At 75.3% G+C, this 41,196-nt stretch carries 28 protein-coding genes and 1 pseudogene; 14 read left to right on the top strand and 15 right to left on the bottom strand.

Features of this window, described 5'->3' with window-relative positions; translation table 11 throughout:
- Window positions 1-38: 38 nt before the first annotated feature.
- From gatB to ACRYM2_RS12395, 4 genes are read right to left on the bottom strand one after another with little or no spacing between them, the layout of a single operon-like run.
- Window positions 39-1,568: an Asp-tRNA(Asn)/Glu-tRNA(Gln) amidotransferase subunit GatB gene (gatB, locus tag ACRYM2_RS12410; protein WP_432522694.1), complete on the bottom strand. Its 1,530-nt coding sequence runs from the start codon at window positions 1,566-1,568 to the stop codon at window positions 39-41.
- Complete coding sequence (gene gatA, locus ACRYM2_RS12405; RefSeq protein ID WP_432522693.1) at window positions 1,565-3,115, bottom strand: Asp-tRNA(Asn)/Glu-tRNA(Gln) amidotransferase subunit GatA; 1,551 nt, start codon at window positions 3,113-3,115, stop codon at window positions 1,565-1,567. Before gatA ends, gatB begins: the two co-directional genes overlap by 4 nt.
- The gene (gatC, locus tag ACRYM2_RS12400; protein WP_166616450.1) at window positions 3,112-3,411 is read right to left on the bottom strand and encodes an Asp-tRNA(Asn)/Glu-tRNA(Gln) amidotransferase subunit GatC; all 300 of its coding nucleotides are present in this window, start codon (window positions 3,409-3,411) and stop codon (window positions 3,112-3,114) included. The genes gatA and gatC overlap by 4 nt, the downstream gene beginning before the upstream one ends.
- A gap of 11 nt (window positions 3,412-3,422) precedes the next feature.
- On the bottom strand, window positions 3,423-5,756 hold the full coding sequence (locus tag ACRYM2_RS12395) for a putative bifunctional diguanylate cyclase/phosphodiesterase (protein ID WP_432522692.1): 2,334 nt from the start codon (window positions 5,754-5,756) through the stop codon (window positions 3,423-3,425).
- 189 nt (window positions 5,757-5,945) lie between these two features.
- On the opposite strand from ACRYM2_RS12395, the gene aqpZ reads away from it, so the two are divergent.
- Entirely contained in the window at window positions 5,946-6,749 is an 804-nt protein-coding gene (gene aqpZ, locus ACRYM2_RS12390; protein WP_432522696.1) for an aquaporin Z, read from the top strand.
- A 9-nt stretch (window positions 6,750-6,758) separates the two neighbouring features.
- Here aqpZ and ligA read toward each other — a convergent pair whose 3' ends face one another.
- Window positions 6,759-8,891, bottom strand: a complete 2,133-nt coding sequence (gene ligA, locus ACRYM2_RS12385; RefSeq protein ID WP_432522691.1) for an NAD-dependent DNA ligase LigA — start codon at window positions 8,889-8,891, stop codon at window positions 6,759-6,761.
- A gap of 160 nt (window positions 8,892-9,051) precedes the next feature.
- Here ligA and ACRYM2_RS12380 point away from each other — a divergent pair, with 160 nt between their 5' ends.
- On the top strand, window positions 9,052-10,302 hold the full coding sequence (locus tag ACRYM2_RS12380) for an esterase-like activity of phytase family protein (RefSeq protein WP_432522690.1): 1,251 nt from the start codon (window positions 9,052-9,054) through the stop codon (window positions 10,300-10,302).
- A gap of 42 nt (window positions 10,303-10,344) precedes the next feature.
- Here ACRYM2_RS12380 and ACRYM2_RS12375 read toward each other — a convergent pair whose 3' ends face one another.
- Window positions 10,345-10,890, bottom strand: a complete 546-nt coding sequence (locus ACRYM2_RS12375; protein WP_432522689.1) for a GNAT family N-acetyltransferase — start codon at window positions 10,888-10,890, stop codon at window positions 10,345-10,347.
- On the bottom strand, window positions 10,883-11,923 hold the full coding sequence (locus ACRYM2_RS12370) for a uroporphyrinogen decarboxylase/cobalamine-independent methonine synthase family protein (RefSeq protein ID WP_432522687.1): 1,041 nt from the start codon (window positions 11,921-11,923) through the stop codon (window positions 10,883-10,885). Before ACRYM2_RS12370 ends, ACRYM2_RS12375 begins: the two co-directional genes overlap by 8 nt.
- 149 nt (window positions 11,924-12,072) lie before the next feature.
- Between ACRYM2_RS12370 and ACRYM2_RS12365 the strand changes: the two genes are divergently transcribed.
- From ACRYM2_RS12365 to ACRYM2_RS12350, 4 genes and pseudogenes are all read left to right on the top strand, one after another.
- The gene (locus ACRYM2_RS12365; RefSeq protein ID WP_432522686.1) at window positions 12,073-13,809 is read left to right on the top strand and encodes an alpha/beta hydrolase; all 1,737 of its coding nucleotides are present in this window, start codon (window positions 12,073-12,075) and stop codon (window positions 13,807-13,809) included.
- A gap of 56 nt (window positions 13,810-13,865) precedes the next feature.
- Window positions 13,866-15,173 (top strand): DUF445 domain-containing protein, encoded by a 1,308-nt coding sequence (locus ACRYM2_RS12360; RefSeq protein ID WP_432522685.1) that lies wholly within the window; start codon window positions 13,866-13,868, stop codon window positions 15,171-15,173.
- A 91-nt stretch (window positions 15,174-15,264) separates the two neighbouring features.
- Entirely contained in the window at window positions 15,265-16,284 is a 1,020-nt protein-coding gene (locus ACRYM2_RS12355) for a glutathione S-transferase family protein (protein ID WP_432522684.1), read from the top strand.
- A 457-nt stretch (window positions 16,285-16,741) separates the two neighbouring features.
- Window positions 16,742-18,286 (top strand): annotated as a pseudogene (locus ACRYM2_RS12350) (putative bifunctional diguanylate cyclase/phosphodiesterase).
- Here the strand turns inward: ACRYM2_RS12350 and mnmA are convergent.
- Window positions 18,273-19,373 carry a tRNA 2-thiouridine(34) synthase MnmA gene (mnmA, locus tag ACRYM2_RS12345; RefSeq protein WP_432522683.1) on the bottom strand — a complete coding sequence of 367 codons (1,101 nt, stop codon included), beginning with the start codon at window positions 19,371-19,373 and terminating at the stop codon, window positions 18,273-18,275. The pseudogene ACRYM2_RS12350 and the gene mnmA overlap by 14 nt on opposite strands.
- Entirely contained in the window at window positions 19,373-20,623 is a 1,251-nt protein-coding gene (locus ACRYM2_RS12340) for a cysteine desulfurase family protein (RefSeq protein ID WP_432522682.1), read from the bottom strand. The genes mnmA and ACRYM2_RS12340 overlap by 1 nt, the downstream gene beginning before the upstream one ends.
- Before the next feature lie 87 nt (window positions 20,624-20,710).
- Between ACRYM2_RS12340 and glgX the strand changes: the two genes are divergently transcribed.
- Window positions 20,711-22,921 (top strand): glycogen debranching protein GlgX, encoded by a 2,211-nt coding sequence (gene glgX / locus ACRYM2_RS12335; protein WP_432522681.1) that lies wholly within the window; start codon window positions 20,711-20,713, stop codon window positions 22,919-22,921.
- A 7-nt stretch (window positions 22,922-22,928) separates the two neighbouring features.
- The gene (locus tag ACRYM2_RS12330) at window positions 22,929-23,663 is read left to right on the top strand and encodes an alpha/beta fold hydrolase (RefSeq protein ID WP_432522680.1); all 735 of its coding nucleotides are present in this window, start codon (window positions 22,929-22,931) and stop codon (window positions 23,661-23,663) included.
- Window positions 23,664-23,666: 3 nt separating this feature from the next.
- On the opposite strand, the gene ACRYM2_RS12325 is transcribed toward ACRYM2_RS12330, so the two are convergent.
- Genes ACRYM2_RS12325 through ACRYM2_RS12310 form a run of 4 tightly spaced genes read right to left on the bottom strand, consistent with a single transcriptional unit; the run spans window position 23,667 to window position 27,474 of the window.
- A complete protein-coding gene (locus tag ACRYM2_RS12325; RefSeq protein WP_432522679.1) occupies window positions 23,667-24,584 on the bottom strand; it encodes an ABC transporter permease in 918 nt (305 codons plus the stop codon).
- Window positions 24,584-25,438 (bottom strand): ABC transporter permease, encoded by an 855-nt coding sequence (locus ACRYM2_RS12320; protein WP_432522678.1) that lies wholly within the window; start codon window positions 25,436-25,438, stop codon window positions 24,584-24,586. Before ACRYM2_RS12320 ends, ACRYM2_RS12325 begins: the two co-directional genes overlap by 1 nt.
- The gene (locus ACRYM2_RS12315) at window positions 25,438-26,307 is read right to left on the bottom strand and encodes an ABC transporter ATP-binding protein (protein WP_432522677.1); all 870 of its coding nucleotides are present in this window, start codon (window positions 26,305-26,307) and stop codon (window positions 25,438-25,440) included. Before ACRYM2_RS12315 ends, ACRYM2_RS12320 begins: the two co-directional genes overlap by 1 nt.
- Window positions 26,308-26,355: 48 nt before the next feature.
- Window positions 26,356-27,474 carry an ABC transporter substrate-binding protein gene (locus ACRYM2_RS12310; RefSeq protein WP_432522676.1) on the bottom strand — a complete coding sequence of 373 codons (1,119 nt, stop codon included), beginning with the start codon at window positions 27,472-27,474 and terminating at the stop codon, window positions 26,356-26,358.
- 300 nt (window positions 27,475-27,774) lie between these two features.
- Here ACRYM2_RS12310 and ACRYM2_RS12305 point away from each other — a divergent pair, with 300 nt between their 5' ends.
- Window positions 27,775-29,208, top strand: a complete 1,434-nt coding sequence (locus ACRYM2_RS12305; RefSeq protein ID WP_432522695.1) for an NtaA/DmoA family FMN-dependent monooxygenase — start codon at window positions 27,775-27,777, stop codon at window positions 29,206-29,208.
- 10 nt (window positions 29,209-29,218) lie between these two features.
- Here the strand turns inward: ACRYM2_RS12305 and ACRYM2_RS12300 are convergent, their stop codons facing one another.
- Complete coding sequence (locus ACRYM2_RS12300; RefSeq protein ID WP_432522675.1) at window positions 29,219-29,827, bottom strand: TetR/AcrR family transcriptional regulator; 609 nt, start codon at window positions 29,825-29,827, stop codon at window positions 29,219-29,221.
- Window positions 29,828-29,881: 54 nt separating this feature from the next.
- Between ACRYM2_RS12300 and add the strand changes: the two genes are divergently transcribed.
- The gene (gene add, locus ACRYM2_RS12295; protein WP_432522674.1) at window positions 29,882-30,865 is read left to right on the top strand and encodes an adenosine deaminase; all 984 of its coding nucleotides are present in this window, start codon (window positions 29,882-29,884) and stop codon (window positions 30,863-30,865) included.
- A 16-nt stretch (window positions 30,866-30,881) separates the two neighbouring features.
- On the opposite strand, the gene glgP is transcribed toward add, so the two are convergent.
- Window positions 30,882-33,446, bottom strand: a complete 2,565-nt coding sequence (gene glgP / locus ACRYM2_RS12290; RefSeq protein ID WP_432522673.1) for an alpha-glucan family phosphorylase — start codon at window positions 33,444-33,446, stop codon at window positions 30,882-30,884.
- Between the two features lie 92 nt (window positions 33,447-33,538).
- On the opposite strand from glgP, the gene ACRYM2_RS12285 reads away from it, so the two are divergent.
- The 4 genes from ACRYM2_RS12285 (at window position 33,539) to glgB (ending at window position 41,131) form a co-directional block, all read left to right on the top strand.
- Window positions 33,539-35,614, top strand: coding sequence for an alpha-1,4-glucan--maltose-1-phosphate maltosyltransferase (locus tag ACRYM2_RS12285; protein WP_432522672.1), 2,076 nt, complete (start codon window positions 33,539-33,541; stop codon window positions 35,612-35,614).
- A 2-nt stretch (window positions 35,615-35,616) separates the two neighbouring features.
- Window positions 35,617-37,428 carry a maltose alpha-D-glucosyltransferase gene (gene treS / locus ACRYM2_RS12280; RefSeq protein WP_432522671.1) on the top strand — a complete coding sequence of 604 codons (1,812 nt, stop codon included), beginning with the start codon at window positions 35,617-35,619 and terminating at the stop codon, window positions 37,426-37,428.
- Window positions 37,425-38,831 (top strand): maltokinase N-terminal cap-like domain-containing protein, encoded by a 1,407-nt coding sequence (locus ACRYM2_RS12275; RefSeq protein WP_432522670.1) that lies wholly within the window; start codon window positions 37,425-37,427, stop codon window positions 38,829-38,831. Before treS ends, ACRYM2_RS12275 begins: the two co-directional genes overlap by 4 nt.
- Before the next feature lie 104 nt (window positions 38,832-38,935).
- Entirely contained in the window at window positions 38,936-41,131 is a 2,196-nt protein-coding gene (gene glgB / locus ACRYM2_RS12270; protein ID WP_432522669.1) for a 1,4-alpha-glucan branching protein GlgB, read from the top strand.
- Window positions 41,132-41,196: the final 65 nt, after the last annotated feature.

The raw sequence follows: 41,196 nt of genomic DNA, 5'->3' as shown, positions 1-41,196 counted from the left end.
GGGGCGGGGCCCGGTGCCGGGCCGGCGGGTCCGCCCGGTCAGGACCCCACGCGCTCCACGACGAGCTCGCGGACGCGGGCGGCGTCGGCCTTGCCGCCCATCTGCTTCATCACCGCGCCGATGAGCGCCCCCGCGGCCTGGGCCTTGCCGCCGCGGATCTTCTCCACGACACCGGGGTTGGCGGCGATGGCCGCGTCGACGGCCGCCACGAGCGCGGACTCGTCGGAGACGACGGCCAGCCCGCGCGCGGCGACGACGTCCGCGGCGCTGCCCTCCCCGGCGAGCATGCCCTCCAGCGCCTCGCGCGCCAGGCGGTCGGTGAGCGTGCCGGCGTCGACGAGGGCCTGCAGCTCGGCCACCGCGGCCGGCGTCACCGGCAGCGAGGACAGCTCCACGCCCTCGGCGTTCGCGCGCCGCGACAGCTCGCCGGTCCACCACTTGCGCGCGGCGGCGGGCGGGGCGCCGGCGGCGACGGTCGCCTCGACGAGCTCGACGGCACCGGCGTTGACGGTGTCGCGGAACTCCGGGTCGGAGAAGCCCCACTCCGCCTGCAACCGCCGGCGCCGCTGCGCGGGCGGCTCCGGCAGCGTCGCGCGCAGCTGCTCCACCCACGCCGGGTCGGGCTCGATCGGCACGAGGTCGGGTTCGGGGAAGTAGCGGTAGTCCTCCGCGTCCGACTTCTCCCGCCCCGCCGTGGTCAGCCCGGTGTCCTCGTGCCAGTGGCGGGTCTCCTGCACGACCTTCTCGCCGGCGTCCAGGACGGCCGCGTGCCGGGAGACCTCGTAGCGCACGGCGCGTTCCACCGAGCGCAGCGAGTTGACGTTCTTCGTCTCCGAGCGGGTGCCCAGCGGCGCGTCCGGGCTCGGGCGCAGCGACAGGTTGACGTCGCAGCGCAGCGAACCCTGCTCCATCTTCACGTCGGACACCTCGAGGGCGCGCAGCAGGTCGCGCAGGGCCGCCACGTAGGCGCGCGCCACGTCCGGTGCGCGGTCGCCGGTGCCCTCCAGCGGCCGGGTGACGATCTCGATGAGCGGGATGCCGGCGCGGTTGTAGTCCACCAGGGAGTACTCCGCGCCGTGGATGCGGCCGGTGGAGCCGCCGACGTGCAGCGACTTGCCGGTGTCCTCCTCCATGTGGGCGCGCTCGATCTGCACCCGGTAGGTGAACGCCGGCTTGGAGCCGTCCTCGCTGGCCGGCACGTCGACGTCCAGGTGGCCGTCGTAGGCGATCGGCTCGTCGTACTGCGAGGTCTGGAAGTTCTTCGGCATGTCCGGGTAGAAGTAGTTCTTCCGGGCGAACCGGCACGAGCTCGCGATCGTGCAGTTCAGCGCCAGCCCGATCCTGATCGCCGACTCCAGCGCCTTCGCGTTGAGCACCGGCATCGCACCCGGCAGCCCCAGCGAGGTGGGGTCCACCTGGGTGTTCGGCTCTGCGCCGAACTCCGTCGGCGCACCGGAGAACATCTTCGTCTTGGTGTTCAGCTCGACGTGTACCTCGAGGCCGAGGACCGGGTCGAACCGGCTGACGGCCTCGTCGTAGTCGACCAGCCCGACGCTCTGCGCGCTCATGCCGGCACTCCCTTCCACTCCGGGACCCGGGCGAGCAGCGGCCCGCCCCACTTCGCCACCAGCCGCGCCTCCAGCGCGGCACCCACCCGGTACAGCCGGTCGTCGGCCTGCTGCGGGGCCAGGACCTGCAACCCCACCGGCAGCCCGTCGGACAGCCCCGCGGGCAGCGACATGCCGGGGATGCCGGCGAGGTTCGCCGGGATCGTGGCGACGTCGCCGGCGTACATGGCCAGCGGGTCGTCCAGCTTCTCCCCCAGCCGGTAGGCGACCGTCGGCGCCGTCGGGGAGACGAGCACGTCGACCTTCCCGAAGGCCTCGGTGAAGTCGCGCTGCACGAGGGTGCGCACCTTCTGGGCGCTGCCGTAGTAGGCGTCGTAGTAGCCGGCCGACAGCGCGTAGGTGCCCAGCACGATGCGGCGCTTGGCCTCGTCGCCGAAACCGGCGGCGCGCGTGGCGCGCATGACCTGCTCGGCCGTCACGTGCTCGCCCTCGGGGACCACCCGCAGGCCGTAGCGCATGCCGTCGAACTTGGCGAGGTTGCTGGAGGCCTCGCTGGGCAGGATGAGGTAGTACGCCGCGAGGGCGTGGACGATGTTCGGCAGGCTCAGCTCGACGACCTCGGCGCCGGCGGCGCGCAGCTCGTCGAGGGCCTCGGTGAACCGGGCGAGCACGCCGGGTTCGTAGCCGTCGCCGGACAGCTCCCGCACGACGCCGACCCGCACCCCGCTCAGGTCGCCGTCGGCGCCCCGGCGGGCGGCGCCCACGACGTCGGGCACCGCGGCCGGGATCGAGGTGGAGTCGTACGGGTCGTGCCCGGCGATGACGGCGTGCAGCAGCGCCGTGTCGAGCACCGTGCGCGCGCACGGGCCGGCCTGGTCCAGCGAGCTGGCCAGCGCCACGAGCCCGTAGCGCGAGACGGCCCCGTAGGTCGGCTTGACGCCGACGGTGCCGGTGACGGCCGCGGGCTGGCGGATCGAGCCGCCGGTGTCCGAGCCGATGGTCAGCGGCGCCTCGAAGGCCGCCAGCGCCGCGGCCGAGCCGCCGCCGGAGCCGCCGGGGATGCGGGTGGCGTCCCACGGGTTGCGGGTGACGCCGAAGGCGGAGTGCTCCGTGGTGGAGCCCATCGCGAACTCGTCCATGTTCGTCTTGCCGAGCACGACCAGGCCGGCGGCGTGCAGCTCGCGCACGACGGTGGCGTCGTAGGGCGGCACCCAGCCCTCGAGCATCCGCGAGCCGCAGGTGGTGGGCATGCCGCGCGTGGTCAGCACGTCCTTGACGCCGATCGGGATCCCGGCCAGCGGGCCCAGCTCGGCACCGGAGGCGCGGTCGGCGTCGACCTGCCGGGCGCGGGCCAGGGCGCCCTCGGCGTCCACGTGCAGGAAGGCGTGGACGCCGGAGCCGTCGGGGTCGGCGGTGGGACCGTCGACGGCGGCGATGCGGTCCAGGTGGGCGCGGGTGACCTCCTCGGAGGAGACCACCCCGGCGCGCAGCGCCTGCGACAGGCGCGCGGCGTCCCAGCGGACCAGCTCGGCGACGGGCGTGCTCATGCTTCCTCCCCGAGGATCTGCGGGACCCGGAACCGGCCGTCCTCGGCCTCCGGGGCGCCCGCGAGCGCCTCCTCGGCGCTCAGCCCCGGGCGCACGACGTCGGGACGGGTCACGTTGGTCAGGGGCACGGGGTGCGAGGTGGCGGGCACGTCGTCGGTGACGACGGAGGCGACCTGGGCGACGGCGTCGAGGACCGCGTCGAGCTGGCCGGCCATGCGGTCCAGCTCCTCGTCGGTCATGTCGATGCGCGCCAGGCGCGCGAGGTGCTCGACCTCGGCTCGGGAGATGGCGGACACGGGAGTCGAGTCTATGGGGCCTGGACCGGCTCCTCGCCGACCGGCGCGGCGGCCCGCGGCGCCGGCGGCCGCGCGTGCCCGGGCGCGGGCTGCGCGGGGGACGGTGCGGCGGTCGCCGCGGCGGTGGCCAGCCAGCGCTGCAGCTGCCGGGGCGGCAGCGGCCGGCTGTGCAGGTAGCCCTGCGTCTCGTCGGCGCCGAGGTGGCGCAGGACCTGCAGCGCCTCGCCGTCCTCGACGCCCTCGGCGACGACCCGCATCCCCAGGCGGTGCGCCAGCGCGACGGTGGCCTGCACGATCGCCGCGGTGCGCTCCTCGCTGGTGACGCGCGCGGTGAAGGCGCGGTCCAGCTTCAGCTCCCCGGCGGGCAGGTCGGTGAGGTAGGCCAGCGAGGAGTAGCCGGTCCCGTAGTCGTCGATGCTCAGCCCGACGCCGCGGGCCACCAGGCTGTGGGCCACCGAGACGGCCAGGTCGGGGTCGCGCATGAGGGTCGTCTCGGTGATCTCCAGGACCAGCTGCTGCGCCGGCAGGCCGGTGCGCCGCAGCACGTCGTCGACGATCGGCAGCAGCCGCGGGTGCGCCAGCGAGCCGGCGGAGAGGTTGACCGACACCCGCAGCGGGGTGCCCGCCGCGCTCCAGGCGGCGGCCTGCGCGGCGGCGCGGTGCAGCAGGTGGACGGTGAGGTCGTCCATGAGGCCGTGCTCCTCGGCCAGCCCCAGGAAGGCCGCCGGGGCGAGCACCCCGCGCTGCGGGTGCTGCCAGCGCACCAGCGCCTCGGCGCCGACGACCCGGCCGGTGCGCGCGTGCACCTGCGGCTGGTAGTGCAGGACGAGCTCGTCGGCCAGCCGCGCCGGGTCCGCCAGCGCGGCCCGCAGGTCGGCGAGCAGCACGGCGCGCTCGCGGGTCGCCGCGTCCAGCTGCGCGTCGTAGCGGCTGGTCCCGCAGCGGGTGCCGCGGGCGCGGGCGAGGGCGGTGTCCGCGCGCCGCAGCAGCTCGTCGGCGCCGACGGTGCCGCCCGGCGCGCTCGCCACGCCGACGCTCACCGACAGCGGCCGGCCGGCGCGCGAGGCCACGGGCACGGCCGCCACGGCCGGCGCCAGGCGCTCGGCGAGCTCCAGCGCCGCGGCCTCGCCGGTGTCGGGCAGCAGGAGCGCGAAGGTGTCGCCGCTGACGCGGGCGAGCTCGCCGTCGGCGGGCAGGACCGCGCGCAGGGCGGCGGCGACCTCGCGCAGGACGAGGTCGCCGCCGTGGTGGCCCAGGCGCTCGTTGACGGCGCCGAAGTCGTCGACGTCGGCCAGCAGCAGCGCGGCGGGGCGGCGGGCGGGGAGGGCGGCGATGCCGGCCACCAGCGAGCGGCGGTTGGCAGCGCCGGTCAGCTCGTCGGTGCGGGCCTGCACCCGCGCCTGCGCCAGCTCCGACAGCCGCCGCACGAGGCGCACGAGGAGCACGGCGCTGACGGCGAGGCCGGCCAGGCTCCACAGCACCGCCGGGCGCACGCCCGAGCCGGGGCGCAGCGCGGCGAGCACCACGACGAGCAGGGCCACGCCCAGCACGCTGAGCGTCCCGGCCGCCGGGACGACGGCGCCGACGACGGCGGGCACGGGCGGGCACGAGCGGGCGACGGCCGCGCCGGTGACGACGACGGCCGCGGCGCAGGCCGCCCGCAGCCCGACCACGCCCGCCGAGCCGTCCGCGGCGACGGCGGCGGCGGCGGCCGACAGCCCGGCCAGCACCCCGGCCAGGCACCACAGCCGCGCGTCGCCGCGCGCCCCGCCGACGAAGGCCGTGACGACGGCGGTGCCGGTGAGGACCACGAGGACGGAGACGACGAGCAACCAGCCCTGCACCTGCCACGGCGACCAGCCGGTGAAGGCGGGGCTCCACCGCTCCAGCGCGGCGTTGCCGGCGGCCGTCAGCGCCAGGACCGCACCGGCGCAGCTCAGCGCGTGCCCGCCGTCGAGCACGTGCCGGCAGGCGGTGTTCCAGCGGACGGTGCCGTGGAAGACGAACGGGCCGGCCAGCAGCATCGCCGCCGCGGTGGGGACGCCGGCCAGCGCGTGCGGGGCCGGCACGAGCGACAGGGCCAGGTCCGCGGCCGCGGCGAGCAGCAGGGTGGCGGCGGCCGCGGTGAAGGAGCGCCAGGCGCGCGGGGCCACCGCCCGGTCGCGCACGCGCCGGTGCAGCTGCAGCGTCCCCGCGACGGCCGCCGCGAGCAGCACCGCGCCGAGCAGGCGGGCGTCCACGGCGGGCGCGGCGGCGGTGGCCACCAGCGCCACGAGCCCCACGCTCAGCGTCCCGACGAGCGCCCCGCGGGTGGCGGGCCGGGCGGTCACCGGGATCTGGATCACGGTCCAGTGATCGGTGCCGCCGCGGTGCTCGTCAATCGGAACGCGCGATCTGTGGTGCAGGTCACAAGGTGGTCAGCCGACTGCAACCGGACCGTCACCGTCCACCCCTTGCGGGCGCTCCGCACCGTCGCCCACTGTGAGCCTCACGGAGCGCCACCGTCGAACAGTGGGGTCGTCGTGGGAAGCACCCTGTCCAAGCGCTTGACGGCCGAGTTCATCGGCACCTTCTGGCTCGTGTTCACCGGGTGCGGCAGCGCGGTCCTGGCGGCGACCTTCCCCGACGTGGGCATCGGCCTGCTCGGCGTCAGCCTGGCGTTCGGGCTGTCGGTCCTGACGATGGCCTACGCCTTCGGCCACCTCTCCGGCGGCCACTTCAACCCGGCGGTCTCGCTGGGCCTGCTCCTGGCGCGGCGCATGCCCGTCCGCGACTTGCTGCCCTACGTGGTCACGCAGGTGGTGGCCGCCGTCGCCGCCGCCGCGGTCCTGCACGCCGTCGCCAGCGGGCGGGCCGGCTTCTCGGCGAGCGGGAGCGGGTTCGCGGCCAACGGCTACGGCGAGCACTCCCCCGGCGGGTACGGGTTGGCCGCGGCGCTGCTCGTGGAGGTGGTCATGACCGCCTTCTTCCTGCTCGTCATCCTCGGCGCCACCGACCGCCGGGCCGCGCAGGGCTTCGGGCCGCTCGCCATCGGCCTGGCCCTCACCCTCGTCCACCTCGTGAGCATCCCCGTCACCAACACCTCGGTGAACCCGGCCCGCTCCACCGGCCAGGCGCTCTTCGTGGGCGGCTGGGCGCTGGCCCAGCTGTGGGTGTTCTGGCTCGCTCCGCTCGTCGGGGGCGCCGTCGCCGGCCTGGCCTACCGCTTCCTCACGGGCGAGACCGGCACGGCGGCCGCCGCCCGCGAGGGCCAGGACGTCGACGCCGCCGCCAGCGACGCCCACGACGCCCCCGTCGACCTCACCACCGGCGCGGACGAGGCCGCGCGGCGACGCTGACCGCCCCGTTCACCCGGTGGTGGGCGCCTCCTGCTCGGCCTCCTGCTCGGCCTCCGGCAGCGCGACGGCGTCCGGTCCGCCCTCCAGCAGCGCCGCGAAGCCGTCCTCGTCGAGGACGCGCACGCCCAGCTGCTGCGCCTTGTCGGCCTTGGAGCCGGGCGCATCGCCGACGACGACGAAGGAGGTCTTCTTCGACACCCCGCTGGAGGCCTTGCCGCCGCGGGCCAGGATCGCCTCCTTGGCCTCGTCGCGGGAGAAGCGCGCCAGCGAGCCGGTGACGACGATCGTCAGCCCCTCCAGCGTGCGCGGGGTGGACTCGTCGCGCTCGTCGGCCATCCGCACCCCGGCCTCGCGCCACTTGCGCACGACGTCGCGGTGCCAGTCCACCTCCAGCCACTCGCGCACGGCCTCGGCGATGGTCGGGCCGACGCCCTCGGCGGCGGCCAGCTCCTCGGTGGAGGCGGCCTCGATCGCCTCCACGGTGCCGAAGCGCCCCGCCAGCGCCCGCGCGGCCGTCGGGCCGACGTGGCGGATCGACAGCGCCACCAGCACCCGCCACAGCGGCTGGGACCTCGCCGCCGCGAGGTTGGCCAGCAGCCGCCGGCCGTTGGCCGACAGCGAGCCGTTCTTGTTCGTGAACAGCGGGACCTTCAGCAGGTCGTCCTCGGTGAGCGTGAACAGGTCGCCCTCGTCGGTGATCACCCCCGCCCGCAGCAGCGCCGTGGCGGCCTCGTAGCCGAGCGCCTCGACGTCGAAGGCGCCGCGGCCGGCGACGTGGAACACCCGCTCGCGCAGCTGCGCGGGGCAGCTGCGCGCGTTCGGGCAGCGGATGTCCACGTCGTCGGCGCGCTCGCGCCGCAGCGGGGTGCCGCACTCGGGGCAGGTGGTGGGGAAGACGAACTCGCGCTCGTCGCCGGTGCGCAGGTCCACGACGGGCCCGACGACCTCGGGGATGACGTCCCCGGCCTTGCGGACGATCACGGTGTCGCCGATGAGCACGCCCTTGCGCTTGACCTCGTCGGCGTTGTGCAGCGTCGACAGCTGGACGGTGGACCCGCTGACGTGCACCGGCTCCAGGAACGCGAAGGGGGTGACCCGGCCGGTGCGGCCGACGTTGACGCGGATGTCGTGCAGCTTCGTCGTCACCTCCTCCGGCGGGTACTTGAAGGCGATCGCCCACCGGGGGGCGCGCGAGGTCGCGCCCAGCCTGCGCTGCAGCGGCACCTGGTCGACCTTGACGACGACCCCGTCGATCTCGTGCTCGACGTCGTGGCGGTGCTCGCCGTAGTGCCGCACGTACTCGGCGACCTCGGGCAGGGTGTCGACGACCCGGGTGCGCGAGGACGTCGGCAGCCCCCAGGCGGCGAGCTTCTCGTACGCCTCCGACTGGGTGGCGTTCTCCATGCCGCGGCGCGCGCCGACGCCGTGGACGAGCACGCGCAGCGGCCGGGTGGCCGTCACCCGCGGGTCCTTCTGCCGCAGCGAGCCCGCCGCGGCGTTGCGGGGGTTGGCGAACGGGGCCTTCCCGGCGTCCATCAGCGACTCGTTGAGCGCCTCGAAGGCGGCGACCTCGAAGAAGACCTCCCCGCGCACCTCGAGGAACTCCGGCACGTCCGCCCCCGCGAGCCGGGCCGGGACGTCGTCGATGGTGCGCACGTTGAACGTCACGTCCTCGCCCGTGCGCCCGTCCCCGCGGGTGACCCCGCGCACCAGCCGCCCGCCCTCGTACACCAGGTCGATCGCCAGGCCGTCGATCTTCGGCTCGCACAGGTAGCGGACCCCCGCGCCGACCTCCTTCTCCACCCGCGCCGCCCACGCGGACAGCTCGTCGGTGGAGAAGGCGTTGTCGAGGCTGAGCATCCGCTCGGGGTGGTCGACGGTGGCGAACTCGGTGGAGAAGGTGCCGCCGACGGTCTGGGTGGGCGAGTCCGGGGTGCGCAGCTCGGGGTGGCGCTCCTCCAGGGCGCGCAGCTCGCGCTCCAGGGCGTCGTACTCGCCGTCGCTCAGCGGCGAGGCGTTGCGCACGTAGTAGGCGAAGCGCGCGGCCTCGATCCGCGCCGCGAGCTCCTCCCAGCGGTGCCGCGCCTGCGCGGGGACCGCCGGCCGCTCGCCGCCGAGGTCGTCAGTGGTGGTCTCGCTCACGGGGCCATCCTGCCGCGAGGGGCCGACACGTGCCCGCGAGCACCCGCCCGCGCCGCGGGCACGGCGGGCGCACGGCGGGCGCGGGGCGTTCACCGGGCCGTCGCCCGGGCGACGCGCGGGCGACGCCCGGCCGGAGGGCGCCGTCCCTACGGTCGCGGCCGTGACCACGACCCCCCTCGGCGCACCCCGCCGCTCCCCCCGCCCCGCCCGCCCCGCCCGCCGCAGCGCGGCCCTCGTCGCCGCCCTGGCCGCCGCGGCCCTCGCGGGCGGCGCCGTCGCCAGCGCGTCCGCCGACGACCGCGCGCCCTCCCGCGACGTGCCCGCCCAGAGCGCCAAGCTCGTCTCCCGCCACGTCCTGCCGGCCGCCACGTTCGGCGAGCCCGTCCCGAGCGGTTCCGCGATCGAGACCGCCAACGGCGTGGCCGTGCCGTTCGAGGCCCAGCCGGTGCAGGGCTTCTCCGGCAACCTCGTCCAGCCCGACGGCAGCTACCTCGTGCTCTCCGACAACGGGTACGGCACCAAGGCCAACAGCGCCGACTTCCTGCTCACCGTGCACCGCCTGCAGCCGGGCGCCGACGGCGCGCTGAGCGTCGTGGCGGGCGGTTTCTCCCTGTCCGACCCGTACCACCACGTCGGCTGGCCGCTGACGCGCGAGGACCGCCGCCTCACCGGCGCCGACTTCGACCTCGAGTCGTTCCGCCAGGCCCCCGACGGCACGTTCTGGTTCGGCGAGGAGTTCGGCCCCTACCTGCTGCACACCGACGCCGCCGGCCGCCTGCTCCAGGCGCCCGTGCCGCTGCCCGGCGTCGCCTCCCCCGACAACCCCCAGCTCGGGGACGCGACGCCGAACCTGGCCTCCTCCAAGGGGTTCGAGGGCATGGCGGCCTCCGCCGACGGGCGCTACCTGTTCCCGATGCTCGAGGGCGCCGTGGCCGGTGACGACCCGCAGGACCTGCGCGTCCTGCGCTACGACACGGAGCAGGGCCGCTACCGCGGCGAGGAGTTCACCTACCGGCTGGAGTCGCCGGGCAACGCCATCGGCGACCTCACCCAGGTCGACGACCACCGCTTCCTCGTCCTCGAGCGCGACAACGGCCAGGGCCCGACCGCCGTGTTCAAGGCCGTGTTCCTCGTCGACACCAGCGTCACGGACGCGAGCGGGCACCCGCTCAAGACCCAGCTGGTGAACCTCATGGCGGTCCCCGACCCGGACGGGGTGGCCGGCGAGCTCAGCGCGGCCTCGGGGTTCCTGACGTTCCCCTTCACCACCATCGAGAGCGTCGACGTCCTCGACGAGCACACCATCGTCGTCGGCAACGACAACAACTACCCGTTCTCCGACGGCCGCGTCGACGGGCAGCCCGACGACGACGAGTTCATCGGCATCCAGGTGCAGGCCGACCTGCGCTGACCCCGGGCCGGGCCCGCGCCGGCGCGGCGGGGGCGACCGGGTTCAGCCGGCCGTCCCCGTCGCCCGCCGCAGCACCACGAACTCCAGGTCGTCGCGGCGCGGGCGCCCGAACCGCTCGTCGCCGTACGGGAACGGCCTGCGCTCGCCGGTGCGGCGGAAACCCCTGCGCTCGTACCAGGCCAGCAGGTCCGCCCGCTGGGCGATGACCGTCATCTCCAGCGCCTGCGCGCCCCAGCGGCGCACCGCCTGCGCGTCCGCCTCGGCCAGCAGGCGCCCGCCCAGGCCGGCGCCCTGCTGCGCCGGGTCCACCGCGAAGGTGCCGAAGTAGGCCGAGGTCCCCACCGAGCGCAGCTCGCAGCAGCCGAGCAGCCGCCCGTCCACCTCGGCCAGCAGCAGCACGGAGCCGGGGTCGTGCAGGACCGCGGCGATGCCCGCGGGATCGGTGCGCTGCCCGTCGAGCAGGTCCGCCTCGGTCGTCCAGCCCCGCCGGCTGGACTCCCCGCGGTAGGCCGACTCCACGAGCGCCACGACGGCGGGCACGTCCTCGGCGCGCGCCTCGCGGAAGGCGGGAGCGGCGGGCTCAGTCACCGGAGCTCTCCGCGACGGCGGCACCGGCCTCGCGCAGCCGGCCCAGCAGCGGGCGCACCGCGGCCGGGTCCAGCGCCTGCAGCCCCTCCGCGGGGGTCAGCACGACGTCGGCGAGCAGCGCGGCGGGCAGCCCCACCCGCCGCCAGGGCACCCGCAGCGCGTCGACGAGCGCGGGCACCGCCGGCGGGTCGGCGACCACCGGCAGGACCCCGGCCCACAACCGCACCCCCGCCTCGACGGTCGCGGCCAGCGACTCCCAGCCCAGCGGCCCCAGCCCGCGCACGTCGAGGGCGACGGCGTCCGCGCCCACCTCCCGCACCAGCGCCAGCGGCGGCTCGTCGGCGGCCAGCCGCACGAGCGGCCGCGCGCCGGCGGCGCGCACGGCGTCCACGACCGCGCGCAGCCCGTCGCGCACCTCCGCCTGCGGGACGGCGCGCAGCGTGCCGTAGCCGGACTGGGTCGGCAGCCGCCCGGCCAGCACCGCGGGCACCGAGGGCTCCTCCACCTGCACGAGCACCTGCGCCCCCGGCACCAGGCGCCGCACGTCGGCCACGTGCGCGCCGATCCCCTCGGCCAGCGAGGCCACGACGTCGCGGCGCGCCCCCGGGTCGCTGACGCTGCGCTCGCCGCGGGCCAGCTCGACCGCGGCCAGCAGCGACCACGGGCCGACGACGGCCAGCGCCAGCGGCCCCGACCAGCCCGCGCCGGCCTCGGCCAGCTCGTCGAGGTCGGCGCGCAGGAAGGAGGACGCCCGCCGGGCGTCGCGGCCGGGCGCGTCGACGAAGCGCCAGCCCGCGGGCTGCAGGTCCACCGGCAGGTCCACCAGCAGCGCCGCGGTGCGCCCCACCGGGTCGGCGCCGGGCCCGCGCGCCGGCAGCTGCGCCAGGTGCGGCACGTGCGGCGCCTCGCCGAGCTCGCCGAACACCGTCCGCGCGGCCTCGCGCGGGTCCTCCCCCGGCATCGGGCCCAGACCCGTCACCGCACCCGCGGCGCCGCCCGGCGCCGCCGCCCGCTCCTGCTCGTCCGTGGCCACGACCGCGACGGTACCGGCCGCCGCATCCCCCGAAGGTCGGACCCGGGACCAGCCGTCCGTCCGTCGACGGCGCGCGCGCCGGTGCGGGTGGATGGACGCACAGGGACCACCCAGCTGCCGGCCCCCGGTGGCCGCACGAGAGGTTGACGATGACCCAGCAGCGACCCCGCAGGAGCCTGGCGGCCCTCGCGAGCACGACGACGGCGGCGATCGCGGGCACCCTGCTGCTCGGCGCCGTCCCCGCCGCGGCCGACACCACCACGACCGCCCCCACGGCCACGCTGCCCGGCAGCGGGCGGCTGTCGGCGCTGGCCGCGGCGCGGCCGGCGACCCTGGAGCAGGCGCAGGCGCAGTTCGAGCAGCGCACCCCGGCCGCCCTGCGCGAGCAGCGGCCGGTGTGGGCCCCGTGCACCGCCGAGCAGTTCAACCCGCTCGAGGTGCAGCTCGGGGTCCTGGAGCTGGGGCTGGAGTGCGCGGTCGTCACCGTGCCGCGCGACTGGGACGAGCCCACCGCGGGCGAGCCGCTGAGCATCGCGATCAGCCGCGTCCACCGCGAGGGCCCGCGCCCGGAGCGGACCGTCCTGACCAACCCCGGCGGCCCCGGCGGCGCCGGGCTGTCGATGGCCGTCTACGGGACGATCGGGGCCCTCACGGGCACCGAGGTCGTCGGCGTCGACGTCCGCGGCACCGGCGCGAGCACCTCCCTGGAGTGCGGCGACGAGGTCGTGGCCGCCAACGCCGCCCTGCCGGACCCGCGCGACCGCTCCGACGCCGCGCTGGACCGCACGGCCGAGCTGGTCTCCGCGGCGGCCCGGGCCTGCCAGCAGGACCCGCTGGCCCCGGTGGTCACCACCGAGCAGACCGTCGCCGACCTCGACCTCGTGCGCGCGGTGCTGGAGCGCGAGACCGTCGACTGGGTCGGCGTCTCCGGCGGCACCTGGCTGGGCGCGCAGTACGCCACCTACTTCCCCGCCCGCGTCGGCCGGTTCGTGCTCGACTCCAACGTCGACGTGACCGCCGGCTGGCAGCAGGCGTTCGAGCACCAGCCGATGGCCTTCCAGCGCCGCTTCGACGAGGACTTCCGCCCGTGGGCGGCGCGGTGGTCGTGGCTGTTCCGCCTCGGCGCGGACCCGGCCGCGGTCACGCGCACCTACGAGGAGGTCCGCGCCGGCCTGGCCGTCGAGCCGCTGCAGGTGCCCGGCGTGGGGGCCGTCACCCCCCAGCTGCTGGACGGCGTGACGGCGAGCAACATGTACAGCAAGCAGAGCTTCGAGAGCCAGGCGTGGACGATGCTCTACCTGCGCGCCGCGCTGCTGGCCCGCTCCGCGGGCGACCTGCTGGGCGTGCAGCGGGCCACCGCCCAGGCGGGCGAGGCGATGGTCGCCGCCTCCCGCTTCGACGAGACCATGGCCGCCACCTTCCAGACCATCACCTGCAACGACACGGCGTGGACGCGCGGGCAGCGCGCCTGGGACGAGGCCGGCGACCGGTACGGCCAGCGGTACCCGCTGCTGGGGTGGTCGGTGACCAGCCAGCCGTGCGCCTACTACGACCGGCCCGAGCTGACGCTGCCGCGGCCCGACGGCCGCGACCTGCCGCCGCTGCTGGTCCTGCAGTCCACCCACGACCCGGCCACCGCCTACGAGGGGGCGCTGGAGACCGCCGCGGCGCTGCCCAGCTCGCGGATGGTCACCGTGGTGGACGAGGGCGACCACGGCGTCTACCTCACGGGCAACGCGTGCGTCGACGAGGTCGTCGACACCTTCCTGCTCACCGGCGCCGCCCCCGAGGGCGACGTGACCTGCCAGGGCACCGGCGTGCCGGCGCCCGGCACGCAGCTGCTCGACGGGCTGCTGCAGCTGCTGCGCCGGCCCGCGGCGGGCTGACGGGGGGACGACGGCGGGCTGGCGGCGGGGAGCCGGCCATGGGTGAGGATGGGCGCGTGAGCAGCACCCGCGCGCCCGTCCTCGTCCCTCCCGCCCCCGCGGCCGGCCCCGGCGGGAGCGCGCTCGGCGACGCGGCCGGTGACGCCGAGCGGCGCAGCGCCCTGCGGCGCATGCGGCTGCTGGCCACCGGCCTGCTCGTGCTGGCCGCCGCCGTCTACGCCCTCACCGCCGGCCGCGACGGCGCCTGGGGCTTCGTCAACGCCGGCGCCGAGGCGGCCATGGTCGGCGCCGTCGCCGACTGGTTCGCCGTCACGGCGATCTTCCGCCACCCGCTGCGGCTGCCGATCCCGCACACCGCGCTCATCCCCCGGCGCAAGGAGGCGCTCGGCAAGAGCCTGGAGCAGTTCGTCGCCGAGAACTTCCTCGCCGAGGACGTGGTGCGCGACAAGGTCGCCCGCGCGGGCATCCCCCGCCGGGCGGGCGCCTGGCTGGCCGAGCGCGGCGGCGCGGCCCGCGTCGTCGACGAGGCCGCGACCGTCCTGACCGGCGCGCTGGGGATCCTGCGCGACGAGGAGGTCACCGCCGTCATCGACCAGGTCCTCGTGCGCCGCCTGGGCGCGCAGGCGTGGAGCCCGGCGCTGGGGCGGCTGCTGGCCGAGGTGGTGCGCGACGGCACCCACCACCCCGTCGTCGACCTGACGCTCGCCGAGGCCCAGCGCTGGCTGCGCGGCAACGAGGCCCTGGTGCGCCGCCTCGTCGAGGAGCGCGCACCGCTGTGGGCGCCGGACTGGCTCAACGAGCGCCTCGGCCGGCGCGTCTACACCGAGGCCCAGCGCTGGGTCGACGACGTCGCCGCCGACCCCGACCACCAGGGCAGGCGCGCCATCGACGACCTGCTCGCCCGCTACGCCGACGCCCTGCAGAACGACCCCGAGACGCGCGCCAAGGCCGACGAGTTCCAGCAGCGGCTGCTGAGCTCCCCCGGGCTGGCCGACACCGTCGCGGGCCTGTGGTCGAGCGTGCGGGGCTTCCTGCTCGACGCCCTCGCCGACCCGGCCTCCTCGCTGCGCGTGCGCAGCGAGGAGGCGCTCGTCGACGTGGGCCGCCGGATGGTCACCGACGACGCCTTCGCGCTGCGCGTCCAGGGCCACCTCATCGACGCCGCCGGGCACGTCGTGCGGCGGTTCGCGCCCGAGCTGGCCACGGTGATCTCGGACACGGTGGCCCGCTGGGACGGTGACGACGCCGCGCGCCGCATCGAGCTGCACGTCGGGCGCGACCTGCAGTTCATCCGCATCAACGGCACCGTCGTGGGCGGGCTGGTCGGCCTGGTGATCCACGCGCTGACCGTCCTGCTGGGCTGAGCGCCCCGCCGGGCCGAGCGTCCCGCTGGGCCGGGCGTCCCGGGCGGCCGCCCGCGTGCGGCCGCCCGGGCGCCGACGTAGCGTCTGGCCGGTGACAGGCACCGGCTCCAGCGGATACGTCAACCCCTCCGGTTCCTACCGGCGCGACCAGCGGTACCTGACGACGCGCATCACCGCGGACGGCCGCGACGGCTGGCCCGTGGAGGCCGGCCGGTACCGCCTCGTCGTCAGCCGCGCCTGCCCGTGGGCGCACCGGGCGGTCGTCGTGCGCCGGCTGCTGGGGCTGGAGGCGGCGCTGTCGATGGGGATCTGCGGGCCCACCCACGACGAGCGCAGCTGGACCTTCGACCTCGACCCCGGCGGCCGCGACCCGGTGCTGGGCATCGAGCGGCTGCAGGAGGCCTTCTTCGCCCGCGACCCCGACTACCCGCTGGGCATCACCGTGCCGGCCATCGTCGACGTGCCCACCGGCCAGGTGGTCACCAACGACTTCGCGCAGATGACGATCGACCTGTCGCTGGAGTGGCGCGAGCACCACCGCCCCGGCGCGCCGGAGCTGTACCCCGAGCACCTGCGCGAGGAGATCGACGAGGTGGACCGGCAGGTGTTCCGCGACGTCAACAACGGCGTCTACCGGGCCGGGTTCGCCGGCACCCAGGACGCCTACGACAAGGCCTACCGGCGGCTGTTCGACCGGCTCGACGTCCTCTCGGAGCGGCTGTCGCGGCAGCGCTACCTCGTCGGCGACACGATCACCGAGGCGGACGTGCGGCTGTTCACCACGCTGGCCCGCTTCGACGCCGTCTACCACGGCCACTTCAAGTGCAACCGGCACAAGCTCACCGAGATGCCGGTGCTGTGGGCCTACTTCCGCGACCTGTTCCAGACGCCGGGATTCGGCGACACCGTCGACCTCGACCACGTCAAGCGGCACTACTACGTCGTGCACCGCGACATCAACCCCACCCAGGTGGTGCCCGCGGGACCGGACACCAGCGGCTGGTGGGCGCCGCACGGGCGCGAGGAGCTCGGCGGCCGGCCCTTCGGCGACGGCACCCCGCCCCCGCCGCCGGTGCCCGCCGAGGTCGTGCCCGCCGACCACCGGCCCTGAGCGCGCCCGCCCCGGAGGCCCGCCCGGGCGCACCGGGGCAGGGCCGATCGGGTGGTCGCCGGGCGCGCAGGCTCCGGCGGCGGCCCCGGCGTCCCGACACCCCGGTGTGGACCCGGTCGCCCAGCCCCTGCGCCGCCGCCTCGACGCGGCGCTCGCCCTGCTGCCGCGCGGCCGGGAGCTGCCCGCGGAGGTCTGGGCGCGCCGGCACCGCACCATCGTGCGGATCGCCGCGCTGCAGGCCCTGGCGCTGTTCGTCTTCGGCACCGCCCGCGGGCTGGACCTGCTGACGTGCGCCGCGGGCGCGGCGGTCGTCCTCGCGCCCCTGCTGCTGGCCGACCAGGCGGGGCTGAGCCGCAAGGTGCGCTCCGCGGCGGCGTCGGTGAGCCTGTTCGCCGCCTCCGCCGTGCTCGTGCAGTCCTGGTCCGGGCAGACGGAGGCGCACTTCCACTTCTTCGTCATGGTGGGCGTCGTCGCGCTCTACCAGGACTGGGTGCCGTTCGGGATCGGCCTGGCCATCGTCGTCGTCCACCACGGGGTCTTCGGGACCCTGCACCCGCAGGCCGTCTTCGGCCACCACGACGCGGCGGAGCACTCGTGGGGCTGGACGTTCGTGCACGCCGGGTTCGTCCTGGCCGCCAGCGGGGCGCACCTGACCTCCTGGCGGCTCAACGAGCAGCAGGGGCTGCGCGACCCGCTCACCGGGCTGGCCAACCGGACGCTGCTGCTGGAGGTGCTGGGGCGGGCGCTGTCGCGGCGCGAGGGCGTGGGGGTGCTGTTCATCGACCTCGACGACTTCAAGGAGGTCAACGACACCCGCGGGCACGCGGCCGGGGACCACCTGCTGCTGGCGGTCGCCGACCGGCTGCGCGCCTGCGTGCGCAGCGGCGACACCGTGGCGCGCCTGGGCGGTGACGAGTTCGCGATCGTCGTCGGCGGCGGCGCCGCGGCGGGCCGCCGGGTCGGCGAGCGGTTCCTGCACGCCCTGGCCCGGCCCGTGGACGTCGACGGGCAGCCGGTCCTCGTGCACGCCAGCCTCGGCCTGGCCGACACCGCGACGCTGTGCGGGGCCCGCAGCGAGCTCGACGGCCCGGCGGAGCTGCTGCGCAACGCCGACCTGGCGATGTACTGGGCCAAGTCCAGCGGCAAGAACCGGCTCGTCGCCTACGCCGAGGGCATGTCGCAGGCGGCCCAGGACAAGGCGTCCCTGCGCGACGACCTCGCCCACGCGCTGGAGCAGGAGCAGTTCGAGGTCCACTACCAGGCGACGGTCGACTTCCGGAAGGGGACGACCAGGGGGTACGAGGCGCTGCTGCGCTGGCGCCACCCCGAGCGCGGCCTGGTGCCCCCGCTGGAGTTCGTGCCGCTGGCGGAGGCCACCGGCGACATCCACGCCATCGGCACCTGGGTGCTGCGCACCGCCACCGCCCAGGCGGCGCGCTGAAGCGCCGAGCGCGGGCAGCCGGTGGCGGTGGCGGTGAACCTGTCGGCCGTGCAGCTGGCTTCCGACGGCATCGTCGACGTCGTGCGCGCCGCGCTGCGCGACAGCGGCCTGCGTCCGAGCCAGCTGACGCTGGAGGTCACCGAGAGCGTGCTCGTGGAGGACCTGGAGGCCGTCTCGGCCCGCCTGGTGCAGCTGCGCACGGCGGGCGTGCTGGTGGCCATCGACGACTTCGGCACCGGCTACTCCAGCCTGGCCTACCTGCGCCGGCTGCCGGTGGACACCGTCAAGATCGACCGGTCCTTCATCGGCGACCTGGCCCTCGGCGGGTCGGCGACGACGCTGGTGGCCAGCATCGTCGAGCTCGCCCGCAGCCTCGGCCTGGACGTCGTGGCGGAGGGCGTGGAGACCGACCAGCAGGCGCAGCTGCTGCGCGAGCTGAACTGCACGTACGCGCAGGGCTACCTCTACGCCCGCCCCGCACCGGCCGAGGAGGCCGCGCGGGCGCTGGACGCGCACCTGCTGCCGGCACCCGCCCGCGACGCGGAGCTCAGCCGCCCGTGAGGGGGCGGGTGGCGGTGATCGTCGCCGAGCCCAGCACGCGGGTGCCCGCGTAGAACGCGACCGTCTGCCCGGGGGCGACCCCGGTCAGCGGTGCGCGCAGCTCGACGTCGACCGTCCCGGCGTCCTGCCCGCGCACCTGCACGACGGCCTCGACGGGCTCGCCGTGGGCGCGCACCTGCACGCTCAGCTCGGCCGGGCCGGTGGGCGCGGGGGCGTTCCAGACGGCGTCGACGGCGCGCAGGCCCGCCACGGCCAGCCGCTCGGCCGGGCCGACGGTCACGGTGCGCCGCACCGGCTCGATGCTCAGCACGTAGCGGGGCCGGCCGTCGGCGGCGGGCCGCGTCAGGCCCAGGCCGCGGCGCTGGCCGACGGTGAAGCCGTAGGTGCCCGCGTGCGTGCCCAGCACGGTGCCGTCCTCGTCGACGACCTCGCCGGGCACCTCGCCCAGCCGCTCGGCCAGGAAGCCGCGGGTGTCGCCGTCGGGGATGAAGCAGATGTCGTGGCTGTCCGGCTTGTGCGCCACGGGCAGCCCGCGCCGCTCGGCCTCGGCGCGCACCTGCGCCTTGGTGGGCGCGTCGCCGAGGGGGAACATCGCGTGCGCGACCTGCTCGGCGTCCAGGACGGCGAGCACGTACGACTGGTCCTTGGCCGCGTCGGCGGCCCGGTGCAGCTGCGGGCGCCCGTCGTCGCCGGGCAGCACCCGCGCGTAGTGGCCGGTGCAGACGGCGTCGAAGCCGAGGGCGATGCCCTTGTCGAGCAGCGCGGCGAACTTGATGCGCTCGTTGCAGCGCACGCAGGGGTTGGGGGTGCGCCCGGCCGCGTACTCGGCGACGAAGTCCTCGACGACGTCCTCGACGAAGTCCTCGGACAGGTCCCACACGTAGAACGGGATGCCCAGCAGGTCGGCCGCCCGCCGCGCGTCGAGGGAGTCCTCGATGGTGCAGCAGCCGCGCGAGCCGGTGCGCAGCGCGGCCGGGGAGCGGTTGAGGGCCATGTGCACGCCCACCACCTCGTGGCCGGCGTCGACGGCGCGGGCGGCGGCCACCGCGGAGTCCACCCCGCCGCTCATGGCGGCCAGCACGCGCATCAGGCCGCCCCGCCCGTGCTGAGCGCGCCGGCGGGTGCGCGCCGGCGGCGGGCCCGCGCGGTGCGCGAGGCGTCGGCGCGCCGGGCGCGCTCGACGGCCGGGCCGAGCGCGGCCAGCGCGGCGTCGACGTCGGCGCCGGTGGAGCTCCAGCCGAGGGAGAAGCGCAGCGCGCCTGCGGCCTCCTCCTCGCCCAGGCCCATCGCCAGCAGGACGTGGCTGGGCTGCGGCACGCCGGCCTGGCAGGCCGAGCCGGTGGAGCACTCGACCCCCGCGGCGTCCAGCAGGTAGGTCAGCGAGTCCCCCTGGCAGCCCTCGACCGTCACGTGCGCGTTCCCCGGCAGCCGGCCGGCGAGGGGGTCGGGGCCGGGCGCGGCACCGCGCACGCGGGTGCCCGGCACCCCCTCGCGCAGCCCGGCCAGCAGCCGGTCGCGCAGCCCGGCCAGGCGCCGGGCCTCCTGCGGCAGGTCGGCGACGGCGGCCTGCAGCGCGGCGGCGGTGGCCCGGGCGCCGGCGGCGTCCAGGGTGCCCGAGCGCACCCCCAGCTCCTGCCCGCCACCGTGCTGCAGCGGCACCAGCGCCGTGCCGCGCCGCACGAGCAGCGCGCCGCTGCCGACGGGCCCGCCGAACTTGTGCGCCGACAGCGAGAGCAGGTCCGCGCCGCTGGCGGCGAAGTCGACGGGCACGTGCCCGACGGCCTGCACCGCGTCGGTGTGCAGCGGGACGCCGGCCGCGTGCGCGAGGTCGGCCGCCTGCGCGACCGGCTGCAGCGTGCCGACCTCGTTGTTGGCCCACATCAGGGACACCAGCGCCACCTCGTCGGCGCGCCCGGCCAGCGCCGCCTCCAGGGCGGCGAGGTCGGTGCGGCCGGTGGCGTCCACCGGCAGCAGCTCCAGCTGCGCGCCCTCGTGGGCCGCGAGCCACTGCGCGCAGTCCAGGACGGCGTGGTGCTCGGCGGCGCCGACCAGCAGCCGGCGGCGCCGGGGGTCGGCCTCGCGGCGCGCGCGGTACAGGCCCTTCAGGGCGAGGTTGTCGCTCTCGGTGCCGCCGGAGGTCCACACCACCTCCGCCGGGCGGGCGCCGAGGGCGGCCGCCAGCGCCTCGCGGCTCTCCTCCACGGCCGCGCGGGCGCGGCGGCCGGCGGAGTGCAGGGACGAGGGGTTGCCCCCGCCACCGGCGGAGGCGGCGACGAGGGCGTCGAGCGCCTCGGGCCGCAGGGGGGTCGTCGAGGCGTGGTCGAGGTACGCCGTCACGCAGCCAGTGTAGGAGCGGGTGCGGACCCGACCGCCGCCCCGGAGCGTGACGAGCGGACTGCGGGCGGTGTCGGGCAGACTGCGCCGGTGCCCGTCCCCACGCCCGTCCCGCCGTCCGCACCCGCGTCCGGGCCCACGTCCGCGCCCGGGCACCGCGAACCGCTGCACCGTCCCGCGCCGACGCCGAGCCACCCGCTGGGGGTGACGCTCACCGGCGACGGGGCCGACGTCGCGGTCCTCGCCGCGCACGCCGACGCCGTGGAGGTGTGCGTGATCGGCGAGGACGGCAGCGAGCAGCGCACCGCCCTGCCGGACGTCGACCTGGGCGTCTGGCACGGCCACGTGAGCGGGCTGGTGGCGGGCAGCCGCTACGGCCTGCGCGTGCACGGGCGCTGGGAGCCCGAGCGGGGTCTGCGGCACAACCCGGCCAAGCTGCTGCTGGACCCGTACGCGCGCGGGATCAGCGGCGAGGTGCAGCTGCGCCCGGAGGTCTTCGGGCACGCCGTCGACGCCGACCTCGTGGGCGACCTGGCGGTGCCCGACCCGCGCGACAGCGCACCGCACGTCGCGCACGGCGTCGTCCTGGAGGACCTGCCCGAGCGGCTGCGCCCCACCGCCGCCGAGCGGCCGCGGGTGCCGTGGTCGGAGACCGTCGTCTACGAGGCGCACGTGCGCGGCCTGACCCGCCGCCTGGGGGCGGTGCCCGAGGAGCAGCGCGGCACCTACGCCGCGCTCGCGCACCCGGCGGTCCTGGAGCACCTCACCTCCCTGGGCGTGACCTCGCTGGAGCTGCTGCCGGTGCACGCGAGCACCTCCGAGGTCCACCTGCGCCGGCGCGGGCTGGTGAACTACTGGGGCTACAACACCCTGGCCTTCAACGCCCCGCACCCCGGGTACGCCACGGCCGCGGCCCGCGCGGCGGGGCCGGCGGCGGTGCGCGAGGAGTTCCGCCGCGCGGTGCAGGGGCTGCACGCGGCGGGCATCGAGGTGCTGCTCGACGTCGTCTACAACCACACCTGCGAGGAGGGCCCGGACGGCCCGCACCTGTCGCTGCGCGGTCTGGACGAGTCCACCTACTACCTGCGCGACGCGGGCGGGCGGCCCTTCGACGTCACCGGCTGCGGCAACTCCCTGGACTTCGCCGAGCACCGCGTCGTGCAGTTCGCGCTGGACTCGCTGCGGTACTGGGTGAGCGAGTACGGCGTCGACGGGTTCCGCTTCGACCTCATGACGACGCTGGCGCGCGGGCGGGACGGGTTCACCCCCGACCACCCGTTCCTCGTGGCGCTGGCCGCGGACCCGGTGCTGGCCGGCACCAAGCTCGTCGCGGAGCCGTGGGACGTCGGCCCGTACGGCTGGCGCACGGGGCAGTTCCCCGCGCCCGTGCACGAGTGGAACGACCGCTTCCGCGACGGCGTCCGGCGCTTCTGGCTCACCGACGGCCGCCAGATGGCGCTGGGCGGCGGCGCGCCGGGCGGTCCCGGGCGGGGGCTGCGGGAGTTCGCCACCCGCTTCGCCGGGTCGGCCGACACCTTCGACGTGCAGCGCGGGCGCCTCACGAGCGTGAACTTCGTGACCGCGCACGACGGCTTCACCCTGGCCGACCTCGTCTCCTACGACCACAAGCACAACGAGGCCAACGGCGAGGGCAACCGCGACGGCAGCGACTCCGACACCAGCTGGAACCACGGCGTGGAGGGCGCCACGGAGGACGCGGGCGTGCTGGCGGCGCGCCGGCGCAGCATCCGCAACCTGCTGGGGACGCTGGTGCTGTCGACGGGCGTGCCGATGCTCACCGCGGGCGACGAGTTCGGCCGCACCCAGGGCGGCAACAACAACGCCTACTGCCTGGACGACGAGACGTCGTGGGTGGACTGGGAGCTGGCCGGCTGGCAGCGCGAGCTGCTCGAGGACGTGCGCGAGCTGCTCGGGCTGCGGCAGCGCTACCCGGTCCTGCGCGAGGCGGGGGTGCGGCGCGGGCACCCGGTCCGCGAGCAGCGCCAGGACCTGCTGTGGTTCTCCGAGGACGGTGCGCCCATGACCGTCGAGCGCTGGCACGAGGCCGAGCGGCGCATCCTGCAGGTGCTCGTCGACGGCCGCGAGCGCGGTGAGGCGTCGGTGCTCGTCCTCGTCAACGGCGGCGACCGCCAGCGCGACGTCGTGCTGCCCGAGCAGGACGGGCTGCCCAGGTGGTTCCCGCGCTGGAGCAGCGCGCCGGACCGCCGCCGGCGGCCCACCGCCGCGGGGCGGGCGCTGCGGATGGCGCCGTGGTCGTTGCGGGTGCTCACCTCCGCGTGAGCCGCCGGTGAGCCCGCCGGTGAGCCCGCTGGTGCTGCTGCCGGGCACGGGCTGCGACAGCGGGCAGTTCCACCACCAGGCGACCGCGCTGGCCGGTGCGTTCGAGGTGCACCCGCTCCAGCTGCCCGGCCACCGCGGGCAGCCACCCGCCGGGGACGGCGGCCTGGCGGCCGTCGCCGACCGCGTGGCCGACCGGATCGCCGCCCTGGCGGCGGGTGCGGGTGCCGGCGCGGGGGTGAGCGTCGTCGGGCACAGCGCCGGAGGGGTCGTCGGCCTGCTCGTCGCCGTGCAGCGCCCCGGGCTCGTCGAGCGGCTCGTGCTCGTCGACTCCAACGTCCCGGTGACGGAGGACGCCGTGCGCCGCAAGGCCGGGCGCGCCGGCGCGGTGCACGGGCCGCGGTGGCGGCAGGTGCTGGAGGAGTCCATGCGCGCGGCGTGGGGGCCGCGGCTGCCGGTGCTGCGCGAGCAGGTCGTGGCGGGGATCCTCGCCACCGACGAGGCGGCCGTGCGGCCGCTGTGGGCCGACGTGCTGGCCCTGGACCCGCGGCCCCTGCTGGCGGCGCTGCGGGTCCCGGCGCTGCACGTGCGCAGCAGCCGGGACGTCGACGGGGCGGCCCTGGCCGCGCTGAACCCGCTGGTGGCCTCGGCCGACCTGCGCCCGCTGCGGGCGGGTCACTGGCCGCAGCTGACGGAGCCCGGGGCGGTCACCGCGGTGCTGCGGGAGTTCCTGCCGGGCGGCTGAGCCTCAGCGCCGGCCGGCGTGCGGGCCCCACTTGGCGAGCACGAGCGTCTCCAGGATGCTGACGAGCGTGTAGAGCAGGATCGAGGCGAACGTCACGACGACCACGATGGCCCACAGCTTGTCGTACTGGACCTGGGAGTTGGCGCGGAAGATCTCCGAGCCCAGGCCGCGGCCGCTGAAGAGCCACTCGTAGAGCATCGCGCCGATGACCGCGCCGGGCACCGAGATCCGCACGGCCGCGAAGAGGTTCGGCAGGGCCGAGGGGACCGCGACCTTGCGCAGCGCCGTCCACTTCGTGCCGCCGTTGACCCGGATGACGTCGATCGCCTGCGGGGAGGCCGAGCGCAGTCCCAGCGCCGCGTTGACGAGGACGGGGAAGAAGACGACCACGCCGCCGATCGTGGCCGCGCGCAGCAGCTCGGAGGAGAAGGTCATGCCGATGACGGGCGCCATCGCCACCAGCGGCACCGAGCGCAGCAGCATCGCCAGCGGCATGAAGACGAACTCCAGCGGCCGCAGCAGCGTGAACAGCGAGGCGACCGCGAGCGCCCCGGCGATGCCGGCGACGAAGCCGGTGACCGCGTCGGCCAGGGTGGTGCCCAGCCAGCCGGCGATCTCGGAGCGGTGGGCAGCGGCGTCCGCGTCGTCGAACAGGTACCGGTAGACGTCCAGCGGGCGCTTGCCGATGAAGGGGTCGACCTCCAGCAGGCGCAGCAGCGCGTACCAGGCGAGGACCAGGACGAGCGCGGAGACGACGAGGGTGACCAGCGAGGCGCCGACGCGGCGCAGGACGGCACCGGCCACGGAGGCGCCGCTGACGTCCTCGTGCACGTCGGCGGCCGGGACCGCCGGCCGCGCGGGCCGTGCACCGCCGGGGGCGGGGACGGGGGCCGCGGTGGACCCGGGGGTGGGGGCGACCATCACAGACCCGCCTTCCGCTCGCCCGTGGACGACCACGGGGTGATCAGCTTGGCCACCAGGCCGACGAGCAGGTAGCCGAGGCCGGCGATCGCCCCGGACAGCAGGGCCAGGCCCCAGATCTGCGCGTAGCGCAGGTTCGTCTGCGCGGCGATGATCATGATGCCGAGCCCGGAGTCCACGCCGCCGAAGTACTCCCCCAGCACCGCGCCGAGGAAGGCCGCGGGGGCGGCGAGCTTGAGGGCGGCGAAGACGTTGGGCAGCGCGGCGATCAGGCGCACCTTCACGAGCGCCGTCCAGCGCGAGCCGCCGTAGGCGCGCACGACGTCCAGCGCCGTGCGGTCGGCGGCGCGCAGCCCCAGCAGGCAGCCGACGACGGAGGTGAAGACGACGCTGATGGCCGCCAGGAAGATCGACGTCGTGCGCGAGCCGGGCTCGGAGACGATGAGCACGATCGGGCCGATCGCCGTCAGCGGGATGCAGTAGGAGATGACCGCGACCTGGTTGGCCGCCCCCTCCAGCGGCGGGACGAGCAGCACGAGCACGGCGATGGCGACGGCGACGAGGTTGCCCCACAGCCACCCCTGCGCCGCCGAGGACGTCGTGACCGACAGGTTGTCCCAGTACGTCGCGAAGCCGGTGTCGGCGAACTGCGCCAGGACCGCCCACGGCGTGGGCACGATCCCGTCGGCGCCGAAGAGGACGGCGCTGACGAGGCTCCACAGCACCAGCACGAGCGCGGCGCCGACCAGGCCCCCCACCCAGGCGGGCAGGTCGCGGCGCGAGCGCGGGGCCCGGGTGCCCGGGACGCCGCCGACCTCGGCCCCGGTGCGGGTGGCGACGGTGACCTCCCCCATCAGCGCTCGTCCCCGCCGCTCGCGCCCCGGCTGCCGCCGCCGAAGAGGATCTCGGAGAGGCGGTCGTGGTAGGCGTGGAACTCCGGGGTCCGCATCATGTCGGGGGTGCGGGGGCGGGGCAGGTCGATCTCCACGACCTCCACGACGCGGCCGGGACGCGGACTCATGACCGCGACGACGTCGGAGAGGAAGATCGCCTCGCTGATGCCGTGGGTGACCATGAGCGTGGTGGCCGGCTTCTGGGTCCAGATGCGCAGCAGCTCGACGTTCAGCCGCTGGCGGGTCATGTCGTCCAGCGCCCCGAACGGCTCGTCGAGCAGCATGACGCTCGGCTGCACCACCAGGCAGCGCGCGATGGACACGCGCTGGCGCATCCCGCCGGACAGCTGGGCGGGTTTCGCCTTCTCGAAGCCGCGCAGGCCGACGAGGTCGATGAGCTCGTCGACCAGGCCGTCGTCGGCGCGGACGCCCGCGACCTCCAGCGGCAGCCGGATGTTGTGGGCGACGCTGCGCCAGGGCAGCAGCGCGGAGTCCTGGAAGGCGACGCCCAGCTCGTGGGCGCGCTGCAGCTCCCGGGTGGTCATGCCGTTGACCAGCGCCTGGCCGCCGCTGGGCGTCTCCAGCCCCGCCAGGATGCGCAGGATCGTCGACTTGCCGCAGCCGGAGGGGCCGAGCAGGGACAGGAAGGCGTTCTTGCGGGTCCCCAGGCTCGTCGCGTCGAGGGCGAGCACGCTCTTGCGCCCGAGGGTGAAGCGCTTCGTGAGCCCCTGGAGGTTGAAGCCCGTCGCCGCCTCGGGGCGGCCGAGCGGATCGGTCGTCGCCGAGGGGACTCGCGGTGCGGTGGACAGGGAGCTGGTGTCGTGCACCACGGGCGTGGGCCTTTCTCGAGGACGACGGGAGGGGGCGACCGCGTGACGTCAGCCGGTGATGAGGTCCGGGTTCTCCTCGTAGACCTCCGCCAGCAGCGACAGGTCGAACAGCTGCTCGGCGGTGATGTCGGTGCCCATGACCGCCAGCGCCTGGATGTTCTCCTCGATCAGGGCGTCGGTCATGGTGAACAGGCCGTTGGCCCTGGTGTCGTCGGAGACGACGAGCAGGTTCTGCGCCTCGGCCTCCTTCGTCTGCTCCTCCAGGTCGAGGTCCTGGTCCTTGCCGTAGACCTCCACGGCGAGCTTCGCGCCGCCGGCGGGGTCGGCGACGGCGTCGTTCCAGCCCTGGACCTCGGCCTTGAGGAAGGCCTTCAGCATGTCGCGGGAGTCGTCGATCGTGGACTGCAGCACGGTGAAGGTCTCCGCCACGACCGGCAGGCCGTTGTCGGCGAAGCCGAGCGTGACGGGGGTCAGGCCGCGGCCGGCGAGCAGGATCGGCTCGTTGGTCAGGTAGGACATGAAGGCGTCCACCTCGCCCGTCTCGACGACCGAGGGGTCGTACTGGACGGGGACGATGGTGAAGCTGCTCTTGTCGACGCCGTTGGCGGTGCAGAAGCCGTCGAAGATCGTCTCGTTGCCGCCGGTCTGGATGCCGATGCGCTTGCCCGCCAGGTCGGCCAGGGTGCGCACGGGCACCTTCTGCTCGACGGACACCAGGCAGAAGGGGTTCTTCTGGAAGGTGCTGCCGATGATCTTCAGCGGCGCCTCCTCGTTGACGATGGCCGGGGCGGTGAGCGTGGGGGCGGACAGCCCGACCTGGGCGCGCCGGGAGAGGACCATCGCCTCCGCCGCGGTGCCGGCGCTGCCGCCGGCGAGCAGGTTGACCTTGGAGAAGCCGGCGGAGGCGAAGTAGCCCTTGCTGTCGGCGAAGTACTCGCCGGCGAACTCGATGTTCTTGATCCACGACAGCTGGACGGAGATCTCCCCGAAGCCGTCACCGCTGCCGCCGCCCGTGCTGCTGGCCGAGCTGGTGTCGTCGCCGCAGGCGCTCAGGCCCGTGGCGCCGGCCGCCGCCAGCAGGCCGAGCCCGCCGGCCCGCAGGAGGCTGCGCCGGCTGCCCACCAGGGAGGGCAGGGCGGTACGGGGACGACGGACGGGTTCGGTCATCTGCTGCTCCTGCGGGTGTGTGCCCGGCCGCACGGCGCGGGCCGGGGAGGTGGAGGGAGGAGCGGACGCACCCGGCGCCACGACGCTCCGGCGTCCTCCTGGCAGGTACTGAACCACCGGCGTTCGCCGGTCGTGTCACGCCGCCGTGAACGGCGTGTTACGTGGCCGCCGGTCCTGTTCCCGGCGTGTGAACGATCCGGCGCCGCCCGGTCGTTACACGCCGGAAACCCGCTGCCGGCCCGGTGTGTGGTCCCATCTGAACCACTCGGTTCAACGAAGGGAACGCCGCCCGTGCGCACCATGCACCTGGGAGTCTTCGAAGTGGCCTCGCCGCAGGTGGGCGGGACCCTCAGCTGGTCGCACCCGTGGAGCGACTCGGTCCGCCACCGCGAGGTCGGGCACTGGATCGAGGTGGCCCGGCTGCTGGAGGACGCCGGCTTCGACTTCCTCTTCTTCGCCGACGGCTACGGCTACCCCTCGGTCGGCGGCGACCTGCCCGAGGCCGCCGCCCGCGGCGGCCTGAACTTCTCCGGCATCGACCCGATGCTGCTCATCCCCGCGCTCGCGCACGCGACCTCGCGGCTGGGCTTCGTGGTCACCTCCTCCACCGGCATCGACCACCCGGTGGCGATGGCGCGCCGGTTCGCCACCCTGGACCACCTGACGGGCGGGCGGATCGGCTGGAACGTCGTCACCGGCGCCTCGCAGGACACCGTCGCGGCGCTGTTCGGCCACGAGCGGATGACCGCGCACGACACCCGCTACGAGATCGCCGAGGAGTACGTGGACCTCTGCCTGAAGCTGTGGGAGGGCTGCTGGGAGGACGAGGCGCTCGTGGAGGACAAGGAGGCGGGCGTCTTCGCCGACCGCGACCGGCTGCACCGCGTCGAGCACGAGGGCCGGCACTTCCGCTCCTCGGGCTACTTCACGGTGGTCCCCTCCCGCCAGCGCACCCCCGTGCTCTTCCAGGCCGGCACGTCGGCGCGGGGGCGGGAGTTCGCCGCGGCGCACGCCGAGTGCGTCTTCCTGCAGGGCACGACCCTGCCGCACGCCGCGGGCAACGTCGCCGACATCCGCGCCCGCGCCGCCGCGCACGGGCGCGACCCGCGCTCGGTGAAGGTGCTCGTCGGCGCGACCGTCACCGTCGCCGCCACCCGCGAGGAGGCCCTGGCGCGGCGCGCGGAGTTCGAGGCCCTGCAGACCGACGAGGTCGCCGCCGTCATCTACGCCGGGAACACCGGCATCGACCTGACCGCCCTGGACCCCGACCGCCCGCTCAGCCAGGTCCTGGAACCGGGCGCGGACGCGCGCATCGGCCAGATGGGCCAGAGCAACATCGACCGCTTCCGCCGCCCGGACGGGACGATGCCGCTGGTGCGCGAGGTGCTCGCCGAGCTGCGCGGGCGCGGCACCCGCGGTTTCACCGTCGTCGGCGACCCGCTCGAGGTGGCCGACCAGCTGGAGGAGATCGTCGACGTCACCGACGTCGACGGGTTCCTGCTGGAGGCGGTCTTCTCCCCCGCCGACCACCGGCTGTTCTGCGAGCTGGTCGTCCCCGAGCTGCGCCGGCGCGGGCGGCTGCCGCGCGAGCAGGACCGCCCGGCGGGCTCGGGGACGCTGCGCGAGCGCCTCGGGGCGCCGTCGGCGCGGCTGGCGCCCGACCACCCCGGCGCCCGCCACGCCGCCGCGCTGCGCGGCACCGGCCCGGGAACCCGGGAACCCGTGACCGCCTGACCCCGTGACCTCAGCGCACCGCCGCGGCGCGGGCGCAGAACGCCGCGAGCGCCCGCGCCTGCACCGCGCCCACGCGCGCGGCGTCCCCGGTGCTCAGCAGCGTCATCTGCAGGCCGCGCCACAGGGCCGTCAGCTCGGTGGCGCGGTCCTCGGCCTCCTCGGCGGGCAGCCCTTCGCGCACCAGCCGCGCCGCGGCCGGCCGGTGCCAGGAGGCGATGTCCCCCAGCAGGTCCGCGTACCCCGTGGTCCCCTGCGAGGCCTGGCCGAACACCTCGAAGAACAACCGCAGGAACGGCAGGTGGGCGGGGTCGGCGATGGCGTCCCACACCCGCTGCAGGTCCTCGTGCAGGCTGCCCGTCCCCGACTCCAGCGCCGACCAGGCGTTCTCGAAACCGGGGAACACCTCGCGGGCGACGGTCTGCAGGGCCTCGCCCACCAGGCGTTCCTTGCTGCCGAAGTAGTACAGCAGCATCCGGTTGTTGGAACCCACCGCACGCCCGAGCCCGCGCAGCGTCAGCGACGTGACACCCTGGGCCAGGACGTGCTCGGCCACCAGGCGCAGCAGCCGCTCGCGCTCCCCCGCGGGGGAGGGTGCCGCTGCGCGCTGGAGGGTCGTCACGACGGCAGGGTAACCGCCGTCCACCCCCCGCAAGCCCCCGTCGAGGAGGAACCCGTGCGCGATCTCGCCGCACTGCCCAAGGGCCACCTGCACATCCACCTGGAGGGCGCGATGCGCCCGGCGACGCTCGCGGAGTTCGCGAGCGAGGCCGGTGAACCCGCTCCGCCGACGCGGGGGTTCACCTCCTTCCCCCACTTCGTGGAGATGTACGACGGCGCCGTCGCGTTCATCCGCACCCGCGAGCAGCTGGCCCGCGTCGTCCGCGAGGTCGTCGAGGACGCCGCGCTCTCGGGTGCGGTGTGGATCGAGGCGCAGGCCAACCCGATGTTCTACGTCCCGCGGTTCGGCACGCCCGAGGAGGTCCTCACCCTCGTGCTGGAGACCGGCCGGGCCGAGGCGGCGCGGCTCGGCATCGGCTTCGGCCTCATGGCCGTGGCCATCCGCAACCTGCCGCCGGCCGAGGCGGAGTCGCTGGCGCACCTGGCCGCCGGCTTCGCCGGCCGCGGGGTCGTCTCCTTCGGCCTGGCCGCCGACGAGGCGCTGTGGCCGCCGGCCCCCTTCGAGAAGGCCTTCGCCATCGCCCGCGAGGCCGGGCTGAAGTCCGCGCCGCACGCCGGTGAGCTGCTCGGGCCCGACAGCGTGCGCGACGCCCTGGACCTGCTGGGCGCCCAGCGCGTCCAGCACGGCGTGCGCGCCGTCGAGGACCCCGAGCTGATCGCCCGGCTGGCCGCGGAGGGGATCGTCCTCGACGTGTGCCCGACCTCCAACGTGGAGCTGCGGGTCGTCCCCGAGATCGGCCGCCACCCGCTGCCCGCGCTGCTGGAGGCCGGGGTGCGCTGCTCGATCAACGGTGACGACCCGCTGCTGTTCGGCCCCGGCCTGCTGGAGGAGTACCAGACCGCGCGCACCGCGCTCGGCCTGGCCGACGAGCAGCTGGCCGACGTCGCCCGCGCCTCCCTGGAGGGCTCGGCCGCCCCGGCCGCGTTCGTGGCCGAGCAGGTCGCGCGGGTGGACGCCTGGCTGGCCGCCCCCGCCTGAGCCGGGCGGGCGCGGCTCAGGCGTTGGCGACGAGGCCGAGCTCGGCGGGGGTCGCCAGACCGGCGTGGTGCGGCAGCACGCGCACGGTGTAGCCGAACGGGCCGGTCTGGCGCAGCGCGAACTCGCCCTCGAAGCGGTGCCGGCCCTCGCCGAGGTCCTCGGCGTGGCGCAGCCCCACCGACCCGGAGGGGCGCAGCTCGTCGGACTCGCTGACGCGGCCGTGGACGACCTGCACCTCGGCGTCGGCGGGCGAGAGCGCCCCGAGGCTCACGAAGGCGCGCACGTGGACGACGTCGCCGATCTGGGCGGAGTCGCCCACGCCGGAGGACTCCACGTGGTCCACGTGCACCCCCGTCCAGGCGGCGCGCACCTCGCCCTTCCAGCGGGCGAGGTCGCGGGCGCCGGCGGCGGAGGAGGCCAGCGCCGCGCGGCCCGCGCGGGCGGCGGGCACGTACAGCTGCTCGACGTAGTCGGTGACCATGCGGCTGGCGAGGACCTTCGGGCCCAGCGAGGCCAGGGTGTGGCGCACCATCTCCAGCCAGCGCGAGGGCAGGCCGCGCTCGTCGCGGTCGTAGAAGCGGGCGGCCACCGAGTTCTCCACGAGGTCGTAGAGCGCCGCGGCCTCCAGGTCGTCGCGGTGGTCGGGGTCCTCGACGCCGTCGGCGGTGGGGATGGCCCAGCCGTTGCCGCCGTCGAACCACTCGTCCCACCAGCCGTCGAGGATCGACAGGTTCAGCCCGCCGTTGAGGGCCGCCTTCATCCCGGAGGTGCCGCACGCCTCGAAGGGGCGCAGCGGGTTGTTCAGCCACACGTCGCAGCCGGGGTACAGCTGCAGCGCCATCGTGATGTCGTAGTTGGGCAGGAAGACGATGCGGTGGCGCACGGCCGGGTCGTCGGCGAAGCGGACGACCTCCTGGATGAGCCGCTTGCCCGTCTCGTCGGCCGGGTGCGACTTGCCGGCGATCACCAGCTGCACGGGCCGCTGGGGGTGCAGCAGCAGCGAGCGCAGCCGCTCGGGGTCGCGCAGCATGAGCGTGAGGCGCTTGTAGGTGGGCACCCGGCGGGCGAAGCCGATGGTGAGGACGTCGGGGTCGAGCACGTCCTTGGTCCACGACAGCTCCGCCTCGGAGGCGCCGCGCTGCAGCCAGGACAGCCTCAGGCGGCGGCGGGCGTCCTCGACCAGCCGCCCGCGCAGCAGCCGGCGGGTGCGCCAGATCTCCTCGTCGGGGACCTGGTCCACCTTCTCGAAGCCCTCCCCCTCGGCGGGCAGCTGCGGGCCGATGTACTGCTTGCCCATCTGGATGACCTCCGGCGCCACCCACGTGGGCGCGTGCACGCCGTTGGTGATCGAGGCGATCGGCACCTCGGGGGCGTCGAAGCCCGGCCACAGGCCGTCGAACATCCCGCGGCTGACCGCGCCGTGCAGCTGCGAGACGCCGTTGGCGCGCTGGGCCAGCCGCAGGCCCATGACGGCCATGTTGAACACGCCCGGGTCCCCGCCGGGGTAGTCCTCGGCACCCAGGGCCAGGACGCGCTCGACCGGCACCCCCGGCAGCGGGTTGTCGGAGCCGAAGTACAGCTCGATCTGGTCGCGGCCGAAGCGGTCGATGCCGGCCGGGACGGGGGTGTGGGTGGTGAAGACGGTGGCGGCGCGGACGGCCTCCAGCGCCTCCTCGAAGGCCAGCCCGCGCCCGACGTGCTCGCGGATGCGCTCGACCCCGAGGAAACCCGCGTGGCCCTCGTTGGTGTGGTACACCTCCGGCTCGGGCGCCCCGGTCAGCCGCGACCACGTGCGCAGGGCGCGCACGCCGCCGATGCCGCACAGCAGCTCCTGCTGCAGGCGGTGCTCGCCGCCGCCGCCGTAGAGGCGGTCGGTGACCGAGCGGGCGGCGTCGTCGTTGTCCTCGACGTCGGAGTCCAGCAGCAGCAGCGGGACGCGGCCCACCTGGGCCTTCCACAGCTGCGCGACCAGGTGCCGGCCGCCGGGCAGGTCCACCGACACCTTCGCGGGCGTCCCGTCGTCCTCGCGCAGCAGCGACAGCGGCAGGCCGTCGGGGTCGAGGACGGGGTAGGTCTCCTGCTGCCAGCCGTCGCGCGAGAGGGACTGCTTGAAGTAGCCGGTGGCGTAGAACAACCCGACGCCGACGACGGGGACGGCGAGGTCGCTGGCCGACTTCAGGTGGTCGCCGGCCAGGATGCCCAGGCCGCCGGAGTACTGCGGCAGCGCGCCCGTGATGCCGAACTCCATGGAGAAGTAGGCGATCGAGGCGGGGGCGTCGGCGCCCAGGCGGGCGTACCAGCCGGGCCGGGACAGGTAGGCGCGCAGGTCCGCCGCGGCCGCCTCGACGCGGGCCACGAAGGCCGGGTCGGCCGCCAGCGCCTCCAGCTGCTCGGTGCGCAGCGCGCCCAGCAGCGCACCCGGCTCGCGGTGGACGGCCGCCCACGCGGCCGGGTCCATCGACTCGAAGAGGTCGCGCGTGGGCTTGTGCCACGACCAGCGCAGGTTGCTCGCCAGCTCGCCCAGCGCAGCCAGGGGCGCGGGGAGCACGGTGCGGACGGTGAAGCGCCTGATTGCTCTCACGGGCGCCGACACTAGACCCGCGACCGCCCCCCGGCGAGGGCCTGCGCCCGCTCCGCGCGACTTCTCCCCGCACCCTCGGTAGGTTGCCGCTCGTGACGACCGAGCAGCAGACGACACGTGCGCCGAAGGTCCGGTCCGCGCCCGGTGGGGACTCCCCGCAGGTGCCGGCGCACCCGGGCACCGCCCCCCTCGTCGGCCGGATCCCGGTGCTCGGCGTGGAGCCGGCCGTCGACGCCGGCCGCTGGCCGTCCACGGCCGTGCCCGGCGAGCTGGTGCCGGTGCGCGCGACGGTCTTCCGCGAGGGCCACGACGCGGTCGCGGCGACCGCGGTGCTGGTGCGCCCGGACGGCACCGACGGCCCCTCGGTGCGCATGACGCTGGTCAACAAGGGCACCGACTCCTACGCCGCGGTCCTCGTGCCCGACGCCGAGGGCGACTGGGGCCTGCGGGTGGAGGGCTGGTCGGACCCGTACGGCACCTGGGACCACGACGCCACCATCAAGGTCGAGGCGGGCGTCGACGTGGCGCTCATGCTGGAGGAGGGCGCGCGGCTGCTGGAGCGCGCGGCCGCCCAGCCGGGCCGGGAGGCGGCCGACGCCGAGGTCCTGCGCGGTGCGGCGGACGCGCTGCGCGACACCTCCCGCGGCGACCACGAGCGGCTGGACGCCGGGCGGACCCCGCAGGTGCGCGAGGTCCTGGACCGCCTGCCGCTGCGCGAGCTCGTCAGCCCCTCGCAGACCTACCCGCTGCGCGTGGAGCGGCGGCTGGCCGCCTTCAGCGCCTGGTACGAGTTCTTCCCCCGCTCCGAGGGGGCCCACTACGACGAGCAGGCCGGGCGCTGGGTGTCCGGCACCTTCCGCACCGCCGCCGAGCGCCTGCCCGCGATCGCCGACATGGGCTTCGACATCGCCTACCTCACCCCCATCCACCCCATCGGGCGCATCAACCGCAAGGGCCCCAACAACACGCTGACGGCCGGCCCGGAGGACCCGGGATCGCCGTACGCGATCGGCGCCGCCGAGGGCGGCCACGACGCGATCCACCCCGACCTCGGCACCTTCGAGGACTTCGACTTCTTCGTGGCCCGGGCCCGCGAGCTGGGCCTGGAGGTCGCGCTCGACCTGGCCCTGCAGTGCGCGCCGGACCACCCGTGGGTGGCCGAGCACCCCGAGTGGTTCACCACCCGCGCCGACGGCACCATCGCCTACGCGGAGAACCCGCCGAAGAAGTACCAGGACATCTACCCGCTGAACTTCGACAACGACCCGGCCGGCATCTACGCCGAGGTCAAGCGCGTCGTCGACGTGTGGATCTCCCACGGGGTGACGCTCTTCCGCGTCGACAACCCGCACACCAAGCCGGTGGAGTTCTGGGAGTGGCTCATCGCCGAGGTCGCCCGCGAGCACCCCGAGGTCGTCTGGCTCTCGGAGGCCTTCACCCGGCCGGCGATGATGCACACCCTGGCCAAGGTCGGCTTCCAGCAGTCCTACTCCTACTTCGCCTGGCGCAACGCCGCCTGGGAGATCCGCGAGTACGTGGAGCAGCTGACCACCGAGTCGGCGCACTACATGCGGCCCAGCTTCTGGCCCACCACGCACGACATCCTGACGCCCACCATGCAGTACGGCGGGCCCCCGGTCTTCAAGCTGCGCGCGGTCCTGGCGGCGCTGCTGAGCCCCTCGTGGGGCATCTACTCCGGCTACGAGCTCGTCGAGCACGCCGCCCGGCCGGGCGCGGAGGAGCAGCTGGACAACGAGAAGTACCAGTACCGCCCCCGCGACTGGGCGAAGGCGGAGGCCGAGGGCTGGAGCCTGGCGCCCTACCTCAAGCGGCTCAACGAGGTCCGCCGGGCGCACCCCGCGCTGCAGCAGCTGCGCGGGACGGTCTTCCACGCCAGCGACGACGAGAACGTGCTGTGCTTCTCCCGCCGGCGGGTGGACCCGGACGGCACCGAGGACCTCGTCCTCGTCGTCGTCAACCTCGACCCGCACGCCACCCGCGAGACGACGGTCCACCTGGACATGGCCGCGCTGGGCAGGCAGTGGTGGGACCGCTTCACCGTCACCGACGAGCTGACCGGTGCCAGCTACGAGTGGGGCGAGCACGACTACGTGCGCCTGGACCCGTACACCCAGCCCGCCCACGTCTTCAGCGTGCGGAGCTCCTGACGGTGGAGGGCTCCTTCCAGGGGCTGCAGTCGCGCACGGGCCTGCGCAACGACCCCCAGTGGTACAAGACCGCCGTCTTCTACGAGGCGCTCGTGCGCGCCTTCGCGGACTCCAACGGCTCCGGCACCGGCGACTTCAGCGGCCTGACGGGCAAGCTGGACTACCTGCAGTGGCTGGGCATCGACTGCATCTGGCTGCCGCCGTTCTTCGCCTCCCCGCTGCGCGACGGCGGCTACGACATCGCCGACTACAACGCCGTGCTGCCCGAGTTCGGGACGCTGCACGACTTCCAGGCCCTGGTGACCGAGGCCCACCAGCGCGGCATCCGGATCATCATCGACCTGGTGATGAACCACACCAGCGACCAGCACCCGTGGTTCCAGGCCAGCCGCACCGACCCGGACGGCCCGTACGGCGACTTCTACGTCTGGAGCGACACCGACGAGAAGTACGCCGACGCGCGCATCATCTTCGTCGACACCGAGACCTCCAACTGGACCTTCGACCCGGTGCGCCGCCAGTTCTTCTGGCACCGCTTCTTCTCCCACCAGCCGGACCTGAACTTCGACAACCCGGCCGTCGAGGAGGCGATGTTCGACACCGTCCGCTTCTGGATGGACATGGGCATCGACGGCTTCCGCCTCGACGCGGTCCCCTACCTCTACGAGGAGGAGGGGACCAACGGGGAGAACCTGCCGGCGACGCACGACTTCCTCAAGCGGCTGCGCCGGATGGTCGACGAGGAGTACCCCGGCCGCGTCCTGCTGGCCGAGGCCAACCAGTGGCCCTTCGACGTCGTGGAGTACTTCGGCACCGAGGAGGAGCCGGAGTGCCACATGTGCTTCCACTTCCCCGTCATGCCGCGCCTGTACTACGCGCTGCGCGAGGGCAAGGCCACGCCGATCGTCGACATCCTCTCCGCCACGCCGGACATCCCGGTCTCCAGCGGCCAGTGGGGCACGTTCCTGCGCAACCACGACGAGCTGACCCTGGAGATGGTCACCACCGAGGAGCGCGCCGCCATGTACGGCTGGTACGCCCCCGACTCGCGCATGCGCGCCAACATCGGCATCCGCCGCCGGCTGGCGCCGCTGCTGGACAACTCCCGCCCGGAGATCGAGCTCATCCACGCGATGGTGCTCTCGCTGCCCGGCAGCCCGTGCCTGTACTACGGCGACGAGATCGGGATGGGCGACAACATCTGGCTCGACGACCGCGACGCGGTGCGCACGCCGATGCAGTGGACCCCGGACCGCAACGCCGGCTTCTCCTCCGCCGACCCCGGCAAGCTGTACCTGCCGACGGTCCAGTCGCTCGTCTACCACTACCAGTCGGTGAACGTCGAGGCGCAGCTGGCGACGGGCTCCTCGCTGCTGCACTGGGTGCGCCACGTCCTGGCCGTGCGCCGCCGGCACCCGGCCTTCGGCCTCGGCCGCTACGCGCCGCTGACCAGCCGGCACCCCGACGCCGAGGAACCCGACACCGCGGCCACCGCCGGCACCGCCTCGCTCGAGCGCACCGTCGGCGCGGCGCAGCCGCGACCCGACGACGGCTACTGCAGCAACGAGGCCGTGCTGGCCTTCCTGCGCGTGCTGGAACCGACGACGGAACAGGAGGGTGAGACGGTGCTCTGCGTCAACAACCTGTCCGACCACGCCCAGTCCGCCGTGCTGCGCATGCCCGGCCGGGCCGGGTCGAGCGTGCGCGACGTCTTCGGCGGTGCCGCGTTCCCCGACGTGGACGACGAGGGCGGGCTGACGGTCACCCTCGGCCCGCGCGGCTTCTTCTGGCTCAAGCTCGGAGGTGGCGCGTGAGCGCTCCGGTCCCCGCCGACGCGGCGGTCGACGAGGCGGTCGCCGCCCTGCTGGGCGAGTGGGCGCCGCGGCAGCGGTGGTTCGCGCACAAGGGCGTCGCCGCGCACGTGGTGCGCATCGAGCGCACCCCCCTCGACGAGGGCGGGGTGGCCCAGCTGGTGGCGCTCACCGTCCGCTCCGGCGAGGGCGGGGAGGCCGCGCAGACCGTGTACTCGGTCCCGCTGACCGTCCGCCCCGCTCCCGACGAGGACCTGGCCCACGCGCTCGTCGGGCACCTGCCGGACCTGCCCGGCGGACCCGCGTGGGTCTACGACGGCCCGCACGACCCGACGTGGACGCGGGCGCTGCTGACCCTGGTCGCCGGCGAGGAGGGCGCCGGGTCGGCGACCTTCGGCGCCCACGGGACCAGCGCCGACGGCGGGCTGCCGATCCCGGCCGGGGCGCGCACCAAGGTCCTCGGCGGCGAGCAGTCCAACACCTCCATCGTGGTGCAGGCCGGCGAGGGCGAGGTCCCCCTCATCGCCAAGGTGTTCCGCGTGCTGTCCGCCGGGGACAACCCCGACGTCGTCGTGCAGACGGCCCTGGCCGCGGCCGGCTGCGCCCGGGTGCCCCGTCCCGCCGGCTGGGTCGACGGGCAGTGGACCGCGCCGGACGGATCCCGCGCCGCCGGGCACCTGGCCCACGTCACGGAGTTCCTGGCCGGTTCCGAGGACGCCTGGCGGGTGGCGACCGCCGCCGTCGCCGCCGGCCGCGACTTCACCACCGAGGCGCGCGAGCTGGGCCGCGCCACGGCCGAGGTGCACGCCGTCCTGGCCGCCGAGCTGGCGACCGAGCCGGCCACCCCGCAGCGGCTGGGGGCGCTGGCCGACGGCCTGGCCGACCGGGTGGCCTGGGCGAGCGCCGCGGTGCCGCAGCTGCGCGAGGTCGCCCCGGCCGCCGCGGAGCGCGTGGAGGCGGTGCGCCACGTGCGCGACGCGCCGGCGCTGCAGCGCGTGCACGGCGACTACCACCTGGGGCAGGTGCTGCACTCCCCCGCGCGCGGCTGGGTGCTGCTGGACTTCGAGGGCGAGCCGCTGCGCCCGCTGGCCGAGCGCAGCACGCCCGACCTGGCGCTGCGCGACGTGGCGGGGATGCTGCGCTCCTTCGACTACGCCGCCTCCTCGGTGCCCGCGCCGGACGAGGCGTCCGCCGCGTGGGGCGCGGCCTGCCGCGAGGCCTTCCTCGACGGCTACGCCGCAGCCGGCGGGGCCGACCCGCGTCAGGGCGGGTCCGGCGCCGCCGCGCTGCTCGCGGCGCTGGAGCTCGACAAGGCCCTCTACGAGGTGGTCTACGAGGCGCGCAACCGCCCCGACTGGCTGCACATCCCGCTGGGGGCCGTGCAGCGCCTCCTCGCCACCGGCTGACCCGCCGAGCACCGGTCCGACACGCGTCGGGCCCCGTCCGAGCCGAGCTGACCCGACCCGTCCTCCAGAGGCGAGGTCCGACCGATACCGGGAGACTCACCACCATGGACACAGCGAGCGGAGGGCCCACCCCTCGTCCCGTCGACGCCGACGACCTGGCCCGTGCCGCGGCGGGCGCGCACTGGTCGCCGCACTCCGTGCTCGGTGCCCACCCGCACGGCGACGCCGTCACCTACCGCGTGCTGAAGCCGTTCGCCTCCAGCGTCACGGTCGTGACCGAGGACGGCTCGCGCATCGGCCTGGTGCACGAGTACGACGGCGTGTGGGTCGGCGTGCACCCCGGCGGCACCGTCGGCGACTACCGCGTCGAGGTGAGCTACCCCGACAGCGGCCCGCACCTCGTGGACGACCCGTACCGCTTCCTGCCCACCGTGGGCGAGGTGGACCTGCACCTGATCGGCGAGGGCCGCCACGAGGAGCTGTGGGAGGTCCTCGGCGCCCACGTGCGCCACTGGAAGGGGCCGATGGGGCCCGTCGAGGGCACCTCGTTCGCGGTGTGGGCGCCCAACGCCCGCGCCGTGCGCGTCGTCGGCGACCACAACCACTGGAACGGGCGCACCGAGGGCATGCGCTCGCTCGGGTCCTCGGGCGTGTGGGAGCTGTTCGTCCCGGGCGTCGGGGCCGGCTCGCGCTACAAGTACGAGATCCTCGGCGCCGACGGGCACTGGCGCCAGAAGGCCGACCCGCTGGCCCAGGCCACCGAGGTGCCCCCGGCGACCGCGTCGGTCGTCACCGAGTCCGGCTACGAGTGGGGCGACGGGGCGTGGCTGGAGGCGCGCGCCGCCGGCGACCCGCACGCGGGCCCCGTCTCCATCTACGAGGTGCACCTCGGCTCCTGGAAGCAGGGCCTGGGCTACCGCGAGCTGGCCACCGAGCTCGTCGACTACGTCAAGGACGCCGGGTTCACCCACGTCGAGTTCCTGCCCGTCATGGAGCACCCCTTCGGCGGCTCGTGGGGCTACCAGGTCTCCGGCTACTTCGCGCCGACGTCGCGCTTCGGCTCCCCCGACGAGCTGCGCCACCTCATCGACGCCCTGCACCAGGCGGGCATCGGCGTCATCATCGACTGGGTCCCGGGGCACTTCCCCAAGGACGAGTTCGCGCTGGGCAAGTTCGACGGGACCGCGCTCTACGAGCACCCGGACCCCCGCAAGGGCGAGCAGATGGACTGGGGCACGTACGTCTTCGACTTCGGCCGCAGCGAGGTGCGCAACTTCCTCGTCGCCTCGGGGCTGTACTGGCTGGAGGAGTTCCACGCCGACGGCCTGCGCGTGGACGCCGTCGCCTCGATGCTCTACCTGGACTACTCGCGCAAGGAGGGCGAGTGGGTCCCCAACCAGTACGGCGGCCGGGAGAACCTGGAGGCGATCAGCTTCCTGCAGGAGGCCAACGCCACCGCCTACAAGCGCTACCCCGGGATCATGATGATCGCCGAGGAGTCCACCGCCTTCCCGGGCGTGACCGCCCCCACCAGCGGCGGCGGGCTCGGCTTCGGGCTGAAGTGGAACATGGGCTGGATGCACGACACCCTGCAGTACGTCTCGCAGGACCCGGTGCACCGCCAGTACCACCACGGCGAGCTGACCTTCAGCCTGGTCTACGCCTTCAGCGAGAACTTCTGCCTGCCCATCTCGCACGACGAGGTGGTGCACGGCAAGGGCTCACTGCTGCGCAAGATGCCCGGCGACCGCTGGCAGCAGCTCGCCAACGTGCGCGCCTACCTGGGGTACATGTGGTCCCACCCCGGCAAGCAGCTGCTCTTCATGGGGTCCGAGCTCGGTCAGGAGGCCGAGTGGTCGGAGGCGCGCTCGCTGGACTGGTGGCTGCTGGACACCCCCTGGCACAAGGGCCTGCACCACCTCGTGCGCACGATGAACGCGGTCTACCGCGCGCACCCGCAGCTGTGGTCGCAGGACTTCTCCCCGGCCGGCTTCGAGTGGATCGACGGCGGGGACAGCGCCCGCAACCTCGTCTCCTTCGTGCGCCGTGACACCGAGGGCAACCCGCTGGTGGCGATCTGCAACTTCTCCGGGAGCCCCTACGAGGACTTCCGCGTCGGGCTGCCGCAGGCCGGTCCGTGGAAGGAGCTGCTCAACACCGACGCCGAGGAGTTCGGCGGCTCCGGTGTCGTGAACACCGGGACGATCAGCGCCGACGACACCTCCTGGAACGGTCGGCAGTTCTCCGCGCAGCTGCGGGTGCCGCCGCTGGGCGTGACCTGGCTGGTCCCCGGCCGCTGAGCCGGCACCCCGCCGGGACGGCCCGCACGCACCGCGGCCCCGGCCGGAGCTCGAGCTCCGGCCGG

The organism is Kineococcus aridisoli (genome assembly GCF_050871885.1).
Classification (GTDB): Bacteria; Actinomycetota; Actinomycetes; order Actinomycetales; family Kineococcaceae; genus Kineococcus.
The sequence above is the reverse complement of the archived record's forward strand: the minus strand, read 5'-3'. Positions and strand labels throughout refer to the sequence as shown.

Coding starts and splice junctions, on each gene's coding strand:
- ACRYM2_RS12320 (WP_432522678.1), bottom strand. CDS start 25,438: ATGGGGGAGGTCACCGTCGCCACCCGCACCGGGGCCGAGGTCGGCGGC.
- ACRYM2_RS12305 (WP_432522695.1), top strand. CDS start 27,775: ATGCACCTGGGAGTCTTCGAAGTGGCCTCGCCGCAGGTGGGCGGGACC.
- ACRYM2_RS12310 (WP_432522676.1), bottom strand. CDS start 27,474: ATGACCGAACCCGTCCGTCGTCCCCGTACCGCCCTGCCCTCCCTGGTG.
- mnmA (WP_432522683.1), bottom strand. CDS start 19,373: ATGCGCGTGCTGGCCGCCATGAGCGGCGGGGTGGACTCCGCGGTGGCC.
- gatA (WP_432522693.1), bottom strand. CDS start 3,115: ATGAGCACGCCCGTCGCCGAGCTGGTCCGCTGGGACGCCGCGCGCCTG.
- ACRYM2_RS12365 (WP_432522686.1), top strand. CDS start 12,073: ATGACCCAGCAGCGACCCCGCAGGAGCCTGGCGGCCCTCGCGAGCACG.
- gatB (WP_432522694.1), bottom strand. CDS start 1,568: ATGAGCGCGCAGAGCGTCGGGCTGGTCGACTACGACGAGGCCGTCAGC.
- glgB (WP_432522669.1), top strand. CDS start 38,936: ATGGACACAGCGAGCGGAGGGCCCACCCCTCGTCCCGTCGACGCCGAC.
- ACRYM2_RS12325 (WP_432522679.1), bottom strand. CDS start 24,584: ATGGTCGCCCCCACCCCCGGGTCCACCGCGGCCCCCGTCCCCGCCCCC.